Raw genomic sequence first — 56,382 nt, 5'->3', positions numbered from 1 at the left:
GATCACGTCATACACATCGCCCTTGGACGAGGCGGTGTAGGGCGTGCCCTGCACCAGTTGGAACCGTCCGGTGCGCAGGATCTCGCCCTTGATGTCGCCGGTGAATTTACGCAGTTCACCCTGTTCGATGTAGCTGCTGGTCGCTTCGATTTCGTTGTAGCTCGAAGAACCGCTGGCGCTGTAACGGTTGGCCTGGAAGTTGTTCTGTGCCGAAACGATGTGGATGTACTGCTCCACACGTTCCTGGTACGCCAGGTCCGTCACCGCGACTTTCGGCGCCGCCTGTACGCTGAACGCGCAAGCCAGGGCCATCATGCCGATCCATGCGCGCATTGATTAACGCTCCGTGGTCTTGCGAATCTCTTTTTCGTCCATCCATTCGGCCAGACCGCTTTCAACGTCGATCAATTGCAGGCTGAATTTGTAGAAGACGTCCTTGTAGTCGCTGCTGCGCTTGACGATCGAGCTGATCGAGCCTTCAAGGCGATATTTGGCAGCGATCATGTTGCCGGTCTTGGCGACGGTGTTTTTCTTGTACAGGCCGCTCTGGTTTTGCAGCTTGAGCTGGTCAACCTGGCTCTGCATCTGGGTGTTGTCGCTGGCGAAACGGGCGGTGCCGGACTTCATCAGCTGAGTCTTGATGCTGGTGGTGATCTCGCGGGTATCGATGTACTCGCTGGTCTTGTTCTTCACGTCGTAGACCTGCACCACAGGGCGGCCCTGCAGAATGCCGGACTGGGCGAGGGAGCGGGTCATGGATTCGGCGATCATCTGCAGGTCGGTCGAGCCGAACTCGTTGGTCACGGTTTCCACGGCCTTGGTGTCACCGTAGCTGATGTTCTTGCTGCCCAGGGTCGGCGAAGTGTTGGCGCAACCGCTGGCCAGGAGGGCGATGACGGCGATGAACGAAAAGCGTGCAAACATGGGAGTGCTCTCTGAAAAATGGGGTTAAGGCGTTTTGATTTCCAGGCGGAAATCCACGGCTTTGGGCGTGGGCGCGATGGCCTGAATGAAGCTGGTCTGTTCGCCGTACATCAACTGGCTTTTCCAGGTCTCTTCTTCGCCAATCGGGAAGCCTTCAGGGCCGAGCCAGGCAAAGCGGTAGTAGAAGGTCTTGTTGCTGTAGCTGGTGTTGCTCAGCTGCACATTGACCGTCATGAAGCCGTTTTCCCGGGCGACGCGCATGGCGCCCACCACGATGTTCTTCAGCTTGCCCATGGCCACGACTTTGCTGGCGGCGCTGCCGGGCTCCGGTGGCGGGGGTGTGGCGCATCCGGCCAGCAAGGCCAGGGCGACGACAGCGATGAGTTTGAAGCGCATGCAAAGACTCCGTTCTTAAGGTTGTTTGAGGGTGGCGACCGCCGTCGGGCTGGCGCTCGGCACGACGTGAGCCGCCACGCCGCTGGCGAACATCTGGTTACCCACGGCGCGCAGGCTGATGACCTGATAACGCTGATCGACGGTGATCTTGACCACCGAGCCACCGACCGCACTCGGCAGGGTGACCTGATGCTCGCCTTTCTTCAGGCGCACGCGGACCACCTGGGTGTTGTCCGGCAGGGTGCGCCAGGTACGGGTATCGGCACCTTCGAGCACGGCTGAAGTGATACCGACCGCCAGGCCCGCGAGCGGGTTGGTTTCGTTGATCTTCTTCTGCGCGATGCCACGGGTCACGGCGCGCACGGTGGTGCGTACGATGATGCCCGGCATGTCGTCACGCAGGGCGCGGCGGGACATGGCGGTGGTGCTGTTGAGCAGTGTCAGGTTGAGTTGCTGGCCGTTCACGCCGATCTGTGCGGGCGTGAGGGTGGAGGTGTCGGGCTTGATGATCGGGAACGACAGCGGGGTGATCACCACGTTGCCGCTGATCGGCAAGGGCAGGGGCACGCGGATCGAGTCCCGGGCCGGCGCCAGGCCGCTTTGCAGGACGATCAGGACGTCGCTGTCTTCATCCTTGGCACTTTTCTTGTCGAGGTCCTTCAGGGCCTGTTCCAGCAGCGGGGTGTTCGGGCGCAGTTCGGCAGCCTTGCGATAGCCCGGCGCGGCCAGGTCCCTTTCGCCCAGGGCTTCGTAGACGAACCCGGCCAGGTAGTGGCTGAACGCACTCTGGTAGCTGTTTTTCAGGCCGACCACTTCTGGCGCGTCGAGGCTGGCGACCGGGTAACCCTGCAGGTCCTTGTACTCGGTCTTGATGCCTTCTTTCTCGGCTTCTTCTTCGCTCTTGAGGTATTCCTTGTCGCGCAGGTCGGCGATCACCGCTTCGCGTTCGTGGGTTTTCTTGATCGCGGTGCGCGCGCCGTCGAAGTCGTTCACGGCCAGCAGGTTCAGGGCCATTTGCGTGGTCAGCATGACCTTTTCGTAGTCATAACCCTCGTAACGACGGACCTTGTCGTTGACCAGGAAGCTGCCGAACTGAGCGAGGTATTTGCCGGTATCGAGCTTGACCGCGTCCTCCCACTGGCCCACCACGACGTCGGCGCTGCCCCAGGCGTTCTGGCTGCCGGACAGGTCGCCCTTGGCGCGCAGCAGTTCACCTTTCTCGAAGTAGTAGAGCAGGTCCTTGTCTTCGCCGGTGTTGTTCTTTTCCAGCAGGGTCAGTGCGGCATCGACGTTGCCGGAAGCCAGTTGCTGGTTGGTTTGCGCGAGTTCGGAATCGTAATTGCGAAACACCGAACAGCCGGAGAGCAAAGTGACAGCGCCGAGCGCGATCAAGGTAAGGGCGCGGGAGGCCATGGATACTTCTTCCCTGAATGTAGCAGCCGTGGTTGCCGGTCTGGCTGTTGAGACCTATCGGCGCAGACTGGCGTCCTGCCAATTCCCCCTGAAGCGGGGAGCTTGAATGGCCTGTCGATCAATAACAGGCGCGGCATTATAGACAGGGATGATGGCTTCGTAATGGCTTTTTAATCCCTATTTTCCACAAGGTGCCATCATCTGGTGCTCCATGGGCGCCCTGTTCGTGCCTGCGCGTTTCACGACAAAGCTTGAGTGAAAGTCTTTCGAAGTGAACAATGTGTTACTTCGTATTTCCAATTGAGATTCATTCATGACTCCCCCGTCCCGTTTCCTGGCCTGGCTGGCGATGCCGCTGGTTGCCTTGTGCAGTTTCAATCTGCTGGCCGATACCGTGGAAGGTGCGCCGCAGGCCCTGCATCTGCTCGATTACATTGGCGCGGATTACCCGCAGTCGGTCGAGGCGGGTCACGTTATCAACGAATCCGAATACCGCGAACAACTGGAATTTGCCAAGGTGTTGCAGGGGCTGGTCGCGGCGATGCCGGACAAGCCGGAGAAGGCCGGGCTCGAGCAGGGCGTCAGCGCACTGCACGCCGCCATTGCCGCACGTCAGGACGGTGCCGAGATCGCGCGGCAGGCCAGGCAGCTCGGGGCGAAGCTGGCGGTCACCTATGAAGTGAGCCAGGCGCCGATCATCACGCCGGACCCGACCCGTGGCGCGCCGCTGTATGCCCAGCATTGCTCGGTCTGCCATGGCGATACCGGTGCCGGCGATGGCCCGGCCGGGGTCGGCCTGACGCCGCCGCCGGCCAATCTGCGTGATGCCGCGCGACTGGATCGGCTGAGCCTGTACGCCATCTACAACACCCTGGGGATGGGCGTCGAAGGCACCGACATGCCGGCTTTCGCCGATCAACTGGACGACCGTCAGCGCTGGGACCTGGCGACCTACATCGCCAGTTTCAACGCCGATACGGCGACCGCAGCCGGCGAAAAAACCTACGACATCGCCGAACTGGCCCGTCAGACACCGGCTGAAGTGCTGGCCGCCGAAGGCCCGCAAGCCGCAGCGAGCTTCCGTGCCCAGCGTGCGCAGCCGTCACAGGTCAAGCGTGGCCCCGGACAGTTGCTCGACTACACCGCCACCACCCTGGACAAGAGCCTCGCCGCCTACCGCGCGGGTGATCACGATCAGGCGTACGACCTGTCCGTAGCGGCGTACCTGGAAGGTTTCGAGCTGGTCGAAAGCTCACTGGACAACGTCGACGCCACCGTGCGCAAGGACACTGAAAAATCCCTGATGGCTTACCGGCAATCCTTGCAGGACGGCTTGCCGTTGACCGAGGTTCAGCAGCGCCTGGACGCGGCCAAAGACAAGCTGAAGGCGTCCGCCGGTCTGCTGGGCAGCGACGGTCTGAGCTGGTCGTTGAGCTACATCTCCGGCTTGTTGATTTTGCTGCGCGAAGGCCTGGAAGCGATCCTGGTACTGGCGGCGATCCTCGCATTCCTGCGCAATACCGGGCAGCAATCGGCAGTGCGCAGCGTCAACGTCGGCTGGGGCCTGGCGCTGCTGGCCGGTCTGGCGACCTGGGCACTGGCGGCCTACGTGATCGACGTCAGCGGCTCGCAACGGGAACTGCTGGAAGGGGCGACGGCGCTGTTTGCGGCGGTGATGGTGCTCTGGCTCGGCGTGTGGATGCACGACCGTCGCCACGCGGCCGCCTGGCAGGATTACATCAAGAGCAGCCTGGTGGGCGGTGGCGGACGTTTCGGCTTTGCGACCCTGGCGTTTTTCTCGGTGTATCGCGAGCTGTTCGAAGTGATTCTCTTCTACGAGACCCTGTGGCTGCAGGCCGGGCCGGCGGGGCACAATGCGGTGCTGGCCGGTGGTGCGACGGCGCTGGTGCTGCTGGTGGGCCTGGCGTGGGTGATCCTGCGTGGTTCGGCGAAGCTGCCGTTGTCGTTGTTCTTCAGCATCAACGCCGCGTTGCTGTGCGCGCTGTCGGTGGTGTTTGCCGGGCATGGCGTGAAGGCGTTGCAGGAGGCCGGGATCTTCGGCACACGACCCGTGCCGTTCTTCGAGTTCGACTGGCTGGGCATCCACGCCGATGCCTATTCGCTGAGTGCCCAGGCGGTGGCGATCATTGCGATCGTCCTGCTGTATGGGCGCAGCTGGCTGGCGGAGAAACGGCGGGTGCAGGTTTCCTGACCGGCATCGCTGCGCTCATCGGCGCGGGCAAATCGAAGCGTTCGACGGAGGAAAAGAATCATGCGCGTATGGATCGATGCCGATGCCTGCCCCCGGCCGGCCCGGGACCTGGTGGTGAAATTCGCCCTGAAGCGCCAGTTCGAGGTGGTGATGGTGGCGGGGCAGCCGCAGATCAAGCCTGCCCTGGCGCTGGTGAAACTGATCGTGGTGCCCAGTGGCCCGGACGCCGCAGACGACTATCTGGTGGAGCACGCTGTGCCCGGCGAGTTGGTGATCTGCAGCGATGTGCCACTGGCCGACCGGCTGGTGAAAAAAGGCGTGTCGGCGCTGGACCCGCGAGGCAAAGAGTTCGACGCACAGAACATGGGCGACCGACTGGCGGTGCGCAACCTGTTCACCGATTTGCGTGAGCAGGGGCAGATGAGCGGCGGCCCAGCGCCCTACGGAGATCGCGAGAAGCAGGCGTTTGCCAATGCGCTGGATCGGATTCTGACCCGCCTCTCTCGCGAATCCTGAACACTGCGTTTACGGTGGGAGCGAGCCTGCTCGCGATCGGGGCGTGTCAGTCGATACAAAAATCGTCTGATTCACCGTTATCGCGAGCAGGGACTGGGCGTCCCCCTCGCTCCTACAGTAATCCGTGTCAGGCGTCGTTTTCGTGGGTCAATTCGAGCACGCGGTCGATCAGTTTGTTGATGCCTGAAGCCGCCTCGCTGATCGATTGCGCCAGCATGTAGGCCGGCGTGGTCACCAGCTTTCGCGCCTTGTCCTCGATGATGTCGGTCACCGCGCAATCGGTATGCGTAGCGCCCATCTTGTTCATGGCCGCAGCGGTATCGGCATCATTGCCGATGGTGCAGGCGACGCCGGGGCCGTAGATCTTCGCCGCCAGGGCCGGCGAAATGCAGATCAGTCCAACCGGTTTGCCGGCTTCGGCGAAGGCTTCGGCCAGCGCCAGGACTTCAGGCTGAACCGTGCAGCCGGCGCCCTCGATGGCGAAGTTCGACAGATTCTTGGCCACGCCGAAGCCACCCGGCACGATCAGCGCATCAAATTCCTCGACGTCGGCCTCGCGGATGTCCTTGACGTTGCCCCGGGCGATTCGCGCCGATTCCACCAGGACGTTGCGCGATTCGGGCATCTCTTCACCGGTCAGGTGGTTGAGCACATGCAACTGCGCAATGTTCGGGGCGAAACACTGGACTTGAGCGCCGCGCTGGTCCAGGCGCAGCAGGGTGATCACGCTTTCCTGAACCTCGGCGCCGTCGTATACGCCGCAACCGGAAAGGATCACTGCAACTTTTTTGCTCATGGGCTTTTCTCCTGATTCATGGCGTTAAATGTCCACTAATTTGTCACTCGTTGCCATAGGGTTAATTCGCAGCTACACCTAGGATCTGTCCCAAAGATTCCGATCAGGGCGCGTCATGGACTTCATTCTGTATGCGGTGCCGTTCTTCTTCGTGCTGATTGCCATCGAGTTGCTGGCCGACCGCTGGCGCGGGGTGAGCAATTATCGGGTGGCCGACGCCATCAACAGCATCAGCACCGGCGTCCTGTCCACCACCACCGGGCTGTTGACCAAGGGCGTGGGGCTGTTGACCTATGCGTTCGCCCTCAAGCACCTGGCCCTGTTCGAACTGTCGGCGGAGCGCGCCTGGGTCTGGGTGTTTGCCTTTGTGCTCTACGATTTTTGCTATTACTGGCTGCATCGCCTGGGCCACGAGCGCAACATCCTCTGGGCGGCGCACTCGGTGCATCACCAAAGTGAGGACTACAACCTCTCCACGGCGCTGCGCCAGACCAGCACCGGCTTTCTGCTGAGCTGGATCTTCTACCTGCCGATGGCGGTACTCGGCGTGCCGCTGCTGGTGTTCGTCAGCGTTGCGGCGCTGAACCTGCTGTATCAGTTCTGGGTGCATACGCGGCATATTCCCAAGCTTGGCTGGTTCGAGTGGTTTTTCGTCACGCCTTCCAATCATCGTGCTCACCATGCGCAGAACGCTCTCTACATGGATCGCAACTACGGCGGTGTGTTCATTATTTGGGACCGGCTGTTTGGCTCGTTCCAGGAGGAGGACGACAACGAACCGGTGATTTTCGGCGTGACCACGCCGTTGCAGAGCTGGAATCCGCTGTGGGCCAATGCGCAGTTCTATGTGCAGCTGTGGCAGGACGCGCGCCGCGCGCAAAACCCTTGGGACAAGCTGCGGATCTGGTTCATGCGTACCGGATGGCGACCGGCCGACGTGGCGGCGAAGTACCCGATGAGCAAGCCGGACTTGAGCCAGTTTCGCAAGTTCGAGGTGCCGCTGGGCGCCCCCCAGCAGATCTACATCCTGTTGCAGTTCTGCGTGTACATCGCGCTGGGCAGCTATCTGATGAATTTCGAGCCACAGCTGTCGACGGCGGCGCTGGTGCTTGGCTGGGGCGCGGTGGCACTGGGGTTGTTCACGCTGGGCGTGGCCCTGGAGAATCGCCCTTGGGCGTTGAAGCTGGAAGGGCTGCGGCTGGCGTCGAACGTGCCGCTGGTCTGGCTCGCACCCGTCGTCGGACTGTGGCCGGGCGGTGTGGCGGCTGGCGCCGTGGGCTGGATCGGCCTGCTGAGTTACAGTCTGCTCAGCGCCATCGGGCTCTACTGCTGCAGAAACCGCTTCACTCGCCTGGCGTCTTGACCTCGGCGACCTTGGCCTGCTCGGCCTTCAGGGCCTGCTCCTCGGCGTAGACCTTCCTGGCCAGGCGCGCATTCTTGAAGCGGCGGCGCAGCCACAGGCCCAGGCCCAGCACCAGCAAGGCGCCAAGCACCCACAATTCGTACTTCTTGATGCTGCCGAGCATGCCTTCGAGTACCGCACCGAAGTGATAGGCGGCAGCGGCCAGCGCGGTCGCCCAGATCGCCGCGCCAATCCCGTTGAGCAGCAGGTAGCGACCTGGCGGATAGCCGGAAAGGCCGATCGCCACGGGCATGACCGTGCGCAGGCCGTAGACGAAGCGGAAGCTCAATACCCAGATGTCGGGGTGCTTGCGGATGTGTTCCAGCGCCCGGTCGCCCATCATCTGCCAGCGCGGCCTGCGGGCCAGGATTCGACGCCCGTGCTTGCGCCCCATGAAGTACCACAGCTGATCGCCGGCATAACTGCCGAAGAACGCCACGACCACCACAAAGTTGATGTCCATGTATCCACGGAACGCGAGGAAGCCTGCGAGCACCAGGATGGTTTCGCCTTCGAAGAATGTGCCGATAAACAGCGCAAAGTAGCCGAAGTCATGCAGAAATTGTTGGAGCATTGTCTGGGTGCTGGCGAAATGAACGCGCAGCCTACCCCTTCGGACACATTCATGAAAGTGTCCAAATGTGTCTCGACGTGAACAATTCCTACAAGGACAATGGAATGTGACTACATGTCGCAGGGATGCACATAACTGTAATGAGGCGGTCATAATGGCCGCTTATAACTGTCACGCTCGCCCGTCAGCGCGGGCTCAGGAGTCTGCCGTGAGCTTTACCCCCGCCAATCGCTTGTTTCCAGCCACCCGTCTGCGTCGTAACCGTCGTGATGATTTTTCGCGCCGCCTGGTTCGTGAAAATGTCCTGACCACCAACGACCTGATTTTGCCGGTTTTCGTGCTGGACGGTGAAAACCGTCGCGAAGCGGTGGCCTCGATGCCAGGTGTGGAGCGCCTGACCATCGACCTGTTGCTGGAAGAGGCGGCCAAGTGGGTGGAACTGGGCATTCCGGCTGTGGCGCTGTTTCCGGTCACGCCGTCCGAATTCAAATCCCTGGACGCGGCCGAGGCCTGGAACCCTGAAGGCATCGCGCAACGCGCCACCCGCGCCTTGCGTGCTCAGTTCCCCGAGCTGGGGGTGATCACCGATGTGGCGCTGGACCCGTTCACCACCCATGGCCAGGACGGCATCCTGGACGAAGAAGGCTATGTGCAGAACGACATCACGGTCGACGCACTGGTCAGGCAGGCCCTGTCCCACGCCGAAGCCGGCGCGCAGGTGGTGGCGCCCTCGGACATGATGGATGGTCGTATCCAGGCGATCCGCGAAGCCCTCGAAGTGGCCGGGCACGTCAACGTGCGGATCATGGCCTACTCGGCGAAGTACGCCAGCGCCTATTACGGGCCGTTCCGCGATGCGGTGGGGTCGGCGCTGAACCTGGGCAAGGCCAACAAGGCCTCCTATCAGATGGACCCGGCCAACGGCAATGAAGCCCTGCACGAAGTGGCGGCGGACTTGTCGGAAGGCGCGGACATGGTCATGGTCAAGCCAGGCATGCCCTACCTGGACATCCTTTGCCGGGTCAAAGAAGAATTCAAAGTGCCGACCTTCGTTTATCAGGTCAGCGGTGAATACGCGATGCACATGGCGGCGATCCAGAACGGCTGGTTGAGCGAAGGGGTGATTCTCGAATCCCTGACCGCTTTCAAACGTGCAGGAGCCGATGGCATCCTGACGTACTTTGCCGTTCGTGCTGCTCAATTGCTACGAGAGCAACCATAGCCCTCCCAGGAACATTCCATGAATACCGAAGGACTCACTGAAGTTGCCGTAAACGAGGCTCTACCTGTGGTGGAGCAAATCGACGAGACCCCTCCGGAGCTGGAGCCTGCTCCCCCGGCGGTGGTGGCCGAGCCCGTTGTGGCGGCCCCGCCGATTGCCATTCCCGGCCTGGATGACAGCAGCCTGTACATCCACCGCGAGCTCTCGCAACTGCAGTTCAACATCCGCGTGCTGGAACAGGCGCTGGATGAGTCCTACCCGTTGCTCGAGCGGCTGAAGTTCCTGTTGATCTTCTCCAGCAACCTGGACGAGTTCTTCGAAATTCGCGTGGCCGGGCTGAAGAAGCAGATCACCTTCGCCCGTGAGCAGGCGGGCGCCGACGGTCTGCAACCGCATCAGGCCCTGGCCCGGATCAGCGAGCTGGTACACGGTCACGTTGACCGCCAGTACGCGATCCTCAACGATATTCTGCTGCCGGAACTGGAAAAGCATCAGGTCCGCTTCATCCGTCGCCGTCATTGGACGACCAAGATCAAGACCTGGGTCCGGCGCTTTTTCCGCGACGAGATCGCCCCGATCATCACCCCGATCGGCCTCGACCCGACGCACCCGTTCCCGCTGCTGGTGAACAAGAGCCTGAACTTCATCGTCGAGCTGGAAGGCATCGACGCATTCGGCCGCGATTCCGGTCTGGCGATCATCCCGGCCCCGCGCTTGCTGCCGCGAATCATCAAGGTGCCGGAAGAAGTCGGCGGTGCCGGCGACAACTACGTGTTCCTGTCGTCGATGATCCATGCGCACGCCGATGACCTGTTCCAGGGCATGAAGGTCAAGGGCTGCTACCAGTTCCGCCTGACCCGTAACGCCGACCTGGCGCTGGATTCCGAAGACGTGGAAGACCTGGCTCGCGCCCTGCGCGGTGAACTGTTCTCCCGACGCTACGGTGACGCGGTGCGGCTGGAAGTGGCCGATACCTGCCCGAAACACCTGTCCGACTACCTGCTCAAGCAGTTCAACCTGAGCGAGACCGAGCTGTATCAGGTCAACGGTCCGGTGAACCTGACGCGGCTGTTCAGCATCACCGGCCTCGACAGCCAGCGCGAGCTGCAATACCTGCCGTTCACGCCGCAGATCCCGAAACTGCTGCAAAACAGCGAGAACATCTTCAGCGTGATCAGCAAGCAGGACATCCTGTTGCTGCACCCGTTCGAGTCGTTCACGCCGGTGGTCGACCTGCTGCGTCAGGCGGCGAAAGACCCCCACGTGCTCGCCGTGCGCCAGACCCTCTATCGCTCCGGCGCCAACTCCGAAATCGTCGATGCGCTGGTGGATGCCGCGCGTAACGGCAAGGAAGTCACGGCGGTGATCGAGTTGCGGGCGCGGTTCGATGAAGAGTCCAACCTGCAACTGGCCAGCCGCCTGCAAGCGGCCGGTGCGGTGGTGATCTACGGTGTGGTCGGCTTCAAGACCCACGCCAAGATGATGCTGATCCTGCGCCGCGAAGCCGGTGAGATCGTGCGTTATGCGCACTTGGGCACGGGTAACTACCACGCCGGCAACGCCCGCCTGTACACCGACTACAGCCTGTTGACCTCCGATGACGCCTTGTGCGAAGACGTCGGCAAGTTGTTCAGCCAACTGATCGGCATGGGCAAGACCCTGCGCATGAAGAAGCTGCTGCATGCGCCGTTCACCTTGAAGAAGGGCATGCTCGACATGATTGCCCGGGAGACGCAGTTCGCCCTCGACGGCAAGCCGGCGCACATCATCGCCAAGTTCAACTCGCTGACGGATCCGAAGATCATCCGCGCGCTGTACAAGGCCAGCCAGTCCGGTGTGCGCATCGACCTGGTGGTGCGTGGCATGTGCTGCCTGCGTCCGGGCATCGCCGGCGTCTCGCACAACATTCACGTGCGCTCGATCATCGGACGTTTCCTGGAGCACACGCGGATCTTCTACTTCCTCAACGGCGGTGAAGAGCAGATGTTCCTGTCCAGCGCCGACTGGATGGAACGCAACCTCGACAAGCGCGTCGAGACCTGCTTCCCGGTGGAGGGCAAGAAGCTGATCATGCGGGTCAAGAAAGAGCTGGAGTTGTACCTGACCGACAACACCCACAGCTGGAGCCTGCAGGCGGACGGTCGCTACATCCGCAACACGCCGACCGGCAACCAGAACCCGCGCAGCGCGCAGGCCACCTTGCTGGAGCGGTTGGGCAGCCCGATTCTGCCGGTCAGCAGCTGACCTGCGGCGGGAATGAAAAATGGCGACCCGTTTGGGTCGCCATTTTTTTTGCACATGCCCGGCCCCTGTAGGAGCAAGCTCGCTCCTGCAGGGGCAGTCAGCGAACGTTGAGGACGATATCCACCCGGGTCAGCCATTCCGCTTCGATCGCGAAGTCGGCCTGGGTCAGCTGGTTGTTGTCCAGCCAGTCTTGCGGGAACACCACTTCCAGGCTGTTGCCGTTGGCGTTCAATTCCACCTGAGGCATCTGCTGGGTGCCGCGGATGTGGTGGAACAGGATGGCGAAGCGCAGCAGCACGCACAGGCGAATCAGCTTGATGCCTTCGTCGCCGAACTCGGCGAACTTGTCCTTGGGAATGTTGCGGCGGTGGCCGCGTACAAGCAGGGCGAGCATCTGCTGGTCTTCGCGGGAGAACCCGGCGAGGTCCGAGTGCTCGATCAGGTAGGCGCCATGCTTGTGGTAGTGGTAGTGCGCGATGTCCAGGCCCACTTCATGGACCTTGGCCGCCCAGCCGAGCAGTTCGCGCCAGACCCCGTCTTCCAGGTCCCAGTCGCTGGCCACCTGGTCGAAGGCATGCAGGGCCTTGCGCTCGACCCGGGCGGCCTGCTCCAGGTCGACGTGGTAGCGCTCCATCAGCGAGGTCAGCGTACGCTCGCGCACGTCTTCATGGTGATGGCGACCCAGCAGGTCATACAGCACGCCTTCGCGCAGTGCACCTTCACAGTGGTCCATGCGCTGCAGTTCAAGGGCATCGAAGATGGCTTCGAGAATCGCCAGGCCGGCCGGGAAGATCGCCCGACGGTCAGGCTTGATGCCTTCGAAGTCGATCTTGTCGACGTCCCCGAGTTTGATCAGCTTGCGCTTGAGCCACGCCAGGCCTTCGGCATTCACCTCGCCGGTGCCGTGGCCGCCGGCCTTCAAGGCCAGGCCGATGGCCCGAATGGTGCCCGAGGAGCCGATCGCTTCATCCCAGGTCAGGCGGTGCAGGGCGTGCTCGATGCTCATGATCTCCAGCCGAGCCGCCGTGTACGCCTGGGCGTAGCGGGCCGGGGTGACCTTGCCGTCCTTGAAGTAGCGCTGGGTGAAGCTGACGCAGCCCATCTGCAGGCTTTCGCGCAGCAGCGGTTCGAAGCGCTGGCCGATGATGAATTCGGTACTGCCGCCGCCGATGTCGGCCACCAGACGCTTGCCCGGGGTGTCGGCGAGGGTGTGGGAGACGCCCAAGTAGATCAGGCGGGCTTCCTCACGACCGGAGATGACCTCCACCGGATGGCCGAGGATGTCTTCGGCGCGGCGGATGAACTCCGCCCGGTTGCGCGCTTCGCGCAGGGCGTTGGTGCCGACGATCCGCACGGCGCCCAGGGGCATACCGTTGATCAGTTGGGCAAAACGCTTCAGGCAATCGAGCCCGCGCTGCATGGATTCTTCGCTGAGACGGCGCTCATCGTCGATGCCGGCCGCCAGTTGAACCTTCTCACCCAGGCGTTCGAGAATGCGGATTTCGCCGTTCTGGGCCTTGGCCACGACCATGTGGAAGCTGTTGGAGCCCAGGTCGATTGCGGCGATCAGGGACAGGTTCTTGGCTTGGGATTGCGGCATGGTCAGGGGGTCTCGGTCGATAACCCTGACATCGTGCCACGATCAAAGGCTGACGCCAACGCGCAGTGTTCAAAGCCTTGATCCGGCTCACTGAATGTCGCTGAGCGCGGCGCGGTCAATCGCGAGCAAGTCGAAGACGGCCTCACAGGCGCCAGGCATCCCTCAGACTGCCGCCTCGGTCGTCCCGATGAAGTTCGCCAGCTCCGCCGTCTGCGGCTGGGCAAACAACACCTTCGGATCCCCAACCTCATGCACCTTGCCTTGATGCATGAACACCAGTTTATCCCCGACCTCCCGGGCAAAACGCATCTCGTGGGTGACCATGATCAGCGTCATCCCGTCCTTGGCCAGTTGCCGGACCACGCTCAGCACCTCGTTGACCAGTTCCGGGTCGAGCGCCGAGGTGATTTCATCACACAGCAACACCTTGGGCGACATCGCCAGGGCCCGGGCGATGGCCACGCGCTGCTGCTGGCCTCCGGACAGACGATCCGGGAAGGCGTCGAACTTCTCCCCCAGCCCGACTCGCCCCAGCATCTCCCGAGCCAGCTCCGCCGCGCGGGCCTTGGGCACTTTCTGCACCACTTGCGGCGCGAGCATGACGTTCTCGCCCACGGTCAGGTGCGGGAACAGGTTGAATTGCTGGAACACCATCCCGACTTTCTGGCGCAGGCTGCGCAGGTCGGCGCGGGCGGAGTCGAGGTATTCGCCGTCGACCTCGATCACGCCGTCGTTGATCGACTCCAGCCCGTTCAGCGTCCGCAGCAAGGTCGACTTGCCCGAGCCACTGCGGCCGATGATCGCCACGACCTGGCCTTCCTCGACACTCAGGTCGATGCCTTTGAGCACATGATGATCGCCGTAGTATTTATGCAGGGCGGAAATTCTAAGCAGAGGCATGCAGTCTCCTTTCCAGGTAGCGCGCACTGAGAGACAAGGGGTAGCAGAGCAGGAAGTAACCGAGGGCGACCAGGCCGTAGACCATGAAGGGTTCGAAGGTCGCGTTGGCGAGCATGCCGCCGGTCTTGGTCAGTTCGGTGAAGCCAATGATCGAGGTGACGGCGGTGCCTTTGACCACCTGCACCGAGAAACCCACGGTCGGCGCGATGGCGATGCGCAGGGCTTGTGGCAGGATCACGTAGCGCAACTGTTCCAGTGGGTTGAGCGCCAGGCTCGACGAGGCTTCCCATTGCCCGTGGGGGATCGATTCGACGCAGCCGCGCCAGATCTCCGCCAGGTAGGCGCTGGTGAACAGCGTCAGGGCAAGCGCCGCCGCCATCCACGGCGAAATCTCCACCCCGGCCAACGCCACGCCGAAGAACACCAGGAACAGCTGCATCAGCAGGGGTGTGCCCTGGAACAATTCGATGTAGGTACGCGCCAGGCTGCGTGGCAGAGGTTTGCTGGAAATGCGCATGACCATGATCAGCAGGCCGATCAGGCCGCCGCCCACAAAGGCCACCAGCGACAGTGCCAGCGTCCATTGCAGACCCGTGAGCAGGTTGCGCACGATGTCCCAGAAAGTGAAATCGCTCATCGGCTGTTCCTTGCAATGTATCGATGGCCGATCCAGTTCAGCAGTTGGCGTATCAGCAAGGCCATGCACAGGTACAGCAGCGTGGTCAGGGCATAGGTTTCAAAGGCGCGGAAGTTGCGCGATTGAATGAAGTTGGCGGCGAAGCTCAGCTCTTCGGTGGCGATTTGCGAACAGACTGCCGAGCCGAGCATGACGATGATGATCTGGCTGCTCAACGCCGGCCAGACCTTGGCCAGCGCCGGCAGCAGGATCACATGGCGAAAGGCTTCGAACCGGCTCATCGCCAGCGCAGCGGCGGCTTCCAGTTGCCCACGGGGGATCGCTTGAATCCCGGCGCGGATGATTTCCGTTGAATAGGCGCCAAGGTTGATCACCATCGCCAGCACCGCTGCCTGCCACTCGGAAATCTGCAGGCCCAGCGACGGCAGGCCGAAGAAGATGAAAAACAGCTGCACCAGAAACGGCGTGTTGCGGATCAGCTCGACGTAGACGCCGAAGATCGCCGAGAACGGGCGGATGTTCCACGCCCGTACCAGTGCCCCGACGATGCCCACGCCGACGCCCAGCACGGCACCGATGGCGGTCAATTCCAGGGTGAACAACGCCCCGCGCAGCAGCAGGTCGGTGTTGTGCACCACCGGCATGAAATCGAATTGATAGGCCATGTCAAATCCCCCGGGCGACGATCAGAGATCGGCCGGCAGCGGCTCTTTCAGCCAGGTCTGGGCGTTCTTCTCCAGCGCGCCGTCGGTCTTGGCGGTGGCGAGGATCTGATTGACCTTGCCCAGCAGGGCGGGCTCGTTCTTGTTGACGCCGACGTAGACCGGTGAATCCTTGAGCTTCACCTTCAGGGCAGGCACGCGTTTCGGGTTTTTCTCGCTGATGGCCACCATCACCACGTTACCGCTGGCGATCAGGTCGACCTGGCCGGCCAGGTAAGCGGCGATGGTCGAGTTGTTGTCCTCGAAGCGCTTGATGGTCACGCCTTCGGGCGCCACCTTGCTCAGCTCGATGTCTTCGATGGCGCCACGGGTGACGCTGACGGTCTTGCCCTTGAGGTCGTCCAGGCTCTTGATGTCGGCGTCCGGTGGGCCGAACACCGCCAGATAGAAGGGCGCATAGGCGCTGGAGAAATCGATGACCTTCTCGCGCTCGGGGTTCTTGCCGAGGCTGGAGATTACGAGGTCGACCTTGCCGGTGGTCAGGAACGGGATGCGGTTGGTGCTGTTGACCGGCGTGAGCTCGAGTTTGACCTTGAGCTGGTCGGCCAGCAGTTTTGCGGTGTCGATATCCAGTCCACGAGGTTTCATGTCCGGGCCGACGGAGCCGAAGGGTGGGAAGTCCTGGGGCACGGCAACCTTGAGCACGCCGCGCTTGACTACATCTTCCAGGCCGTCGGCGTGGGCGGGCGCCTGGATCAGCAGCAGGCTGGCAAACAGGGAAGCGAGGAGGGCGCTGTAACGCAGGGTCATGGCAAATCTCCGAATCGGCAAGGAAGGCATTCTGCGAATCGACAGAGCACGGGGCATGCCAACATCGTTTCATCGCCGCTCGACAGCACGTCTTTGCTGACGTTGATCGGTCTTACTGGTCTGAACAGTTGAGCGGCTTTTCGCACCCTCGTGGCGCATCGTCGCTCCTGCCCGAACCCCCATGGGGCACGACTTGCCTGGCGTTGCGAATAGCTTTACAACTAGGCGCTCATTCGTCTTTTGCGCTAGAAATCGCCATGAATTCGATCTCCAGAGCCGTGCCTGAAGTGGCGTTGCAAGCCATCCGCAAATTGATCACTGAGCAGGGCTTCGGGCCAGGTGATGCATTGCCCTCGCAACGGGACCTGGCCGAGCGCCTGGGGGTTAGTCGCGCGTCGTTGCGCGAGGCCCTGTCATCGCTGAGCGCGCTCGGCGTGATCAGCATTCAACCCGGTAAGGGCGTGTTTGTGCAGGCAGCGGTGGAGTTGTCCGGCGGCGAGGCCGCAGCGGGATGGCCGTATGCGGCACAGGCGTCTCCCCTGGATATATTCCAGTTGCGCTATGCCCTTGAAGGTTTCGCCGCCGGGCTGGCAGCCGTGACATTGAGCATCGACGAACTGGATGCGCTGCAGGACAACGTGGCCGCGATGCGTAAAGAACTGAAGGCCGGGGATTTCGACGCCGCAGCTCGACTGGACTTCGAGTTTCACCGGCGAATCCTGCTCGCCGGCGGCAATCAAGCGATGCTGAGCATTCTCAGCGCCCGTGCCGAGCTGTTCCTGGAAAGCCAGAAGCTACCGTTCATCCGGGCAGAGCGTGCCATGGAAACCTGGCAGGAGCACCGCAAAATCCTTCGCGCGCTGGCCAGGCGCTCGTCCGGCGCGGCGCAAAAGGCTATGCACGAGCATGTGCGCAACGCCGCGCTGCGCACCGGAATTGCCTTCGTCGCTCCCGCCACGGCTTGACTTGAGCTATACCCAAACTCATGCAGCACCATAGCGAGACTCAATCATCTGCGGCTTCCTGAACGAGGGAAGGGCGGCTATGATGGGCCACGTTTTTTTGCTTACAACCCTGGAGAATTCCATGAGCAGCGATCTGATCAAACACGTTAGCGACGCTAGCTTCGAAGCTGACGTACTCAAGGCCGAAGGCGCTGTACTGGTCGACTACTGGGCTGAATGGTGCGGCCCTTGCAAGATGATCGCTCCGGTTCTGGACGAGATTGCCGAGACCTACAAGGGCAAGCTGACCGTTGCCAAACTGAACATCGACGAAAACCAGGAAACCCCGGCCAAGCACGGCGTGCGTGGTATCCCGACCCTGATGCTGTTCAAGAACGGCAACGTTGAAGCGACCAAGGTGGGTGCACTGTCGAAGTCGCAACTGGCGGCTTTCCTCGACGCCAACATCTAAGCGTCGTTGTAAATTGCCCGTGAAAGGCCCCGCATATTGCGGGGCTTTTTCGTTGTAGAGGGCTAGACGCTCTGAAACTCAGGTGGTACATTCGGCCCCGCACTGGTTTCTCCAATGCCCCCTGCAAGCCGTCGCCGACGCACTCCTTTCGAACAAGTACGCGATCCTGTCGCCTTCTCCGCGGCGCGGCCTCATTAAGCCAAAAGCTTAATTTCCCCCCTCCATAAATGATTACGTCATTCCTATATGAATCTGACTGAACTCAAGCAAAAGCCGATTACCGAACTGCTCGAATTGGCCGAACAGATGGGCATAGAAAATATGGCCCGTTCGCGCAAGCAGGACGTGATTTTCTCCCTGCTCAAGAAGCACGCGAAGAGCGGCGAGGAAATCTCCGGTGATGGCGTGCTGGAGATTCTCCAGGACGGCTTCGGCTTCCTGCGCTCCGCTGACTCTTCCTACCTGGCCGGCCCGGACGATATCTACGTCTCCCCGAGCCAGATCCGCCGTTTCAACTTGCGCACCGGTGACACCATCGTTGGCAAGATCCGCCCTCCGAAGGAAGGCGAGCGGTATTTCGCGCTGCTCAAGGTCGACACGATCAACTTCGACCGTCCGGAAAACGCGAAAAACAAGATTCTCTTCGAGAACCTGACCCCGCTGTTCCCGACCGTGCGCATGAAGATGGAAGCCGGTAACGGTTCCACCGAAGACCTGACGGGTCGTGTCATCGACCTGTGCGCCCCGATCGGCAAAGGCCAGCGCGGCCTGATCGTTGCACCGCCGAAAGCGGGCAAGACGATCATGCTGCAGAACATCGCCGCCAACATCGCGCGCAACAACCCTGAAGTTCATCTGATCGTGCTGCTGATCGACGAGCGTCCGGAAGAAGTGACCGAGATGCAGCGCACCGTGCGCGGCGAAGTGGTCGCCTCGACGTTCGACGAGCCGCCAACCCGCCACGTGCAGGTTGCCGAGATGGTGATCGAGAAGGCCAAGCGCCTGGTCGAACACAAGAAGGACGTGGTGATCCTGCTCGACTCCATCACCCGTCTGGCACGTGCCTACAACACCGTGATCCCGAGCTCCGGCAAGGTGCTGACCGGTGGTGTCGATGCCCACGCCCTGGAGAAACCTAAGCGTTTCTTCGGCGCCGCGCGGAACATCGAGGAAGGCGGCTCGCTGACCATCATCGCCACCGCGCTGGTTGAAACCGGTTCGAAGATGGACGAAGTGATCTACGAGGAATTCAAGGGCACGGGCAACATGGAGCTGCCGCTGGATCGCCGCATCGCTGAAAAACGTGTGTTCCCGGCCATCAACATCAACCGCTCCGGCACCCGCCGCGAAGAGTTGCTGACCGCCGACGACGAGTTGCAGCGCATGTGGATCCTGCGCAAGCTGCTGCACCCGATGGACGAAATCGCCGCCATCGAGTTCCTGGTCGACAAGCTGAAAACGACCAAGACCAACGACGAGTTCTTCCTGTCGATGAAACGCAAATAACACGAAGTACGCTTCAACGAAAAGCGCCCCGTACGGGGCGTTTTTTTTGGCTTCTGATAATTTTGTATCTGAATTGATAACTTTCGCGATGACACGAGGTCATTTGCGAACGGGTTGGTATCGGATACGACAAGGGACGCAATGCACACTTTTGGTAATCGCCGCGATATCGACGGCCTGCGGGCACTGGCCGTCATTCCAGTCGTACTCTTTCACTTCGGCTTCAGCACCTTCAGCGGCGGCTTTGTCGGTGTCGATGTGTTCTTTGTCATTTCCGGCTTCCTGATCACCAGCATCCTGTTCCGCGAAATCAGCGCCGGGCGTTTCAGCTTTGTCGATTTCTGGGCCCGGCGTGCGCGGCGCATCATTCCCGCGCTCAGCGTGGTGTTGCTGGTCACGTTGGCGCTGGGCTGGTTGCTGCTCACGGCCAAGGACTTTTCCGAGCTGGGCCGGACGGTGCGTTATCAGTCGCTGTTCATCTCCAACATACTGTTCATGCGCGAAGACGGCTACTTCGCGCCCGCGTCCGATCTGAAACCCTTGCTGCACACCTGGTCACTGGCCGTTGAAGAGCAGTACTACATCTTCTTTCCGCTGCTGATGGTGTTGTTGATGCGCCATGTCCGGCATTGGCGCTGGATGCTGTTCGCGGTGCTGTTGATCTCTTTCGGGCTGAACATCGCTTACATCGAGCGCAAGCCTGACCTGGCGTTCTTCTCGCTGCCCACCCGGGCCTGGGAATTGTTGTGCGGTGCGATGCTTGCGGTGTTACCTGCACGTAAACACGCGGTTCAGACCTGGCTCTACCAGGCAGTGGGCGTGGCCGGGCTGGTGGCGGTCCTGGTGGCGGTGTTCACCTTCGATCGCGAGACACTGTTTCCTGGCTGGGCGGCACTGCTGCCGGTGCTGGGCGCCACCGCTCTGATCTGGTCGGGTGGGCAGGGTTCGACGTGGGCCGGTCGGCTGTTGAGCCTGCCGCTTTTTGTCTGGATCGGCTTGCTGTCCTATTCCCTGTATCTGTGGCACTGGCCGGTCTATGTCTACGCCAATGCCATTTCCGTCGACGGCATTCAGCCTTGGGAGGCGCTCGGCTGGATGCTGCTGGCGCTGGGTCTGGCCTGGCTGAGTTGGCGTTTCGTCGAACTGCCGTTCCGTGAAAAACAGCTGCTGGGCGGGCGCAAGCCGGTGCTGGTGGCGGGGTTGCTGGCGATGGTCGTTCTCGCGGTGACCGGTTCGGTTGTGCGTTCGGCGGATGGCTTTCCGCAACGCCTCACCGGCAAGGCGCTGGAGTATGCCCAGGCTCGGGAATGGCGGGCCGGGCAGATGAAATGCATGCTGGTGACCAAGGACAAGCAAGCGGACAAGGCCTGCCTGCTGGGTGAAAACCAGGCGGTGCCGGCGACCCAGCTGTTTTGGGGCGACAGCCATGCGGCTGCCTTGCTGCCGGCGATCAAGCAGGGTGCGGCAAAAGAGGGGCGCCCGGTGTGGCTGTACAGCATGAGTGCCTGCCCGCCGATCCAGGGCGACGATCCACGCCAGAAATGCAGGGACTTCAACGAACACACCATGGAGCAGGTCCGCCACCTGGGGATCAAGGATGTGGTGCTGGCGTCCAACTGGAGCCTCTACGTCTATGGCCGCGAGGACGGCGACAGGAAAGTCCTGCTTAACGAACATGACGATACCGCTCAGGCCGAGGCCCGCATGGCAGCGGCGCTCAAGGCACGGGTGGCATCGATCAGGGCGACCGGCGCAGAGGTCTGGCTGTTCAAGGAAGTGCCACTGCAACGCAAGGGCGCCGTCAGCCGCCTGACCAGCCTCGCCCGGGTCGGGCGCTCGGCCGAAGGGTTGGGGCGCCCGCTCGAGGAACATCTGGCGCGCCAGCACTTCCTCAGCCAGTTGTTCGACTCGATGAGCGCCGCCGACCCGGGTGTACATGTGATCGATCCAGCGCCGCTGATGTGTGCAGATCAGGTGTGCAGCATCGAGGTGAACGGCCATTCGCAGTACAAGGACGAAGATCACCTGTCGGACGCTGGCAGCGCGCGCTTGAGCCCGTTGTTTACGCCGCTGCTGATGGGCGCGACGGGCAATTGATGGCGGCAATGCGCTGACAGGCTGCTGTTCGGGCGTCAGAGCAGGTAGGATGTACGCCTATTTTCGGGGTGGCATCGTCAATGAAATTCAAGGATCTTCGGGATTTCGTGCAGCAACTTGAGCAGCGCGGAGAGTTGAAACGCATCCAGATTCCCATCTCTCCTGTGCTGGAGATGACGGAAGTCTGCGACCGCACGCTGCGGGCCAAAGGCCCGGCGTTGCTGTTCGAGAAGCCCGCCGGCTACGACATTCCGGTGCTCGGCAACCTGTTTGGCACCCCGGAACGGGTCGCCATGGGCATGGGCGCGGAGTCGGTCAGCGAGCTGCGCGAGATTGGCAAGCTGCTGGCATTCCTCAAGGAGCCCGAGCCACCCAAAGGCCTGAAAGACGCCTGGTCGAAGCTGCCGATTTTCCGCAAGATCATTTCCATGGCGCCCAAGGTGGTCAAGGAGGCGGTCTGCCAGGAAGTGGTCATCGAAGGCGATGACGTCGATCTCGCCATGCTGCCGGTGCAAACCTGCTGGCCTGGCGATGTTGGCCCGCTGATCACCTGGGGTCTGACCGTCACCAAGGGGCCGAACAAGGATCGCCAGAACCTCGGCATCTATCGTCAGCAGGTGATTGGCCGCAACAAGGTCATCATGCGCTGGTTGAGCCATCGCGGCGGCGCGCTGGATTACCGTGAGTGGTGCGAAAAGCACCCTGGCCAGCCGTTCCCGGTATCCGTGGCGTTGGGCGCCGACCCGGCGACCATTCTCGGCGCGGTGACGCCGGTGCCGGACAGCCTTTCCGAATATGCCTTCGCCGGTTTGCTGCGCGGCAATCGCACCGAGCTGGTGAAATGCCGTGGCAACGACCTGCAGGTGCCGGCCACCGCCGAGATCATCCTCGAAGGCGTGATCCATCCGGGCGAAATGGCCGACGAAGGGCCGTATGGCGACCACACCGGCTACTACAACGAAGTCGACAGCTTTCCGGTGTTCACCGTCGAACGCATCACCCACCGGATCAAGCCGATCTACCACAGTACCTACACCGGCCGTCCACCGGATGAGCCGGCGATTCTCGGCGTGGCCCTGAACGAAGTGTTCGTGCCGATCCTGCAGAAGCAGTTTCCGGAAATCACCGACTTCTACCTGCCGCCCGAAGGCTGCTCGTACCGCATGGCCGTCGTGACCATGAAGAAGTCCTATCCCGGTCACGCCAAGCGGGTAATGCTCGGTGTCTGGTCGTTTTTGCGACAGTTCATGTACACCAAGTTCGTTATCGTCACCGACGACGATATCAATGCGCGTGACTGGAACGACGTGATCTGGGCCATCACCACGCGCATGGACCCCAAGCGCGACACGGTGATGATCGACAACACGCCGATCGACTACCTGGACTTCGCCTCGCCGGTATCCGGCCTGGGCTCGAAAATGGGCCTGGATGCCACCCACAAGTGGCCGGGCGAAACCACCCGGGAATGGGGCCGGGTCATCGTCAAGGACGAGGCCGTCACCCAACGGATCGATGCCATCTGGAATCAGTTAGGAATAGATTGATGCGTGTAACCTTGCAGCCCTCCGGAGCAGTGCTAGAGATACTGCCCGGCGAGCGGATTCTCGACGGCGCGCGGCGTCTGGGCTATGACTGCCCGCAGAGTTGCCGCAACGGCAATTGCCACGTGTGCGCCGCCTTGCTGGTGGAAGGACGGGTCGAGCAGGCCGGCGCTGTGCGAGACCATGGCGAGTTCTACACTTGCATAGCAGAGCCGCTGGAAGACTGCATCGTGCTGTGGGATGGCGTGCTTGCGCTGGGAGAGTTGCCGGTGCGCAACTTGTCGTGTCAGGTCATCGAGTGCAGAAACGTCGGCGGCGATACCTGGCGCGTGAGCCTGCGGGCACCGGCCGGCAAGCCGCCGCGCTATCACGCCGGGCAGTACCTGATGATCGAGCGGGAAGACGGCGAGAAGTCCGCCTTCTCCCTGGCCTCGGCCCCTCATTCAGGACGCGATCTGCAAATACATGTGCTGGCGCGCGAAGGCAGTGCGCGCAGCCTGATCGAGCAGCTTCAACGCAACACGATGGTGCGCATTGAAATGCCGTTCGGCGACACGCACCTGGCGGAGTTGCCCGATGGTCCGTTGGTGCTGATTGCCGCAGGCACCGGCATGGGCCAGATCCACAGCCTGCTCGAACATTGCCGGGCCACGGGTTTCAAGCACCCGGTGCACCTGTATTGGGGCGTACGCCGTCCCGAAGAGTTTTATCAAATCGAACATTGGGATGAGTGGCTGAAACTGCCCAACCTGTTCCTGCATAAAGTCGTCAGTGACCAATGCGGCTGGCAGGGGCGTTGCGGCATGCTGCACCAGGCGGTGTGCGAGGACTTCCCGGACCTCAATGCCCTGCATGTCTACGCCAGCGGCTCGCCCGGCATGGTCTATGGCACCCTGGATGCATTGGTCGAAGCCGGCATGGACGCCCACCAGATGCGCGCCGACGTGTTTGCGTATGCGCCACGCTCTTGATCCACGATCTTGATCCTCGCTCTTGATCCACGATCTTGATCCTCAACTGTAGGAGCGAGCATGCTCGCGACGGTCGCCAACGATAACGTGGGGTGCCAGGATGCCCACGTTGTATCGACCTCCATCGCGAGCATGCTCGCTCCTACAGGTTTACAGGGTTATAACTCCCTATATAGCCGATCGATATTTATAAAATAGTGTAAATGTCGGTAGGTTATATCTCATTCAAGTCATTGATTAACATCCGTGCCAAGGCACTTAAATTGCTTGGAAAGATATGTGCCTTATTGTTACAGCGGCGCGTTCTATTTAGTAATTCATTACCCGCGGGGAGCTGAACGCTATTCGCCATGAGCGCCATTGAAACCGGTTTTCTGAACCTGGCTTACCCTCCGCGGCTTGATCTGGGGCCGCAGCACACGCACGAACAATTGCTCAGCTCGATGCAGGCGACCATGGCGCGCCACAAGGGTGGTCCGGTGTGGTTGTTTGCCTATGGCTCGCTGATCTGGCGTCCGGAATGCGCAGCGGTGGAACGGGTTCGCGGCCGGGTGCACGGCTACCATCGCGGATTGTACCTGTGGTCCCACGAGCATCGTGGCACACCGGAAGTCCCGGGGCTGGTGTTTGGCCTGGATCGCGGCGGTTCTTGCAGCGGCTTTGCGTATCGTTTGCCGGAAGAACAGCTCGAAGCGTCGCTTTACGCCTTGTGGCAGCGCGAAATGCCGTTCCCCTCCTATCGGCCACACTGGCTCAACTGCCGTCTCGAAGATGGCAGCCAGGTTCAGGCGTTGGGATTTGTATTGGAGCGACACCTGCCCAGCTATGCCGGCAACCTGCCGGATCACGTGCTGAGCCATGTGTTCGAAAACGCTTGCGGGCGCTACGGTACGACTCGCGATTATGTCGAGCAGACCGCCAGCGCCCTGCGTAGCCACGCCATGCCAGACCGTAATCTGGAGGCGCGGCTCAAGCGTTGCAGATCAAAGATTGATCAGGCGGTTGCTTCGCGGGCCTGACTGGCAACCTGCTTGTGCCACAGAGTGGGCGCCAGGAAGGCCATCGCCAGCAGGCAGGCACCGATCAGCAGGACAAAACCGCCGTCCCAGCCAAAATGGTCCACGGTGTAGCCCATCGCCGCACTGGCCGCGACCGAACCGCCCAGGTAACCGAACAGGCCGGTGAAACCTGCGGCGGTTCCGGCTGCCTTCTTCGGTGCCAATTCCAGCGCCTGCAGGCCGATCAGCATCACCGGGCCATAGATCAGGAAGCCAATCGAAACCAGGGCGATCATGTCGACGGTCGGGTTGCCGGCCGGGTTGAGCCAGTAGACCAGCGTCGCCACGGTCACCAGGGCCATGAACACCATGCCGGTCAGGCCACGGTTGCCACGGAAGATCTTGTCCGACATCCAGCCGCACAGCAGCGTGCCCGGGATACCCGCCCACTCGTAGAAGAAATACGCCCACGAGGACTTGTCCACGGTGAAACCCTTGGCTTCCTTGAGGTAGGTCGGGGCCCAGTCCAGCACGCCGTAGCGCAGCAGGTAGACAAAGACGTTGGCCAGGGCGATGTACCACAGCATTTTGTTGCGCAGCACGTATTTGACGAAGATTTCCTTCGCGCTGAATTCCTTCTCGTGGCTGGCGTCGTAGCCTTCCGGGTAATCGTTCTTGTACTTCTCGATCGGTGGCAGACCGACCGATTGCGGGGTATCGCGCATCACCACGAAAGCAAACACGGCAACCGCCAGGGCCACGGCCGCCGGCACGTAGAACGCCGCGTGCCAGTCATTGAACAGGCCCATGCCCAGCAGGAACAGCGGGCCGATCAGGCCGCCGCCGACGTTGTGCGCCACGTTCCACAGCGACACCACGCCGCCGCGTTCCTTCTGCGACCACCAGTGCACCATGGTCCGGCCACTCGGCGGCCAACCCATGCCCTGGGCCCAGCCGTTGATGAACAGCAGGACGAACATGATGGTGACACTGGACGTGGCCCAGTGGGCGAAGCCGAAGATGAACATCACGGCGGCCGATACGAGCAGGCCGAATGGCAGGAAGTAACGCGGGTTGGAGCGGTCGGAGACGATGCCCATGAGGAACTTGGACAAGCCATAGGCGATGGCAATCGCCGACAGTGCCACGCCCAGCTCGCCGCGGGTGTAACCCTCTTCGATCAGGTAGGGCATGGCCAGGGAGAAGTTTTTGCGCAGCAGGTAGTAACCCGCGTAGCCGATGAAGATACCGGCGAAGATCTGCCAGCGAAGGCGTCGGTAGGTGCTGTCTATTTTTTCTTCAGGCATCGGAGCCTGATGTGCGGCGGGGCGAAAGAAAGCAAACATTCCAGAGCTCCAGATTTCTTGTTTTGACTGCGGATGCGAATGTTACAGTTTCGTTACCGAAAATAGCACCTGTTGGCATGACCAGATAGCGGAAAATGTTCGGGATCGCACATTCCTTTACGAACATGTCGCCTTCGCACAAAAACCGTCTCTGTAGGAATTGTCACTTCGCGCTCATTGACCACGCGGTCCCCAGCGGAATAGGGCAGGGCTTTGGGAAATGTCCTGCGCTCGAACAGGAAGCTGTCACGTTATGTGAAAAAACGCCGGCCCGTACCCTTTGCAGCGTTGCCAGAGATGGCTTTTGCGTCGCAAGGGGAGGGTGTATGCGCTGGTGTGTGATGGTGCTTTTATGCGGAGTGTTCAGCGGTGTTCGGGCCGCTGAGGTGTTCCTGATTCCCGCAGAGAATCCCAGGCCTTCGTACCCCAGGTCGCTTTACCTGGCGGGCATAGTGGGTGAAGTCCGTGTCAGCATGGTGGTGCATGCCGATGGGTCGGTCAGTCAGCCCACAGCGCATAAGGAAGCTCATCCGGAGCTGGCCGAGGCCTGGCTGGCCGCGATCCGGCAATGGCGATTCCAGCCCTGGGAAGTCAGCAGCGAACGCCCGGCTCAAGCCGACGTTGTCATCCCCCTGATTTTCCGGTTGGGCGATACGCCCCTTCATGCCAACGAAACCATCAAGAGAGTGCGGTGCTCGGACCTTAGCCACGCGGCAAAAAACTACGCCGACTTCTCATGGGTCGAGTTACCCTTTTTCCACTGGACCCGCAGTTACCTGACCCACTCCCTTTCGCCCATGCAGCTGCCGAATGACAGGCGCCTGGCGTTGATCGCCAAACTCAACCGGGACGCACCCACCATCATCCGACGCTGCAATTCGCACCCCTCGAGCCGCGCCGTGCGGTTTTTTCCGAGGGATGTCAGGGAGTTGTTATAGGCTGCGGCGCAGGGCGATCAGCGAACCTGCACCACCACCTTCCCCACCGCCTTGCGCTGGCCGAGATCGTTGATCGCCTGCGCCGCCTGGGTCAGCGGGTAGACCTGCGACACCAGCGGCTTCAGCTTGCCTTCGGCGTACCAGCCAAACAGCTGCTGGAAGTTGGCGGCGTTGGCCTGGGGCTGGCGCTGGGCGAAGGAGCCCCAGAATACGCCGACCACGGCTGCGCCCTTGAGCAGGGCGAGGTTGATGGGGAGTTCGGGGATGCGGCCGCTGGCGAAACCGACCACCAGCAACCGGCCGTTCCAGGCGATGGCGCGGATGGCCTGGTCGAACAGGTCGCCGCCGACCGGGTCGTAGATGACGTCGGCGCCCTGGCCGTCGGTCAGGCGCTTGATCTCGTCCTTGAGGCTGGTTTCGCTGTAGTTGATCAGCTCATCGGCCCCGGCGGCCTTGGCGATCGCGAGTTTCTCGGCGCTGCTGGCCGCGGCGATCACCCGTGCACCCATGGCTTTGCCGATTTCCACGGCGGCCAGGCCGACGCCACCGGACGCGCCCAGCACCAGCAATGTTTCACCGGGTTGAAGGTTGCCCCGTTGCTTGAGCGCGTGCATCGAGGTGCCGTAGGTCATGCTGAAACCGGCGGCGGTGTTGAAGTCCATGGCGGGCGGGATCGGCAGTACGTTGTAGCCGGGTACCGCCACCTGCTCGGCGAAGCTGCCCCAGCCGGTCAGGGCCATGACCCGGTCACCGACTTTGAGGTGGCTGATCTTCTCGCCGACGGCGCTGACCACGCCGGCCGCTTCGCCCCCGGGGGAAAACGGGAAGGGCGGCTTGAACTGGTATTTGCCCTCGATGATCAGCGTGTCCGGGAAATTGACCGCAGCGGCATGCACGTCCAGCAGGATTTCATTCTTTTTCGCGACAGGGCTGGCGACGTCTTCCAGCACCAGCGATTCGGCAGGGCCGAAGGCTTTGCACAGCACGGCTTTCATCAGGGCTATTCCTTTGGGAGTGATGGCCGATAAGTGTAGGTGTGAGCGTCGACGGGTCAACGAGCATGCCCAGCCCTGATAGTCAGACATAAGCTTGTACTTGCGCGGCGGGTGGTTATGCTAGGCCGCAAACCGGATAAGGAGCGAATTGTGAAAGCGTGGATCATGTTGTTGCTGGCCCTGTCTCTGCCTGTGGCAGCCGTGGCGGAAGAAGCTAAAGAAGGCGCAGCGCCGAAGGTCAATTACATCACTCTGAGCCCGCCGTTCGTGGGCAACTATGGCCTGGACGGTACGCCGAAACTCAAGGTCTACAAGGCCGATGTGTCGTTGCGCGTCACCGGCGACGAGTCGACCAAGCTGGTCAAGGCCAACGAACCGTTCATTCGTAATCAACTGGTCGCGCTGTTCGCCCAGCAGACCACCGAGACGATGAACAGCCTCGAAGCCAAGGAGAAGCTGCGTCAGGAAGCGTTGAAACTGACCCAGCAGATCATGAACGACGAAACCGGCAAGCCGGTGGTCGAGGACCTGTTGTTCAACAACCTGATCATCCAGTAAGCCCAAGGCTCTCGGGTTGAGGCCTGCGGTTCAGGAGGCCAGGCTCTTGCGAAAGCGCATCAGCGCAATCGCGAAGAACAACAGGCCGATGGCCGTGAGCGCGAGCAGATCCCGCCAGACCACGTGGAGCCCGGCATCGCGAAACAGAATGGCGGCGGCCAGGCTGACGAAGTGGGTCGATGGCGAGCCCTGCATGACCCATTGCAGCCACTGCGGCATGCTGTCCAGCGGAGTGCTGCCGCCGGACAGCAGCAACATGGGGATGATCACCGGAATCGCCAGCAGGCCAAACTGGGGCGTCGATCGCGCCAGGGTGGCGAGGAAAATCCCCAGGGCGGTACTGGCGAACAGATAAACCGCCGTCACCAGCAGGAACAGCGGCAGGGAGCCGGCCAGCGGCACGCCCAGCGCGCCCTTGACGACGACTTCCAGCGACAGCCAGGTGCACAGCACCACACCAGCATGTTGCTCCAGATTTCGCCAGCATGATTTCCAGCGCCGTCAGCGGCAGGACCAGCAAGTGGTCGAGCGTGCCGTGTTCGCGTCTATCGGCAGAGAGCAGGTCGCAAGTCGAGGACAGCCGCCCATTGCTCGGGCGTCACTGGCATCACGGACAGCCGCGAACCTTTCTGCACCAGGGGCATTTCGGCCAGCGCCGCCTGCTGTTTCAGGAAATCCAGCTTCAACACCCTGGAAAACGTCTCGACATGCGCTACGTCAATGGCGCTCCAGGCATTCTTCTCTACGCTGGCCTTCGGGTCGAAGTAGTGACTCTCCGGTTCCAGGGCCGTCGGGTCGGGATACGCCGCTTTGACGATCTTGCCGATCCCGGCAATCCCCGGTTCCGGGCAGCTGGAGTGATAGAAGAAGAACGCGTCGCCCACCGCCATCGATCTCAGGAAATTTCGCGCCTGATAGTTGCGCACGCCGTCCCAGCGCGCGTTACCCAACTGCTCCAGACCTTTGATCGAGAGCTCGTCGGGCTCGGATTTCATCAGCCAATAGGCCATGGGTTTGCTCCTGGCGGGTCGGGTGGGCAAGTTGTCGGGCAATTTTATGACAAACCGACAGTCGGTTGACGTCAGTATTTGCGTGTCAGTTCACGTTGTCGCAAAATGCCGGCCTTCTAAGCTTGACGCTGCTGCACGGCCTACACCTACAACGGAAACCGCTGCTGTCATCGTGTTGATATGCCTTTGGGGGGCAATCGATGAAACGCAAACCGGATTTATTATGGATATTGGTTATTTTGTTCGGTCTCGGCGTCGTGACCACCGGTTATGCCCAAAGCCTGTGGAGCAGCAAGGCCGATGCGCCGATTGAAATCGCCCAGCAGCAACAGTCTTCACTTTTCAAGCGCTGATCCTGCCTGCCGACGCCGCTGACAGCAGTGGTGTCTAGCCTGCTTCGTACCAGGCTCTGTCCGTGACCGTTCCCTGCAGCGGCACATCCCAGCTTGCCTGGGCCAATCGTTCGACTTTCTGACACTCATGGGCCAGCCCCAACAGCGTCGGCTTGCGCCAGTTCTGGCGCCGGGCCAGGTACGCCAGGCTGCGGTCGTAAAAACCGCCGCCCATGCCCAGGCGTCCGCCGACATCGTCAAAACCCACCAATGGCAACAACACCAGATCCAGCGCCCAGACCTTGCGTTGGCGAGCGAGACTCGCCCGTGGCTCGAGGATACGAAAACGGTTGGGTTTGAGCGTTTCCCCGGGGCAAATGCGCTGGAACACCATTTTGGTGCGGGGCCAGGCGCTGAGGACCGGTAGATAGGTGACCTTTCCGCGTCGTTGGGCCTCGCGCAGCAAGAGTCGCGGGTCGATCTCGCCGTCGGTCGGCAGGTACAGGGAGATGTGTCGGGCGCGGCGAAACAGCGGCTGCTGGGCCAATTGCTTGTACAGCCCACGAGCCGCCTGGCGTTGCTGACTGGGGGTCAGGGCGCGGCGCGCCTTGCGCAGCATGCGTCGAAGTTGCGGGCGGGGCAGCAGCGCGAGTTCGGTCATGGATTAAGGCTTCGGCAGTGCGGGCTGGCGCCCATAAAAAAGCCGATGCCGGCGTGAACCGGCATCGGACTGGAATCAGGCTCCCCGGATGAACCGCTGCTGACTTAGCCCTTGAACCCGAAAGTTCAAGGTGGAAGATGCAGTAGGCTTTAAGGCTTTCCGTCTAGCGGACATGCACACCAGCCCAACGTGCAACCTCCAGGGTAGTGCGAATCGGCTCAGGGACGTGGTCAACTGGCAAGCACCCCAGGGAGTGTGGCGAGTATAACCCAAGCGGTTCGGCGAATCAGCCTTTGGTGACGTCCGGATCGGTGGCCAGCACCAGATCGACGCGATCGAGCAGGTCGCGAACCTGCTCGCGGGTGGCGCTGCTGACCGGTACATCCGGGCGTTCCGCCTTGTGCAGGAGGTCGTGGGTGATGTTCAGCGCAGCCATCACGGCGATGCGATCGGCGCCAATCACTTTGCCGCTGCTGCGGATCTCGCGCATCTTGCCGTCCAGGTAACGGGCGGCGCTCACCAGGTTGCTGCGCTCTTCCTGCGGACAGATGATCGAATACTCTTTGTCGAGGATCTGCACGGTGACGCTATTGCTTGAACTCATGAGTCTTGCTCCAGGGCCTTGAGGCGCGAAATCATCGATTCGACCTTACGCCGGGCGATTTCGTTTTTTTCAATGAGGTGAGCGCGTTCCTCGCGCCAGGTTTTTTCCTGAGCTAGTAGGAGTGCGTTTTGACTCTTAAGTTGCTCGACCCGATCAATCAGCAGTTCGAGTCTGGCCATCAGCGCTTGCAGGTCGGTGTCTTCCATTGGGTCCACTGAAAATGTCTGATGGGGGTAGGAGCTGGCTGTCGCTCGTCTATCTATCTGTAGGAGCGAGCATGCTCGCGATGGACGCCAGGGCAACGCTGGGCATCAGGTACCCAACGTAATCGTTGAGCTCCATCGCGAGCATGCTCGCTCCTGCAGATGAGTCGATGTAGGATACAAGGCCTTCATTCTAGACATTGCGCCGTCTGGCGCCTAGCTGCCCATGCCTATTCAGAATTCCCCGTACCAAGCCTTCGCCACACTGCTGTCTTCCAGCGGTCATTCCGTATCGCCTGCCGAGCTGCATGGCCTGCTCCTTGGCCGCAGTTGCGCCGGTGCCGGATTCGATGCCGAAGGCTGGCTGATCGATGCCGCCGAACTGCTCGAGAACGAGCCGCAGGACAACGTTCGCAACGCCTTGATCGGCCTGCAGGAAATGGTCAAGGGTGAACTCACCGGTGACGACGTGACCGTGGTTCTGCTGCTGCCGACTGACGATGCACCGCTGGCCGACCGTGCTGCGGCACTGGGCCAATGGTGCCAGGGCTTCCTCAGCGGCTTCGGCCTGAACTGCCGCGACAGCAGCATGCTGAGCACCGAAGCCACTGAAGTGTTGCAGGATCTGTCTGCGATCTCCCAGGTGCAGGACGCCCTGGAAGAATCCGACGACGGCGAGAACGACTATATGGAAGTGATGGAATACCTGCGTGTCGCGCCGCTGCTGCTGTTCTCCGAAACCCGCAAGCCCGACGCGCCTGCCGCTGCCAAACCGTCGTTGCATTAATCGCGAGCCAGGAAAAGCCATCTGCCCATGATTCATATCCCGAAATCGGAATACAGTCGACGCCGCAAGGCCCTGATGGCGCAGATGGAACCCAACAGCATCGCCATACTGCCCGCCGCCGCGGTGGCCATCCGCAATCGCGATGTCGAGCACGTATACCGCCAGGACAGCGATTTCCAATACCTCAGCGGTTTCCCCGAGCCGCAGGCGGTCATCGTGCTGATGCCCGGCCGCGAGCATGGCGAATACATCCTGTTCTGCCGTGAGCGCAATGCCGAGCGCGAGCTGTGGGATGGCCTGCGTGCGGGCCAGGACGGCGCGATCCGCGACTTTGGCGCCGATGACGCTTTCCCCATCACCGACATCGACGACATCCTGCCGGGCCTGATCGAGGGGCGCGACCGGGTGTATTCGGCCATGGGCAGCAACCCCGAATTCGACCGGCACTTGATGGACTGGATCAACGTGATTCGCTCCAAGGCGCACCTCGGCGCCCAGCCGCCGAACGAATTCGTTGCGCTGGATCATCTGCTGCACGACATGCGCCTGTATAAATCGGCGGCAGAAGTGAAGGTGATGCGCGAAGCCGCGCGGATTTCCGCCGAGGCGCATATCCGCGCGATGCAGGCCAGTCGACCGGGACTGCACGAGTTCAGCCTCGAAGCCGAGCTCGACTATGCGTTCCGCAAGGGCGGGGCGAAAATGCCGGCCTACGGCTCTATCGTCGCGTCCGGGCGCAACAGCTGCATCCTGCACTACCAGCAGAATGACGCCGTGCTCAAGGACGGTGACCTGGTGCTGATCGACGCCGGTTGTGAAATCGACTGCTACGCCAGTGACATCACCCGTACCTGGCCGGTCAATGGCAGGTTTTCGGTGGAACAGAAGGCGATCTACGAGTTGGTGTTGGCGTCGCAACAGGCGGCATTCGCCGAGATTGCGCCGAACAAGCACTGGAACCAGGCGCACGAAGCCACGGTCCGGGTGATTACCGCCGGGCTGGTGAAGCTGGGCCTGTTGCAGGGTGACGTCGACGAGTTGATCGCCAGCGAAGCCTACAAGGCGTTCTACATGCACCGCGCTGGCCATTGGCTGGGCATGGATGTGCATGATGTCGGCGAGTACAAGGTCGGCGGTGAGTGGCGTGTGCTGGAAGTCGGCATGGCGCTGACGGTGGAACCGGGGATCTACATCGCTGCCGACAATCAGAACGTAGCGAAGAAATGGCGCGGCATTGGCGTGCGTATCGAGGACGACGTCGTGGTCACCAAAGCCGGCTGTGAAATCCTGACCCATGGCGTACCGAAAACGGTCGCCGAAATCGAGGCCCTGATGGCCCAAGCGCGGACACAAGCGGCATGAGTCGAGTCAACCTGGCAATTATCGGTGGCGGTCTGGTGGGCGCCAGCCTGGCGTTGGCCTTGCAGGCTGGGGCCAAGGCCCGCGGCTGGAAGATCGTGCTGATCGAACCGTTCGCCCCGGGCGACAGTTATCAGCCGAGCTATGACGCCCGATCTTCGGCGCTGTCGTATGGGGCCAAGCAGATTTATCAGCGGTTGGGCCTGTGGCAGGACATTTCCCGTCGCGCCGAGCCGATCAAGCAGATTCACGTGTCCGACCGTGGCCGGTTCTCCACCGCGCGCCTCTCGGCCATGGAGGAGGGCGTGCCGGCGCTCGGTTATGTGGTGGAAAACGCCTGGCTCGGCCAATGCCTGTGGCAAGGCCTGGACAAAGAGGTGGTGACCTGGCGCTGCCCGGCGGAAGTCACGCGCCTGGAACCGTTGACCGACGGCTATCGACTGACCCTCAATGACGAAACCACCCTGGAATGCGATCTTGCCGTACTCGCCGACGGTGGCCGCTCCGGCCTGCGCGAGCAATTGGGGATTGGCGTCCGGCAACGTCCTTACAACCAGAGCGCGCTGATCGCCAACATCACCCCGAGCGAAGCGCACAACGGCATGGCGTTCGAGCGTTTCACCGATGACGGCCCGATGGCCTTGCTGCCGTTGGCAGACAACCGCTGCGCGCTGGTCTGGACCCGTCTGGGTATGGACGCGCAGCGGCTGGCGGCGCTCGATGAGCGCAGCTTCCTCAGCGAATTGCAGAACGTGTTCGGTTACCGCCTCGGCACCTTGAAACAGGTCGGTGCGCGGCATCTTTACCCGCTGACGCTGATCGAGGCCGAAGAACAGGTGCGCCCGCATCTCGCCGTACTGGGCAATGCCGCCCACAGTCTGCACCCGATTGCCGGCCAGGGGTTCAACCTGTCGCTGCGCGATGCCCAGGCCCTGGCGGAGGCGTTGCTGGCGAGCGATAAACCTCTGGGCGACTTCGCGACGTTGCAGGCTTACCGCGAACGCCAGCGTCTGGACCAGAACCTGACGGTGGGTTTTTCCGATCAGGTCACGCGTTTGTTCGGCAGCAGCTTGCCGCTGGTGTCGCTGGGCCGCAACATCGGCCTGCTGGGCCTTGACCTGCTGCCACCGGCCAAGCGCTGGTTCGCTCGCCAGGCCATGGGGCTGGGTACGCGTCCCGATGTTTAAGTGGTTGATCGGGCGGTTCGAGGCCGGCACGGCCGCAAAATGCCTGCCGCCATTGCAGGTCGATATCCACTACGGCGCCGGCACACTGGTGGCGCCGGTCCGGAAAATCCTTTACGTGCGGCTCAAGCCGCAAGCGAGACAGGCTTAAAGCATGGACATGCGCGCAGATCTGCTGATTGTCGGAGCCGGAATGGTCGGCAGTGCCCTGGCGCTGGCGTTACGTGACAGCGGGCTGAATATCCTGCTGCTGGACGGCAGCCCGATGACCGTCAAACCTTTCGACGCGCAGGCGCCGTTCGAACCGCGAGTGAGCGCCCTGTCGGCGGCCAGCCAGCGGATACTCGAACGCCTGGGCGCCTGGGAAGGCATCGCCAGGCGCCGCAGCAGCCCGTACTCCAACATGCACGTCTGGGACGGCAGCGGCACCGGGCAGATCCACTTCAGTGCGGCCAGCGTGCATGCCGAGGGGTTGGGCCATATCGTAGAGAACCGCGTGGTCCAGGACGCCTTGCTCGACTGCCTGCACGACAGCGACCTCGGCATGCTGGCCAGTGCGCGGCTGGAGCAGATGCGTCGCTCCGGCGATGACTGGTTGCTGACTCTGGCCGATGGCCGGACGTTGCGCGCGCCCCTGGTGATTGCGGCGGATGGCGCCAACTCGGCGGTACGGCGCCTGACCGGCGTGGCCACGCGCGAATGGGATTACCTGCACCACGCGATCGTCACCAGCGTGCGCAGCGCCAACCCGCATCAAATGACCGCCTGGCAACGTTTCACCGATAACGGCCCCCTGGCGTTTCTGCCGCTGGAGCGCGATGGCCAGCAGGACTGGTGCTCGATCGTCTGGTCGACCACCCCAAGCGAGGCCGAACGATTGATGGCGCTGGACGACGACAGCTTCTGTCGTGAACTGGAGCGGGCCTTCGAAGGTCGCCTGGGGCCGGTGCTCTGTGCCGATCCACGGCTGTGCGTGCCGCTGCGTCAGCGCCATGCCAAGCGTTACGTGGCCGAAGGCCTGGCGCTGATCGGCGACGCTGCCCACACCATTCACCCGTTGGCCGGGCAGGGTGTGAACCTTGGCTTTCTCGACGCAGCTGTGCTCGCCGAAGTATTGCTGCAAGCCACGGAGCGCGGCGAGCGACTGGCGGACGTGAAAGTGCTGAGCCGCTTCGAACGCCGGCGCATGCCGCACAACCTGGCCTTGATGGCGGCGATGGAGGGCTTCGAGCGCTTGTTCCAGGCCAACCCGTTGCCGGTGCGCTGGCTGCGCAATGCCGGGTTGAAGCTGGTGGATCAGATGCCGGAGGCCAAGGCGTTGTTCGTGCGCGAAGCGCTGGGGTTGACCGGGGATCTGCCGGCGTTGGCCAAGCTCTGACTTTTTCACCCACTCCCTTGTAGGAGCGAGCATGCTCGCGATGGTCGTTAACGATAACGAGGGGCATCTGGATGTCCGCGATGCCTGATAGTCCATCGCGAGCATGCTCGCTCCTACAGGGATCGGTCATTACCCATGCAACATCTGGTAACGCCTCCGCCAACTGTTCGATTGAGATGGTAAATGTGAGTCCTTATCATTTGGCCTCACTTTTCCTATCGAGAGATGGCTCCCATGTTGGCATCGAAGCGTCTACTGATGGCACTCGCCTTGACCCTGATCGGCAGTACCGCCGCCCAGGCCGCTGATGAGGTGGTGGTCTACTCCTCGCGTATCGACGAGCTGATCAAGCCGGTGTTCGATGCCTACACCGCGAAAACCGGTGTGAAGGTGAAATTCATCACCGACAAGGAAGCGCCTTTGATGCAGCGCATCAAGGCCGAAGGCGAGAACGCAACCGCCGACCTGCTGTTGACCGTCGACGCCGGCAACCTCTGGCAGGCCGAGCAAATGGGTATCCTGCAGCCCTTCACCTCGAAAACCATCGACACCAACATCCCGGCCCAGTACCGCTCTTCCAGCCACGCCTGGACCGGCCTGAGCCTGCGGGCGCGGACGATTGCCTATTCCACCGACCGGGTGAAGCCGGGCGAGTTGACCACCTATGAAGCCCTGGCCGACAAGAACTGGGAAGGCCGCTTGTGCCTGCGGACGGCAAAGAAGGTCTACAACCAGTCGCTGACCGCCACCATGATCGAAGTCCACGGCGCCGAAAAGACCGAGAAAATCCTCAAGGGCTGGGTCAACAACCTGTCCACCGATGTGTTCTCCGATGACGTCGCCGTGCTCGAAGCGATCAGTGCCGGCCAGTGCGACGTCGGCATCGTCAACACCTACTACTACGGTCGCCTGCACAAGCAGAAACCGGAACTGCCGGTGAAGCTGTTCTGGCCCAACCAGGCGGATCGTGGCGTGCACGTCAACCTGTCGGGCATTGGCCTGACCAAACACGCCCCGCACCCGGAAGCGGCCAAGGCCCTGGTGGAATGGATGACCACCGCTGAAGCGCAGAAGATCTTCGCTGACGTGAACCAGGAATTCCCGGCCAACCCGACGGTGAAACCTTCCGAGGAAGTCGCTGCCTGGGGCCAGTTCGTGGCCGATACCCTGCCCGTTGAAGTCGCCGGCAAGCGCCAGGCCGAGGCGATTCGCATGATGGATCGGGCTGGCTGGAACTGACGCCACCGTTATACTGCGCGCCCTGATCGCTCCCCTCTTTGTGGGAGCGTCGTGCCCACGCCTGACGTGGGCACGTTCATTTCAACGAGATGCTTTCCTTGGCCCACCCCGCCCAACGCCGCTGGTATCCCCTGGTCTTCGCCATCGCTGCGCTGGTCCTGCTGCCCCTGAGCGTTTTGCTGCTGTCCTGGCAAACCATCGATCAGCAGATCTGGTCCCATCTGTGGGAGACCCAGATGCCGCGCCTGCTGGGCAACACGGTGACGCTGGTCCTGGGCGTCGGTATTGGCGTCACGCTGCTGGGTGTCAGCCTCGCGTGGCTCACCAGCCTCTGCGAGTTCCCCGGGCGCAGATGGCTGGATTGGGCATTGATGCTGCCGTTCGCGATACCCGCCTACGTGCTGGCGTTCGTCTTTGTCGGGCTGCTGGATTTCGCCGGCCCGGTGCAGACGCTGATGCGTGAATGGTTCGGCACCGGCCTGCGGCTGCCGCGCGTGCGCTCGACCGGCGGCGTCATCCTCGTCCTGGTGCTGGTTTTCTATCCCTACGTTTACCTGTTGGCGCGCACGGCATTCCTGGCGCAGGGCAGGGGGCTGATGGAAGCGGCTCGGGTCCTCGGGCAATCACCCTGGCAGGCGTTCTGGCGCGTCGCGCTGCCCATGGCACGGCCGGCCATCGGCGCCGGCGTCGCGCTGGCCCTGATGGAAACCCTGGCGGATTTCGGTGCGGTGTCGGTGTTCAACTTCGACACCTTCACCACCGCGATCTACAAGACCTGGTACGGTTTCTTCAGCCTCTCCAGCGCCGCGCAGCTGGCCAGCCTGTTGCTGCTGGTGGTGATGGTCGTGCTCTACGGCGAGCGTCGGGCTCGCGGGGCCAATCGGGCGAGTAACGAGCGGCCGCGGGTCAAGGCGTTGTATCACCTGCGTGGGTTCAAGGCTTTGGCGGCGATGAGCTGGTGCGGCCTGGTGTTTGCCTGTGCCTTTGTCATCCCGATGCTGCAATTGGTGGTGTGGTTCTGGCAGCGCGGTCGTTTCGACCTGGACGAGCGCTACACCGGCCTGATCGTCCATACGCTGTACCTGGGGGCCATGGCCGCGTTCATTACCGTCAGTGTCGCGCTGGTGCTGGCGTTTGCCGGGCGGCTGGCCCCAACCCGAACCATTCGCTCGGGCATCAGCCTGGCCAACCTCGGCTACGCGCTGCCGGGTTCGGTGCTGGCGGTGTCGATCATGCTGGCATTCAGTTACCTGGATCGCGAGCTGGTCATTCCTGTTTCAGGTTGGCTGGGCGGGGCCGGCAAGCCATTGCTGCTGGGCAGCCTGTCGGCCTTGCTGCTGGCGTATCTGGTGCGTTTCGTCGCCGTGGCCTATGGTCCGCTGGAAAGCAGCCTGGCCAGAATACGGCCCTCTTTGCCCGAAGCAGCGCGCAGCCTGGGCGTCAGCGGGCCGCGACTGTTTTTCAAAGTGTATCTGCCGTTGTTGCTGCCGGGCACCCTGAGTGCCGCGTTGCTGGTGTTCGTCGACGTGCTCAAGGAAATGCCGGCGACCCTGCTGATGCGCCCGTTCGGCTGGGACACGCTGGCGGTCCGGATCTTTGAAATGACCAGTGAAGGCGAATGGGCAAGGGCGTCGCTGCCGGCCCTGACCCTGGTTTTGGTCGGGCTGTTGCCGGTCATCGGATTGATTCGGCGTTCGGCCCATCGAAACAGCTAGGTGCCAGTCCTACACCTTGAGGCTACAATGCGCCGCATTCGGTGCGGTCCGTCTGACAGACCCGGTGACTGAAATCGGCTGATAGCCCTTTATTCAAAGGTGGTTATCCCGTGCAGTGCCGGCCGTACCCTCGCCACGCCCGGAAGGAGAAACCCATGGGACAGCGTACGCCTCTGTATGACCTTCATCTCGCCCTCGGCGCGAAGATGGTCGATTTTGGCGGTTGGGACATGCCTTTGCATTACGGCTCGCAAGTCGAGGAGCACCACCAGGTGCGCCGCGATTGCGGGGTCTTCGATGTCTCCCACATGACCGTGATCGATGTCGCCGGAGGGCAGGCCAAGGCCTGGCTCCAGCATTTGCTGGCCAATGACGTCGAGCGCCTGCACAGCACCGGCCGCGCCCTGTATAGCGCCATGCTCAATGAGCGTGGCGGCATCGTCGACGACATGATCGTCTACCGCCTCGACGACGGCTATCGGCTGGTGGTCAACGCCTCCACCCGGGATCAGGACCTGGCGTGGATGCGCGCCCACCTCGACGGATTCGACGTGCACCTGGACGAGCGCCCGGAACTGGCGATGCTCGCCATTCAGGGCCCTCACGCCCGGCACAAGATCAGCGAACTCGTCACCCAGTCTCGCGCTAACCTGATCCACCTGCTCAAGCCCTTCGAAGGTCAGCCCGACGGCGACTGGTTCATCGCGCGCACCGGTTACACCGGAGAAGACGGCCTGGAGATCATCCTGCCGGCCGATCAGGCCCCCGGCTTCTTCAATGACCTGGTGGGCGCGGGGATCTCGCCGATCGGGCTCGGCGCGCGCGATACCCTGCGGGTCGAGGCTGGCATGAACCTGTACGGTCAGGACATCGAGCAGGAGGTTTCGCCGCTGGCGTCGAACATGGCCTGGAGCATCGCCTGGGAGCCGGCGTCCCGTCAGTTCATCGGTCGAGCCGCCCTGGAGGCCGAACAGGCCGCTGGCGTGCAGCACAAACTGGTCGGCCTGGTGCTTGAGGAGCGCGGGGTTTTGCGTGCGCATCAGGTGGTTCGCATCGCCAATGTTGGCGAAGGGGAGATCACCAGTGGTAGTTTCTCTCCTACGCTTAGCAAGTCGATTGCACTGGCGCGCGTGCCGATGGCCACAGCCGACCGCGCGGAAGTGGAAATCCGTGGCAAATGGTACCCGGTCCGGGTGGTCAAACCGACCTTCGTACGCCATGGCAAAACCTTGATCTAACCTATTCCGGCGGGCAACCACCGCTGACAATTTCCTTGAGGACACAGAACATGAGCGATATCCCTGCCGACCTGCGTTTTGCCGAAAGTCACGAATGGGCCCGTCTGGAAGCCGATGGCACCGTCACCGTGGGCATCAGCGATCACGCTCAGGAAGCCTTGGGCGACGTGGTGTTCGTTGAGCTGACCGAAGTCGGCACCCAGTTCGCCGCCGGTGATCAATCCGGTGTGGTCGAGTCGGTGAAGGCCGCTTCCGACATCTACTCCCCGGTTGCCGGTACGGTGACGGCGGTCAACGAAGAACTGAGCGCCAACCCGGAACTGCTCAACTCTGATCCGTACGGCGCCTGGATCTTCAAGCTCAAGCCAAGCAACGCTGGCGATCTGGACAAGCTGCTCGATGCGGCTGGCTACAAGGCCGCCATCGGCGAGTAAGCCCTGAGCGTCAACCCAAAGCCCCGACCTGTCGGGGCTTTTTCATATTTACGCCCCTGATTCCTGGGGGTGTACACGACCCCTGTGGGAGCTGGCTTGCCAGCGATGGCGGTCTTATAGGCGACCCTGTTTTTTTGGGTGTACATATCCGGTGTTGCGGTAACGGCCGCTTAAGGTTCCGCCCTTACGGCGGGTCACTTTCGAAAAGCGCGAAAGTAACCAAAGCGCTTTGATCCCCTGACGTACGGTGCCTCGCCTAGGCTCGGCATACCCTCGCTCCGGTCCTGCTCCGTGGGCCCGCCGCCATCGGCCATCCATGGCCGGCGGCGGCTAAACCGGCATCCATGCCGGTTTGCCCACTGCGCAGAACCTCCACTCGGCCTTCCGACGCGGCAGATCAAAAGCCAAAGCCAAAGCCAAAGCCAGATCAAAAGCCAACGCATTCTCCTGTAGGAGCGAGCTTGCTCGCGATGAAGGTTCAGGCAACGCGGGCAGTCAGGCAAACCGCGTCATCGTAGGCGACCATCGCCGGCCGGCCGGCCGGCTGGCGCTCGCTCCCCAGGGTTTGTATCCGACATCGACTGCTATGCTGGATTGACCGTGTTGCATCGACGCCGAGCGCCAGTCAAGAGAGAGCCCGTCATGTCCCAGTTGCCGTCCCTGAGCCAGTTACGCGACCCCAATGCCTTCCTGCGCCGTCATCTCGGGCCCGATGCCGCCGAGCAGCAGGCGATGCTCGACAGTCTCGGTCTTGGCAGTCGTATCGAGCTGATCGAGCAAACGGTGCCGCCGAGCATTCGCCTGAACCGGGCGCTCGAGCTGCCGCCTGCCCTCGATGAGCAGGCCGCGCTGGCCAGGCTGCGCGGTTATGCCGAGCAGAACCAGGTCTGGACCAGCCTGATCGGCATGGGTTATCACGGCACCATCACCCCGGCAGTGATCTTGCGCAACGTCCTGGAAAACCCCGGTTGGTACACCGCCTACACGCCCTATCAACCGGAGATCGCCCAGGGCCGGCTCGAAGCGCTGCTCAACTTTCAGCAATTGACCATCGACCTCACCGGCCTGGAGCTGGCCAACGCCTCGCTGCTCGACGAAGCCACGGCGGCGGCCGAGGCCATGGCCCTGGCCAAGCGCGTGGCCAAGTCCCGGAGCAACCTGTTTTTCGTCGACGAAAACTGCCATCCGCAGACGATTTCCGTGGTGCAGACCCGTGCCGAAGGTTTCGGTATCGAGCTGATCGTCGACACGCCGGATAACCTCAAGCAGCACCAGGTGTTCGGTGCGTTGCTGCAGTACCCTGACACCCACGGCGAGATTCGCGACCTGCGTCCGTTGATCGATCACCTGCACGCCCAGCAAGCGCTGGCCTGCGTCGCCGCCGATCTGTTGAGCCTTCTGTTGTTGACCCCGCCGGGCGAATTGGGCGCCGATATGGTGTTTGGCTCGTCCCAGCGCTTTGGCGTGCCGATGGGTTACGGCGGCCCGCATGCGGCCTTTTTCGCCAGTCGTGATGAATACAAGCGGGCGATTCCGGGGCGGATCATCGGCGTGTCCAAAGATGCACGTGGTAACACCGCGTTGCGCATGGCCCTGCAAACCCGTGAGCAGCACATCCGTCGGGAGAAGGCCAACTCGAACATTTGCACCGCCCAGGTACTGCTGGCCAACATCGCCAGTTTTTACGCGGTCTATCACGGGCCGCAAGGGCTCAAGCGCATTGCCCAGCGTGTTCACCGACTCACCTGCATGCTCGCGGCGGGGCTGGAACGCCACGGCATCAAGCGTCTCAACCAGCACTTCTTCGATACCCTGACCCTGGAAGTGGGGGGCACGCAGACTGCGATCATCGAAAGCGCCCGTGCCGCGCAAATCAACCTGCGCATTCTCGGGCGCGGGCAGTTGGGATTGAGCCTCGACGAAGCCTGCGATGAGGGCACCGTGGCCCGGTTGTTCGATGTGTTTCTTGGCGCCGACCATGGGCTCGATATCCAGGCACTGGACGCCGAAGACTTGCCGGCGGGTCTTCCGGACGGTTTGCTGCGCGCTTCGCCGTATTTGCGTCACCCGGTGTTCAGCGCGCACCACAGCGAGACCGAGATGCTGCGTTACCTCAAACAGCTGGAGAACAAGGACCTGGCGCTCAACCAGTCGATGATTCCGCTGGGCTCCTGCACCATGAAGCTCAACGCCACGAGCGAAATGATCCCCATCACCTGGCCGCAGTTCGCCAATCTGCACCCGTTCGCGCCCAGGGAGCAGGCGCTCGGTTACACCTTGATGATCGAAGAACTGGAGCGCTGGCTCTGCGCAATCACCGGTTTCGATGCGATCTGCATGCAGCCCAACTCCGGTGCCCAGGGCGAATACGCCGGGTTGCTGGCGATCCGCAAATATCACGAAAGCCGTCACCAGGGGGCGCGGGACATCTGCCTGATTCCGTCCTCGGCCCACGGCACCAACCCGGCGTCTGCGCAGATGGCCGGCATGCGCGTGGTGATCGTCGAGTGCGACGAGGCGGGCAACGTCGATCTGCCGGATCTGAAGGACAAGGCGGCGGAGGCCGGCGACAAACTCGCTTGCCTGATGGCGACGTATCCCTCGACCCATGGTGTGTACGAGGAAGGTATCCGCGAGATCTGTGAAGTGATTCACCAGCACGGCGGCCAGGTGTACATGGATGGCGCCAACCTCAATGCACAGGTCGGGTTGGCGCGGCCGGCGGACATCGGTGCCGACGTCTCGCACATGAACCTGCACAAGACCTTTTGCATTCCCCACGGTGGCGGCGGGCCCGGCATGGGGCCGATCGGCGTGCGAGCGCACCTGGCGCCGTTCGTGGCCAATCACCCGGTGGTCACCCTTGATGGCCCGTTGGAGCAGAACGGTGCGGTGAGTGCGGCACCCTGGGGCAGTGCGAGCATCCTGCCGATCAGCTGGATGTACATCGCCATGATGGGGCCGCAACTCGCGGACGCCAGCGAGGTGGCCATTCTTGCGGCGAATTACCTGGCGCAGCATTTGTCCGGCGCCTTCCCGGTGCTCTACACCGGTCGCAACGAGCGGGTGGCCCATGAGTGTATCCTCGACCTGCGACCGCTCAAGGCCCTGACCGGGATCAGCGAAGAGGACGTGGCCAAGCGCCTGATGGATTACGGCTTCCATGCACCGACCATGTCGTTCCCGGTGCCGGGCACCTTGATGGTCGAGCCGACCGAAAGCGAGTCAAAAGCGGAGCTGGACCGTTTTATCGGCGCGATGCTGAGCATTCGCGCAGAAATCACCGAAGTGCAGAACGGCACCTGGCCCGCCGAGGACAACCCGCTCAAGCGCGCGCCGCATACGTTGGCCGACATCACCGGGGTGTGGGAGCGCCCCTACAGTATCGAGCAGGCCGTGACGCCGGATGCCCACACCAAGGCGCACAAGTACTGGCCGGTGGTGAACCGGGTGGACAATGTGTATGGCGACCGCAACCTGTTTTGCGCGTGTGTGCCGGTGGATGATTACCGGTGAAGGGCGCCGCCTTTCCCCCTCCCTTCTACAGGGTAGAAGCGGAGGGAAACTGGAAAAAAAAATGCCGCTCGATCGAGCGGCATTTTTGCCAGCGTTGAAGCTTATTCCGAAGCGACGGCGTTCTTCGCCAGGATCGCATTCGCCAGTTCCATGTCCGTGGCCTGCAGGCCAGGGTTGTCGGCGCGGACTTTCTGCATGGCGGCTTCCAGGTAGGGGCCACGGATGCCGCCGTCACTGGCGACGAAACTGCCGGCATCATCCTGTGCGGCAATGATCAGCTTGTGATCCTTGAAGGTCAGGTAAGTCGAGCCGGTGGTGGCGCCGGACGAAATGACGTTACGCCAAAAGCTGTCGGCCATCGCCGAACCGACTGGCAGGGACAACACGGCAAGGGTAGCGACAGCAAGTTTGAAACGCATGATGGGTGACTCCACTGGGTTATCTACGGCGTTGGATCGTCGACCCCCCGGTGGAGTTCCATGGTGCTGCCCGCAACCTGTTTCATTTTTGTTCGCTTTGCGGGGTGACCCGCAGCACCTCTTCGATGGTCGTCAAACCCGCGGCGACCTTCTGCGCCCCCGACAAGCGCAAGCTGCGCATGCCTTCCTTGAAGGCCTGGCGCCGGACTGCCAGCAGATCGGTGTCGGGGCTGATCAGTGCCTTGAGCCCGTCGGTGAGCTGCATGATTTCGTAGACCCCGGCGCGGCCGCGATAACCGGTGTCGCGGCACTCCAGGCAGCCGATGGCGCGCTGGGCATTGCCCGGCAGCGGAGCCTGCCAGGGCCGGGTGAGGGTTTGCCAGTCATCCTCGGCCAGCGTCAGCGGTGCCTTGCAGTGCGGGCACAAGGTCCGTACCAGGCGCTGGGCCATGACCCCCAGCACCGTCGCCTTGATCAGGTAATGCGGCACGCCGAGTTCCAGCAGGCGGCTGATGGCGCTGGGCGCGTCGTTGGTGTGCAGCGTCGAGAGCACCAGGTGGCCGGTGAGCGCGGCCTGGATCGCCATTTCGGCAGTCTCCAGGTCACGGATCTCGCCGATCATGATGATGTCCGGGTCCTGACGCATCAGTGCGCGCACTCCGGCGGCGAACGTCAGGTCGATATTGTGCTGCACCTGCATCTGGTTGAACGCCGGTTCGACCATCTCGATCGGGTCTTCGATGGTGCAGAGGTTGACCTCCGACGTCGCGAGTTTCTTCAGGGTGGTGTAGAGCGTGGTGGTCTTGCCGGATCCGGTCGGGCCGGTGACCAGGATGATGCCGTTGGGCTGCCGGGTCATGTCCTGCCAGCGGCGCAGATCGTCGGCGGAGAAACCCAGTTGGTCGAAATCCTTGAGCAGCACTTCCGGGTCGAAGATCCGCATGACCATCTTCTCGCCGAACGCCGTTGGCAGCGTCGACAGCCGCAACTCGACCTCGCCGCCGTCCGGCGTCTTGGTTTTCACCCGGCCGTCCTGGGGTTTGCGTTTTTCCGCGACGTTCATCCGCCCCAGGCTCTTCAAGCGACTGACGATGGCCATGGTCACCTGCGGCGGAAATTGATAGACGTTGTGCAGCACGCCGTCGATGCGAAAACGCACCGTGCCCTGCTCGCGCCGGGGTTCGATGTGGATATCGCTGGCGCGCTGCTGGAAGGCGTACTGGAACAGCCAGTCGACGATGTTGACGATGTGCGCGTCATTGGCGTCCGGTTCCTGGTCGCTGGCGCCGAGGTTGAGCAGTTGCTCGAAGTTACCCAGGGAGTTGCTCTGCGGGTCGGCACTGTTCGCGCCGCTGACCGATTTGGCCAGCCGAAAGAACTCCACGCTGAAGCGCTGGATGTCCGCCGGGTTGGCGACCACCCGTTTGATGGGCAGCTTCAGCACATGGGTCAGGTCGGCTTCCCAGCCCTTGACGTAAGGCTCGGCGCTGGCCACGGTCACCGCATCGCGATCGATCGACACCGCGAGAATCCGGTGGCGCTGGGCGAAGGCGTAGGACATCAGCGGGGTCACCGCCGCGACGTTGATTTTCAGCGGGTCGATCCGCAGGTAAGGCTGGCCGGCCTGTTGCGACAGCCACAGGGTCAGGCTTTCCAGGTCCAGGTGCTTGCCCGGGCGACTGAGGTCGTCCAGTTGTTGGCTGGCGATGAACTCCAGTGGGTGCATCTGGCCATTGGCGGCATGTCGGCGACGGGCATTGAGCGCGTGCTCGGCCGAGTCCTGGGTGATAAAGCCCTGGGCGACCAGTTCGCGCAACAAATCGTTGAGATCCAGCCAGCGGTCCTGAAGGGCAAGTTGAACGGACATGCGGGCTCCTCGTGAACATCGGTTCGCAAAGGATAGTCGGGCTGCCGATGACCGTTGGGCCACTACCCGACGAAGCCGTATCGATCCTTTTCAGCCCGTGGCCAGCGTCGTTTCGACCCACAGCGGATCAGCGCCGTGCAGCTCGACCGAACTGACGCTGATCAGGTTGCGCATTTTTTCCGCGATCACCTGGGCGCGATGCCAGCTCAGTCCGTCCACCACGATCTCCAGCGACAGCCCTTCGTCCGCGCGCTGCACGTTGACCTGTTGCGGAATCAGGTACTGCATCGCGAACAGGTTCAGCGCCCGGCACAGCAGGTCCGGCTCGGCTTCGGCCAGCAGTTGGTAGCGGACGCGGCAATGGGCGTTGCCGGCGTTCCAGGCATCGGGGCGGGTAGGCGCGGTATTGACGGCTTCCAGGTGCGGCATGGCAGGTCTCCAAAATCTCTGAAGGAATTTTTACATTCGAGACCGGGTATTTCTTATCTATGATGGGTCCATTCCGCGATTTATCGAATCGCATGATTCACTACCAGGTTGATCAGGGGATTTTTTATGCACGGCGAGCTGGATGGCTACGACCGCAGGATTCTCGCGTTGCTGCAGGAGGACGCTTCCCTGTCCAGCGCGCAGATTGCCGAACAGGTGGGACTTTCGCAGTCACCGTGCTGGCGGCGGATCCAGCGGATGAAGGAGGAGGGGATCATTCGCGGGCAAGTGACCTTGCTGGACCGCAAGAAGATCGGGCTCAACACGCAGATCTTCGCGCAGGTCAAACTCAACGCCCATGGACGTTCGAATTTCACCGAGTTCACCGAGGCGATTCGCGAGTTTCCCGAAGTGCTGGAGTGCTACGTGCTGATGGGGGCGGTGGATTTCATGCTGCGCATCGTGGCGGCGGACATCGAGGCGTACGAGCGGTTTTTCTTCGAAAAGCTGTCGCTGGTGCCGGGCATCCAGGAAGTGAATTCGGTGGTGGCGCTGTCGGAGATCAAGTCGACCACGGCCTTGCCGGTCTAGGGCCTTGCGGGGAATCCGCGGGCCTCTTCGCGGGCAAGCCCGCTCCCACACTGGACGGTATGAATCCTGTAGGAGCAAGCATGCTCGCGATGGACATCAGCCGCGCAGCAGCATCTTCCAGGCACGGTTCTGATACACCGCAATCGCCTGCTGCTTGCGCGCATCGAGCAATTCATCGGTGATCGTCGGCTCGCTGGCCAGCAGGGCCAACTGCTTGAGTTCACCGTACAGGCGATCCATCTCGGCAATGTCCAGCACCGGGCGGGCATGGTGCAGCCAGACCTGGATGCGTTCGATGCGCGGCAACTGCTCGGCCAGGTCTTCCGGTTGTTGCTGGTAGCGCTGCAATTGCAACGACGTGGCTTCTTCTGCCAACAGGCGCGGCAGCCAGCTGGTCAGTTGCGCTGCGCCCTGGCGATTGCCGCGAACGTTGCGCTCGGCGGCCCAGGTGCGAGCCAGCAGCCAGCGTGAAGCGTTCAGCGAAAACTGGCCCCAGCGCGGGTCTTGCAGTTCCTCGAGGAACTGTTCAGGCGCAGCCTTGCGCACGTCTTCGTCGTCGATGCCGACTTGCACCAGCGGGCGCCAGTCTTCGAGCAAGGCATCCAGCGCCACGCGCAGGTCGTGGGTGGACTGACGCGGCGCGGCCTGGCCCAGGCTGCTGAGCAAGGCACGCAGCTCGGCGAGGTTTTCCACCCAGTCCTGCAACAGGCGCCAGTGGCCGTTGAATCGGTACTGTTCGGCCAGACGCTGGCTGCTGCCCAGCAGATGCCAGCTCAGCGCGGCGAACGCGTCATCCAGCGGCGTTTCGGCGCTCAACTGCGGTGCCGGCAGGCTCAGCGAGTAGCTGTCGGCGTCGTACAGGCGATAGCCACGCTCGGCCTTGCTGATGTCACACGGCATCAGCGGCAGGGTCGCTGCCAATTCGGCGGCCAGTTCCAGCAAGGCCTGGGGCTCGCCTTCGCGCAGTTCGAGTTCGAGCTCGCAGATTTCTTCCTTCTGCTTGCCAACCACCACGTGGCCCAGGTCCAGCGCGGCTTCGATGACCACCTTGGCCTTGCCGCGACCCCAGGCGATTTCCGCGCGTTCGCGAACGAAATCGGTGGTGAAGATCGGCTTCAGGGTTTTCTTGTCCAGCTCGGCCAACTGCTGCGGCCAGCATTCGCCGTCGAGTTTTTTGACGTCGAGCTTGGCTTTGGGCAGGTTCCAGTCATATTCGTTGCGCTCGGACAAACCGGCAACGCTCTGGCCACGGGTCTTGAGGGTCTGGATCACCTCGTCCCCGTCGCGACGCAGGCGCAGGGCCACCTTGGCGTGGGCCAGGTCGCGCTCGGGCGTGTCGAAATACTGGTTCATCAGTTCTCGGCGTTCCCAGCCATTCTTGTTGCGTTTTTTCAGCAACGGGTGCTCGCGCAGGGCGGCGAGGGTTTCGCGGCTGACGCGGAGTTTGATTTCGGTTTCTTTGTTCATGGCCGGACAATCCAGAATCGGGAGTGCAGCCGGGGAATAGGTGGCTGCCAAGGTCGTGCAGTGTACAGGACTCGACCCTGCTCCGCCGGACGACGGTTTATTCCTGTCGCCGGATGGTTCTATGATGGACCTCAATTCGCCCGTCGGAGTCAGCGATGCCTTTGCCGTCCATGAAAGATCAGTTCGCTGCGCTGATTGCCACGCCCTCGGTCAGTTGCACCCAGGCCAGCCTCGATCAGAGCAATCGCCCGGTGATCGACCTGCTGGCCGCGTGGCTGAGCGACCTGGGTTTTGCCTGTGACATCCAGTCGGTCAGCCCGGGCAAGTTCAACCTGCTCGCCAGTTTCGGTTCCGGCCCCGGTGGCCTGGTACTGGCGGGGCACAGCGATACGGTGCCGTTCGACGGTGCGTTGTGGCAGACCGATCCGTTGAAACTGACAGAGGTGGACGGTCGCTGGATCGGTTTGGGCAGTTGCGACATGAAGGGCTTTTTCGCGCTCGCCATCGAGGCGGTCATGCCCTTGCTCGACCAGCCCTTCAAGCAACCGCTGTTGATCCTGGCCACCTGCGATGAAGAAAGCTCGATGTCCGGTGCCCGCGCCCTGGCTGAAGCCGGGCGACCGCTGGGCCGTGCCGCCGTGATCGGCGAGCCCACCGGGCTGCGGCCGATCCGCATGCACAAGGGCATCATGATGGAACGCATCGACATCCTCGGGCAGAGCGGGCACTCCTCGGACCCTCGCCTGGGCCACAGCGCCCTGGAAGCCATGCACGATGCGATGGGCGAACTGCGGGGTTTGCGCCTGCTGTGGCAGCGCGAGTTTCGCAATCCGCAGTTCGGCGTGCCGATGCCGACCCTGAATTTCGGCTGCATCCATGGCGGTGATAACCCCAACCGCATCTGTGGCCAGTGTTCGCTGGAATTCGACTTGCGCCCCTTGCCGGGCATGGACCCCCAGGTGTTGCGCGTGGAAATTCTGCAGCGACTCAAACCGGTGGCCGAGCGGCATCAGGTCAAGATCGACTACGCGCCGTTGTTCCCCGCCGTGCCCCCCTTCGAACAACCCGAAGACGCCGAACTGGTGCGGATCGCCGAAAAGCTGACCGGCCATCGTGCCGAAGCGGTGGCATTCGGCACCGAAGCACCTTATCTTCAGCGCCTTGGTTGCGAAACGCTGGTACTGGGCCCGGGTGACATCGCCTGTGCACACCAACCGGGGGAATACCTCGAAATGTCACGTTTGCAACCTACGGTGGATCTGTTGCGTCAGTTGATTGAGCATTATTGCCTGACGCCGGCCTCTGCCGGTTGAGCCCACCCCTTGTAGGAGCGAGCATGCTCGCGATGGTGTATCGAACACCGAGGGGTGTCAGACAGCCAGGATTATCGTTCGCGATCATCGCGAGCATGCTCGCTCCTACAGGGGGGCGTATTAAATTAATGGTGTCAAACCCCGTATTCATGAGGAGAGCGCGCGTGTCGCCAAGCCTGTTCCGACGATAACCATCAGCCCGCTGCGCATTTTTCGTTTCGCCCTTTTTTTGGCTGCTCTTTGTTACAGGCCCAGGTTCATGCCCGACTACGTTAACTGGCTTCGCCACGCTTCCCCTTACATCAACGCCCACCGCGACTGCACCTTTGTCGTCATGCTGCCCGGCGACGGTGTCGAACACCCGAACTTCGGCAATATCGTCCACGACCTGGTGCTGCTGCACAGCCTGGGCGTGCGCCTGGTGCTGGTGCATGGCTCCCGCCCGCAGATCGAAACCCGTCTCGCCGCGCGCGGCCTGACCCCGCACTATCATCACGGCATGCGCATCACCGATGCGGCAACCCTTGAGTGCGTGATTGATGCCGTCGGCCAGTTGCGCATCGCCATCGAGGCGCGGCTGTCGATGGACATGGCGTCGTCGCCGATGCAGGGCTCACGCCTGCGGGTGGCCAGCGGCAACCTGGTGACCGCCCGCCCGATCGGGGTCCTCGAAGGCGTCGACTACCACCATACCGGCGAAGTGCGGCGGGTTGACCGCAAGGGCATCAACCGCCTGCTGGACGAGCGCTCCATCGTGCTGCTGTCGCCGCTGGGCTACTCGCCGACCGGTGAAACCTTCAACCTGGCCTGCGAAGACGTCGCTACCCGCGCCGCCATCGACCTGGGCGCCGACAAGTTGCTGCTGTTCGGTGCCGAGGCGGGGTTGATCGATGAAAACGGCCGCCTGGTCCGCGAGCTGCGCCCTCAGCAAGTCCCGGCGCATCTGCAACGCCTGGGCAGCAACTATCAGGCAGAGCTGCTGGATGCGGCAGCGCAGGCCTGCCGGGGTGGGGTGGCGCGCAGCCATATCGTCAGTTATGCCGAAGATGGCGCGCTGCTGACCGAGCTGTTCACCCGCGACGGTGGCGGTACGCTGGTGGCGCAGGAGCAGTTCGAAGTGGTACGCGAGGCGGCGATCGAAGACGTCGGCGGATTGCTGGATTTGATCAGTCCGCTGGAAGAGCAGGGGATCCTGGTGCGTCGCTCGCGTGAGGTGCTGGAGCGCGAGATCGAGCAGTTCAGCGTGGTCGAACGCGAAGGCATGATCATCGCCTGCGCGGCGCTGTATCAGATTGCCGATTCCGATGCCGGGGAGCTGGCCTGCCTGGCCGTGAACCCGGAATACCGCCATGGCGGCCGTGGCGACGAGTTGCTCGAACGCATCGAAACCCGCGCCCGGGCCCAGGGCTTGAAAACGCTGTTCGTCCTCACCACCCGCACCGCCCACTGGTTCCGCGAACGCGGCTTTGCACCCAGCAGCGTCGAGCGCCTGCCCTCGGCACGGGCGTCGCTGTACAACTATCAGCGCAATTCGAAGATCTTCGAAAAGGCGCTCTGATTCCAGGTTGCAGCGCCTTGTGGGAGCAGGCTTGCTCCCACAATCCTCGTCACGCTCGAAGACCTTTCGACGCGGACACGATTCTGATCAATTTTTCGCCTGCGGTTTTCTCGTAGGGTGGCCTCGAAGCGGAAATTCGCCAGAATGGAAAACAAAGTTCCAGCGATACACAAACTGTAATATTTGCCGGGGATGATGCGCGCTCCGCCCTGATGGCGTCGCCTTTTCGATAGGCATTGACGTTAACGGCACGGATAAAAAGCCAATCGATCTAAAAAAAGACCCGCAAATACTATTTAGAGATTAGCCCGGGTGCCGATATGCTGTGTCCGGTTCGGGCAAAGCGCAGCAAGCCATATTCCTGAACGATATGAAAACTGATGAAACAATTCTTTTTGGGTTTATGAAAAACTCATTACCCTGAAAGGACCAACATCACGGCGATTAGACCTTGGTCGTAGACATATGTGGTTACGATTGACTTATCGGTCACGGTACGGCGCTAATCGCGCATCTTAGGATCCCGGGCGCACGACCCAGGACCAGGAACACAAGAATTAGAAACGAGAGGAGCGAAACAATGAACAAGTCCACCTTGGCCCTGGCCGTGGCCGTAGGGGTTATGGCGCAGCAGGCAGGCGCCGCCGGTTTCATCGAAGACAGCAAGGCCACCCTGGGTCTGCGTAACTTCTACATCAATACCGATAACCGCAACGGTACCTCCGAGCCAAGCCGCAACGAAGAGTGGGGCCAAGGCTTCGACCTGCGTTTCACTTCCGGTTATACCCAAGGCACCGTCGGCTTCGGTATCGATGCCATCGGCCTGCTGGGCGTGCGTCTGGATTCGGGCGGCGGCACCAACGGCAACGTAGCCGCTAACGGCAACCCTGGCACCGGCTACGGTGGCACTGTGTTCCCGAGCGAGTCCAACGGCCAGGCCGTGGACAACTTCTCCAGCCTGGGCCTGACTGCCAAAGCCAAGATCTCCCAGACTGAACTGCGCCTGGGCACTCTGCAGCCAAAACTGCCGGTCATCGTGACCAACGACGGTCGTCTGCTGCCACAAACCTGGCAGGGTGGCCAGATCACTTCCGGCGACATCAAGGACCTGACCCTGGTGGGCGGTCAGATCGAAGCCGTTAAAGGTCGTAACTCCAGCAACAACGAAAACATGGCCATTGCCGGCGCAGCCGTGCGTACCGTGAACAGCAACAAGTTCATCTACGGTGGTGGCGACTACAAAATCACCAAAGACCTGACTGCCCAGTACTACTACGGCAACCTGGAAGACTTCTACAAGCAGCACTTCCTGGGTCTGCTGCATAACTGGGCGATCGGCCCTGGCGTATTGAAGTCCGATTTGCGTTACTTCAACAGCCGTGACGATGGTGCCAACGGCCACGATCCGCTTTACTACACGTCCGGTAACTACAGCAACAACGCGACGGGTAAAGGCAAGGTTGACAACAATCTGTACAGCGGCCTGTTCCTGTACACCGTTGCCGGTCACACCTTCGGTGGTGGTTACCAGGTCAGCAACGGCAGCAGCGACTTCCCTTGGCTGAACCAAGGCGACGGTTCGTCGGCTTACATCACTACCGATATGCAGATCGCCAAGTTTGCCCGTGCCGGCGAACGCACTTGGCAAGCTCGCTACTCGTATGACTTCGCTAAGGTAGGCGTTCCAGGCCTGACCGCCGGTGTCGTTTACCTGCGTGGCGACGATATCGATACCAACCGCGCCAGCGCCACCGTGCCTGCCGGTAACAACAACAGCGAGTGGGAACGCGACCTGACTGTTGCTTACGTGGTGCCGGAAGGTCCGCTGAAAAACGTTGGCGTGATGTGGAAAAACGCTTCGTTCCGCACCGGCGTTCCAGGCCAACGCGACCAGGACGAAAACCGCCTGATCCTCAGCTACTCGATCCCGCTGTTGTAATAGCGCTCGCGTAACCGCTGAAAAAAAGCCCCGCCCGGCATCACGCCGGGCGGGGCTTTTACACTTCAGCGCGAAGTCACCCCCGTAATCCCGCGCTGAAATCCCCTCTTTTTGCAGCAACTCAAGGCCTTCTCGAACCTCGAACGCGATAGTCCTCGCGATGGCCTGGCAGGTCCAGTGAACAGATCTTTAATATTCATTAATGATCTAATAATGTCTTTATTTATTCTTTTTATCAGATCCAGAATACGGGCTACAGTTGAGTTCTACCCTTCACTCATCAGGAGCCCACCATGAGCATCAGACTCGGCGACATCGCCCCCGATTTCGAACAGGATTCCAGCGCTGGCACTATCCGTTTCCACGAGTGGCTGGGCGATAGTTGGGGCGTGCTGTTTTCCCACCCGGCGGACTTCACCCCGGTGTGCACCACCGAGCTGGGCTTCACCGCCAAGCTCAAGGACGAGTTCACCAAGCGCGGGGTCAAGGCCATCGCGTTGTCCGTCGACCCGGTGGATTCGCACCACAAGTGGATCGGCGACATCAACGAAACCCAGAACACCGTCGTCAACTTCCCGATCCTGGCCGACGCCGACCGCAAGGTCTCGGACCTGTACGACCTGATCCACCCCAACGCCAGCGACACCCTGACCGTGCGTTCGCTGTTCGTGATCGACCCGAACAAGAAGGTGCGGCTGACCATCACCTACCCGGCGAGCACCGGGCGCAACTTCAATGAAATCCTGCGTGTGATCGATTCGCTGCAACTGACCGACAACTACAAGGTGGCGACCCCGGCCAACTGGCAGGACGGTGATGAAGTGGTCATCGTGCCGTCGCTCAAGGATGAAGATGAAATCAAGCAGCGTTTCCCTAAAGGTTATCGCGCGGTGAAACCGTACCTGCGCCTGACGCCGCAGCCGAACAAATAGTTCGCCCATATTTATTGGCGCTTCTGATATCGCTTTCGCGAGCAAGCCCGCTCCCACATTGGATCGCGTTTCATCTGTGGGAGCGGGCTTGCTCGCGAAGACGGCGTCACAGGCACAGCGGCATTCAGATTGAATGGTGCTCATAAAGCAGGGGAATTTCAGGCCGTTTCGACGGCCTTTTTTTCGTCTCGAGAAAAGTGGCGATATATCTCTTTATCGAATAACCAAATGAATAAATATGATTTAAAGATATATGAATGACCTGTTAAGGTCTCTCCATCGAAGCGAGATCGCACACTGCGAATCGCCTGCACCGTTCAAGGAATCGTCTGAAATGCTGGTCGTCTCACTCGGTGGCAGTCCCAGCCAACGCTCCCGTTCCGGGGTGCTGCTGGAGCGCTCCCAACGCTGGTTGCAAGCGCAGGGTGTGGAAGTGGTGAGTTACCAGGTACGGGACTTCCCGGCCGAAGACTTGCTGCACGCACGGTTCGACAGCCCGAAAGTGCTCGATCTGTTGCAACAGATCGAAAACGCCGACGGCCTGTTGATTGCCACCCCGGTGTACAAGGCGTCGTTCTCCGGCGCGTTGAAGACTGTGCTGGACCTGCTGCCGGAGCGCGCACTGGCGCACAAGGTGGTGTTGCCCATGGCCACGGGTGGCAGCATCGCCCACATGCTGGCGGTGGATTACGCCCTCAAGCCGGTGTTGTCGGCCCTCAAGGCCGAAGAGCTGTTGCAGGGGATTTTCGCCGTCGACAGCCAGATCGCCTATGGCGAAGGCAGTGTCGCGGCGCAATTGGCGCCGGAACTGGAACACCGCTTGAACGAGTCGCTGGAACTGTTTTTCGGCGCCATGGCCCGACGGCCCAAGCCGCTCGATCCGAATCTGTTGAATGACCGTCTGTTGAGTGCTCGCTGGAGCATTTGAGCCACACCCGAATTTGATCCACTCACCTTACTCAGCCGTCAACGGCCAAGCAGGTGCAGCCAAAACCTCACTGCAAAAAGGAGAGCGCTATGCGCACTGTCATTTTGCGTCGCGGTCTGGTCGCTCTGTTTGCAGCGGCTGTGTCCTTCGGCGCCATTACTCAAGCTCAAGCCGAGACCCTGCGAATCGGTTATCAAAAGTACGGCACCCTGGTGCTGCTCAAGGCCAAGGGCACGCTTGAAAAGCGCCTCGCCGCCCAGGGCGTGGACGTGCAATGGACTGAATTCCCCGGTGGGCCGCAATTGCTCGAGGGCCTGAACGTCGGTTCCATCGACTTCGGCGTGACCGGCGAGACACCGCCGGTGTTTGCCCAGGCTGCCGGTGCCGACCTGCTCTACGTGGCCTACGAGCCGCCCGCGCCGCACAGCGAAGCCATCCTGGTGCCCAAGGACTCGCCGATCAAATCGGTGAAGGACCTCAAGGGCAAGAAAGTTGCGCTCAACAAAGGCTCCAACGTGCACTACCTGCTGGTTCGCGCACTGGAAGACGCTGGCCTCAAGTATTCCGACATCCAGACCGTGTTCCTGCCGCCCGCCGATGCC

At 61.8% G+C, this 56,382-nt stretch carries 52 protein-coding genes, 1 other RNA gene and 2 pseudogenes (2 of these 55 cut by a window edge); 32 read left to right on the top strand and 23 right to left on the bottom strand.

All coding sequences use genetic code 11. The annotated features are described in order from the left end of the window. The 4 genes in view from QIW53_RS16680 to QIW53_RS16665 are tightly spaced (at most 24 nt apart) and all read right to left on the bottom strand, a layout consistent with a single transcriptional unit that may run on beyond the window. Positions 1-333 carry the 5' portion of a penicillin-binding protein activator LpoB gene (locus QIW53_RS16680; RefSeq protein ID WP_371050685.1) on the bottom strand. 411 nt of this gene lie to the left of the window's left edge, so 333 of the gene's 744 nt are visible here — the first part of the coding sequence; it begins with the start codon at positions 331-333; its stop codon lies off the left edge, out of view. A 3-nt stretch (positions 334-336) separates the two neighbouring features. Next, positions 337-924, bottom strand: coding sequence for a penicillin-binding protein activator LpoB (gene lpoB / locus QIW53_RS16675; protein WP_368556016.1), 588 nt, complete (start codon positions 922-924; stop codon positions 337-339). 24 nt (positions 925-948) lie between these two features. Beyond that, complete coding sequence (locus QIW53_RS16670) at positions 949-1,320, bottom strand: YcfL family protein (RefSeq protein ID WP_371050683.1); 372 nt, start codon at positions 1,318-1,320, stop codon at positions 949-951. Positions 1,321-1,335: 15 nt separating this feature from the next. Beyond that, a complete protein-coding gene (locus QIW53_RS16665) occupies positions 1,336-2,733 on the bottom strand; it encodes a COG3014 family protein (RefSeq protein ID WP_371050681.1) in 1,398 nt (465 codons plus the stop codon). Positions 2,734-3,046: 313 nt separating this feature from the next. Between QIW53_RS16665 and QIW53_RS16660 the strand changes: the two genes are divergently transcribed. Together QIW53_RS16660 and QIW53_RS16655 are read left to right on the top strand one after the other, a co-directional pair. Further along, on the top strand, positions 3,047-4,945 hold the full coding sequence (locus QIW53_RS16660) for an FTR1 family protein (protein ID WP_371050680.1): 1,899 nt from the start codon (positions 3,047-3,049) through the stop codon (positions 4,943-4,945). A 60-nt stretch (positions 4,946-5,005) separates the two neighbouring features. Further along, on the top strand, positions 5,006-5,461 hold the full coding sequence (locus QIW53_RS16655; RefSeq protein ID WP_371050679.1) for a YaiI/YqxD family protein: 456 nt from the start codon (positions 5,006-5,008) through the stop codon (positions 5,459-5,461). Positions 5,462-5,588: 127 nt separating this feature from the next. On the opposite strand, the gene elbB is transcribed toward QIW53_RS16655, so the two are convergent. Beyond that, positions 5,589-6,257, bottom strand: coding sequence for an isoprenoid biosynthesis glyoxalase ElbB (gene elbB / locus QIW53_RS16650; RefSeq protein ID WP_371050678.1), 669 nt, complete (start codon positions 6,255-6,257; stop codon positions 5,589-5,591). Positions 6,258-6,372: 115 nt separating this feature from the next. Here elbB and QIW53_RS16645 point away from each other — a divergent pair, with 115 nt between their 5' ends. Further along, the gene (locus QIW53_RS16645) at positions 6,373-7,620 is read left to right on the top strand and encodes a sterol desaturase family protein (protein ID WP_371050677.1); all 1,248 of its coding nucleotides are present in this window, start codon (positions 6,373-6,375) and stop codon (positions 7,618-7,620) included. Here the strand turns inward: QIW53_RS16645 and QIW53_RS16640 are convergent. Continuing rightward, complete coding sequence (locus tag QIW53_RS16640; protein WP_371050676.1) at positions 7,601-8,233, bottom strand: DedA family protein; 633 nt, start codon at positions 8,231-8,233, stop codon at positions 7,601-7,603. The two genes, QIW53_RS16645 and QIW53_RS16640, sit on opposite strands and share 20 nt — an antisense overlap. Positions 8,234-8,441: 208 nt before the next feature. Between QIW53_RS16640 and hemB the strand changes: the two genes are divergently transcribed. Then, positions 8,442-9,455, top strand: a complete 1,014-nt coding sequence (hemB, locus tag QIW53_RS16635) for a porphobilinogen synthase (protein ID WP_371050675.1) — start codon at positions 8,442-8,444, stop codon at positions 9,453-9,455. An 18-nt stretch (positions 9,456-9,473) separates the two neighbouring features. Beyond that, positions 9,474-11,699, top strand: coding sequence for a polyphosphate kinase 1 (gene ppk1, locus QIW53_RS16630; protein ID WP_371050674.1), 2,226 nt, complete (start codon positions 9,474-9,476; stop codon positions 11,697-11,699). Positions 11,700-11,796: 97 nt separating this feature from the next. Here ppk1 and ppx read toward each other — a convergent pair whose 3' ends face one another. The 5 genes from ppx to QIW53_RS16605 form a co-directional block, all read right to left on the bottom strand. Continuing rightward, positions 11,797-13,299, bottom strand: a complete 1,503-nt coding sequence (ppx, locus tag QIW53_RS16625; protein WP_371050673.1) for an exopolyphosphatase — start codon at positions 13,297-13,299, stop codon at positions 11,797-11,799. A gap of 162 nt (positions 13,300-13,461) precedes the next feature. Then, complete coding sequence (locus QIW53_RS16620) at positions 13,462-14,199, bottom strand: amino acid ABC transporter ATP-binding protein (RefSeq protein ID WP_371050672.1); 738 nt, start codon at positions 14,197-14,199, stop codon at positions 13,462-13,464. After that, entirely contained in the window at positions 14,186-14,836 is a 651-nt protein-coding gene (locus QIW53_RS16615; RefSeq protein ID WP_371050671.1) for an amino acid ABC transporter permease, read from the bottom strand. The genes QIW53_RS16620 and QIW53_RS16615 overlap by 14 nt, the downstream gene beginning before the upstream one ends. Continuing rightward, entirely contained in the window at positions 14,833-15,501 is a 669-nt protein-coding gene (locus QIW53_RS16610; protein ID WP_371050670.1) for an amino acid ABC transporter permease, read from the bottom strand. Before QIW53_RS16610 ends, QIW53_RS16615 begins: the two co-directional genes overlap by 4 nt. Positions 15,502-15,522: 21 nt before the next feature. Continuing rightward, positions 15,523-16,308, bottom strand: a complete 786-nt coding sequence (locus QIW53_RS16605; RefSeq protein WP_371050669.1) for a transporter substrate-binding domain-containing protein — start codon at positions 16,306-16,308, stop codon at positions 15,523-15,525. A gap of 257 nt (positions 16,309-16,565) precedes the next feature. Between QIW53_RS16605 and QIW53_RS16600 the strand changes: the two genes are divergently transcribed. From QIW53_RS16600 to QIW53_RS16570, 7 genes are all read left to right on the top strand, one after another. Next, positions 16,566-17,273, top strand: coding sequence for a FadR/GntR family transcriptional regulator (locus QIW53_RS16600; RefSeq protein WP_371050668.1), 708 nt, complete (start codon positions 16,566-16,568; stop codon positions 17,271-17,273). 121 nt (positions 17,274-17,394) lie between these two features. Continuing rightward, positions 17,395-17,724 (top strand): thioredoxin TrxA, encoded by a 330-nt coding sequence (trxA, locus tag QIW53_RS16595; protein ID WP_003206727.1) that lies wholly within the window; start codon positions 17,395-17,397, stop codon positions 17,722-17,724. Positions 17,725-17,970: 246 nt separating this feature from the next. After that, positions 17,971-19,230: a transcription termination factor Rho gene (rho, locus tag QIW53_RS16590; protein ID WP_192307049.1), complete on the top strand. Its 1,260-nt coding sequence runs from the start codon at positions 17,971-17,973 to the stop codon at positions 19,228-19,230. Between the two features lie 141 nt (positions 19,231-19,371). Then, positions 19,372-21,327 (top strand): acyltransferase family protein, encoded by a 1,956-nt coding sequence (locus QIW53_RS16585; RefSeq protein WP_371050667.1) that lies wholly within the window; start codon positions 19,372-19,374, stop codon positions 21,325-21,327. 80 nt (positions 21,328-21,407) lie between these two features. Continuing rightward, positions 21,408-22,874 (top strand): 4-hydroxy-3-polyprenylbenzoate decarboxylase, encoded by a 1,467-nt coding sequence (ubiD, locus tag QIW53_RS16580; RefSeq protein WP_371050666.1) that lies wholly within the window; start codon positions 21,408-21,410, stop codon positions 22,872-22,874. Continuing rightward, positions 22,874-23,842: a CDP-6-deoxy-delta-3,4-glucoseen reductase gene (locus tag QIW53_RS16575; RefSeq protein WP_371050665.1), complete on the top strand. Its 969-nt coding sequence runs from the start codon at positions 22,874-22,876 to the stop codon at positions 23,840-23,842. The genes ubiD and QIW53_RS16575 overlap by 1 nt, the downstream gene beginning before the upstream one ends. 350 nt (positions 23,843-24,192) lie before the next feature. Continuing rightward, positions 24,193-24,861, top strand: coding sequence for a gamma-glutamylcyclotransferase (locus tag QIW53_RS16570; protein WP_371050664.1), 669 nt, complete (start codon positions 24,193-24,195; stop codon positions 24,859-24,861). Here the strand turns inward: QIW53_RS16570 and glpT are convergent. Continuing rightward, positions 24,837-26,186 (bottom strand): glycerol-3-phosphate transporter, encoded by a 1,350-nt coding sequence (glpT, locus tag QIW53_RS16565; RefSeq protein WP_371050663.1) that lies wholly within the window; start codon positions 26,184-26,186, stop codon positions 24,837-24,839. The two genes, QIW53_RS16570 and glpT, sit on opposite strands and share 25 nt — an antisense overlap. A 95-nt stretch (positions 26,187-26,281) precedes the next feature. On the opposite strand from glpT, the gene QIW53_RS16560 reads away from it, so the two are divergent. Then, complete coding sequence (locus QIW53_RS16560) at positions 26,282-27,124, top strand: energy transducer TonB (RefSeq protein WP_371050662.1); 843 nt, start codon at positions 26,282-26,284, stop codon at positions 27,122-27,124. A gap of 17 nt (positions 27,125-27,141) precedes the next feature. Here QIW53_RS16560 and QIW53_RS16555 read toward each other — a convergent pair whose 3' ends face one another. Further along, positions 27,142-28,119, bottom strand: coding sequence for an NADPH:quinone oxidoreductase family protein (locus tag QIW53_RS16555; protein ID WP_371050661.1), 978 nt, complete (start codon positions 28,117-28,119; stop codon positions 27,142-27,144). Between the two features lie 150 nt (positions 28,120-28,269). Between QIW53_RS16555 and QIW53_RS16550 the strand changes: the two genes are divergently transcribed. Further along, entirely contained in the window at positions 28,270-28,677 is a 408-nt protein-coding gene (locus tag QIW53_RS16550) for a flagellar basal body-associated protein FliL (protein ID WP_371050660.1), read from the top strand. Between the two features lie 30 nt (positions 28,678-28,707). Here the strand turns inward: QIW53_RS16550 and QIW53_RS16545 are convergent. Together QIW53_RS16545 and QIW53_RS16540 are read right to left on the bottom strand one after the other, a co-directional pair. After that, positions 28,708-29,221 (bottom strand): annotated as a pseudogene (locus QIW53_RS16545) (ABC transporter permease); the annotation flags it as partial. 1 nt (position 29,222) lies between these two features. Next, positions 29,223-29,687 carry an EVE domain-containing protein gene (locus tag QIW53_RS16540; RefSeq protein WP_371050659.1) on the bottom strand — a complete coding sequence of 155 codons (465 nt, stop codon included), beginning with the start codon at positions 29,685-29,687 and terminating at the stop codon, positions 29,223-29,225. Between the two features lie 200 nt (positions 29,688-29,887). Between QIW53_RS16540 and QIW53_RS16535 the strand changes: the two genes are divergently transcribed. Further along, positions 29,888-30,040 (top strand): hypothetical protein, encoded by a 153-nt coding sequence (locus QIW53_RS16535; RefSeq protein ID WP_371050657.1) that lies wholly within the window; start codon positions 29,888-29,890, stop codon positions 30,038-30,040. Positions 30,041-30,074: 34 nt separating this feature from the next. On the opposite strand, the gene QIW53_RS16530 is transcribed toward QIW53_RS16535, so the two are convergent. From QIW53_RS16530 to QIW53_RS16515, 4 genes are all read right to left on the bottom strand, one after another. After that, a complete protein-coding gene (locus QIW53_RS16530) occupies positions 30,075-30,680 on the bottom strand; it encodes a 5-formyltetrahydrofolate cyclo-ligase (protein ID WP_371050656.1) in 606 nt (201 codons plus the stop codon). A 77-nt stretch (positions 30,681-30,757) separates the two neighbouring features. After that, a non-coding RNA gene (ssrS, locus tag QIW53_RS16525) (6S RNA) lies at positions 30,758-30,936 on the bottom strand. Between the two features lie 30 nt (positions 30,937-30,966). Continuing rightward, positions 30,967-31,284: a cell division protein ZapA gene (locus tag QIW53_RS16520; protein ID WP_192307030.1), complete on the bottom strand. Its 318-nt coding sequence runs from the start codon at positions 31,282-31,284 to the stop codon at positions 30,967-30,969. Next, on the bottom strand, positions 31,281-31,490 hold the full coding sequence (locus QIW53_RS16515) for a TIGR02449 family protein (protein ID WP_044466189.1): 210 nt from the start codon (positions 31,488-31,490) through the stop codon (positions 31,281-31,283). Before QIW53_RS16515 ends, QIW53_RS16520 begins: the two co-directional genes overlap by 4 nt. 223 nt (positions 31,491-31,713) lie before the next feature. Between QIW53_RS16515 and QIW53_RS16510 the strand changes: the two genes are divergently transcribed. The 10 genes and pseudogenes from QIW53_RS16510 (at position 31,714) to gcvP (ending at position 44,337) form a co-directional block, all read left to right on the top strand. Then, positions 31,714-32,274 (top strand): YecA/YgfB family protein, encoded by a 561-nt coding sequence (locus tag QIW53_RS16510; protein ID WP_371050655.1) that lies wholly within the window; start codon positions 31,714-31,716, stop codon positions 32,272-32,274. A gap of 27 nt (positions 32,275-32,301) precedes the next feature. Continuing rightward, on the top strand, positions 32,302-33,636 hold the full coding sequence (gene pepP, locus QIW53_RS16505) for a Xaa-Pro aminopeptidase (protein ID WP_371050654.1): 1,335 nt from the start codon (positions 32,302-32,304) through the stop codon (positions 33,634-33,636). Beyond that, positions 33,633-34,820: a 2-octaprenyl-6-methoxyphenyl hydroxylase gene (gene ubiH, locus QIW53_RS16500; RefSeq protein ID WP_371050653.1), complete on the top strand. Its 1,188-nt coding sequence runs from the start codon at positions 33,633-33,635 to the stop codon at positions 34,818-34,820. The genes pepP and ubiH overlap by 4 nt, the downstream gene beginning before the upstream one ends. Positions 34,821-34,857: 37 nt before the next feature. Then, positions 34,858-34,968 (top strand): annotated as a pseudogene (locus QIW53_RS16495) (tetrameric acyl-CoA thioesterase); the annotation flags it as partial. Between the two features lie 9 nt (positions 34,969-34,977). Further along, entirely contained in the window at positions 34,978-36,195 is a 1,218-nt protein-coding gene (locus tag QIW53_RS16490; protein WP_371050695.1) for a 2-octaprenyl-3-methyl-6-methoxy-1,4-benzoquinol hydroxylase, read from the top strand. A 234-nt stretch (positions 36,196-36,429) separates the two neighbouring features. Further along, positions 36,430-37,434 (top strand): extracellular solute-binding protein, encoded by a 1,005-nt coding sequence (locus tag QIW53_RS16485; protein WP_371050652.1) that lies wholly within the window; start codon positions 36,430-36,432, stop codon positions 37,432-37,434. 98 nt (positions 37,435-37,532) lie between these two features. Next, entirely contained in the window at positions 37,533-39,149 is a 1,617-nt protein-coding gene (locus tag QIW53_RS16480; protein ID WP_371050651.1) for an ABC transporter permease, read from the top strand. 155 nt (positions 39,150-39,304) lie between these two features. After that, entirely contained in the window at positions 39,305-40,387 is a 1,083-nt protein-coding gene (gene gcvT, locus QIW53_RS16475) for a glycine cleavage system aminomethyltransferase GcvT (RefSeq protein WP_371050649.1), read from the top strand. A gap of 50 nt (positions 40,388-40,437) precedes the next feature. Then, positions 40,438-40,821, top strand: a complete 384-nt coding sequence (gcvH, locus tag QIW53_RS16470) for a glycine cleavage system protein GcvH (RefSeq protein WP_192307013.1) — start codon at positions 40,438-40,440, stop codon at positions 40,819-40,821. A 642-nt stretch (positions 40,822-41,463) separates the two neighbouring features. After that, the gene (gene gcvP / locus QIW53_RS16465; protein WP_371050648.1) at positions 41,464-44,337 is read left to right on the top strand and encodes an aminomethyl-transferring glycine dehydrogenase; all 2,874 of its coding nucleotides are present in this window, start codon (positions 41,464-41,466) and stop codon (positions 44,335-44,337) included. 101 nt (positions 44,338-44,438) lie between these two features. Here the strand turns inward: gcvP and QIW53_RS16460 are convergent, their stop codons facing one another. The 3 genes from QIW53_RS16460 to QIW53_RS16450 all read right to left on the bottom strand — a co-directional run bounded on the left by QIW53_RS16460 (position 44,439) and on the right by QIW53_RS16450 (position 47,052). Further along, positions 44,439-44,759, bottom strand: coding sequence for a DUF2388 domain-containing protein (locus QIW53_RS16460; protein ID WP_371050694.1), 321 nt, complete (start codon positions 44,757-44,759; stop codon positions 44,439-44,441). A 79-nt stretch (positions 44,760-44,838) separates the two neighbouring features. After that, the gene (locus QIW53_RS16455) at positions 44,839-46,623 is read right to left on the bottom strand and encodes a GspE/PulE family protein (protein ID WP_371050647.1); all 1,785 of its coding nucleotides are present in this window, start codon (positions 46,621-46,623) and stop codon (positions 44,839-44,841) included. A gap of 90 nt (positions 46,624-46,713) precedes the next feature. Further along, complete coding sequence (locus QIW53_RS16450) at positions 46,714-47,052, bottom strand: hypothetical protein (protein WP_371050646.1); 339 nt, start codon at positions 47,050-47,052, stop codon at positions 46,714-46,716. A gap of 126 nt (positions 47,053-47,178) precedes the next feature. Here QIW53_RS16450 and QIW53_RS16445 point away from each other — a divergent pair, with 126 nt between their 5' ends. Further along, positions 47,179-47,643, top strand: coding sequence for an Lrp/AsnC family transcriptional regulator (locus QIW53_RS16445; RefSeq protein ID WP_371050645.1), 465 nt, complete (start codon positions 47,179-47,181; stop codon positions 47,641-47,643). A 96-nt stretch (positions 47,644-47,739) separates the two neighbouring features. Here QIW53_RS16445 and QIW53_RS16440 read toward each other — a convergent pair whose 3' ends face one another. Next, a complete protein-coding gene (locus QIW53_RS16440) occupies positions 47,740-49,110 on the bottom strand; it encodes a CYTH domain-containing protein (protein ID WP_371050644.1) in 1,371 nt (456 codons plus the stop codon). 155 nt (positions 49,111-49,265) lie between these two features. Here QIW53_RS16440 and argE point away from each other — a divergent pair, with 155 nt between their 5' ends. The 6 genes from argE to QIW53_RS16410 all read left to right on the top strand — a co-directional run. Continuing rightward, positions 49,266-50,423 (top strand): acetylornithine deacetylase, encoded by a 1,158-nt coding sequence (gene argE, locus QIW53_RS16435; RefSeq protein WP_371050642.1) that lies wholly within the window; start codon positions 49,266-49,268, stop codon positions 50,421-50,423. Positions 50,424-50,682: 259 nt separating this feature from the next. Continuing rightward, positions 50,683-51,981 (top strand): amino-acid N-acetyltransferase, encoded by a 1,299-nt coding sequence (argA, locus tag QIW53_RS16430; protein WP_371050641.1) that lies wholly within the window; start codon positions 50,683-50,685, stop codon positions 51,979-51,981. 580 nt (positions 51,982-52,561) lie between these two features. Continuing rightward, positions 52,562-53,920, top strand: a complete 1,359-nt coding sequence (locus QIW53_RS16425) for an OprD family porin (RefSeq protein ID WP_371050640.1) — start codon at positions 52,562-52,564, stop codon at positions 53,918-53,920. 293 nt (positions 53,921-54,213) lie between these two features. Next, entirely contained in the window at positions 54,214-54,852 is a 639-nt protein-coding gene (locus tag QIW53_RS16420; protein ID WP_371050639.1) for a peroxiredoxin, read from the top strand. 334 nt (positions 54,853-55,186) lie between these two features. Continuing rightward, a complete protein-coding gene (gene ssuE, locus QIW53_RS16415) occupies positions 55,187-55,780 on the top strand; it encodes an NADPH-dependent FMN reductase (RefSeq protein ID WP_371050638.1) in 594 nt (197 codons plus the stop codon). 89 nt (positions 55,781-55,869) lie between these two features. After that, positions 55,870-56,382, top strand: the 5' portion of a protein-coding gene (locus QIW53_RS16410) for a sulfonate ABC transporter substrate-binding protein (protein WP_371050637.1). The gene runs 453 nt beyond the window's last position; the window shows 513 of its 966 coding nt (coding positions 1-513); its start codon is at positions 55,870-55,872; its stop codon lies off the right edge, out of view.

It is taken from the genome of Pseudomonas fluorescens (assembly GCF_041354075.1).
GTDB classification, from domain to species: Bacteria; Pseudomonadota; Gammaproteobacteria; order Pseudomonadales; family Pseudomonadaceae; genus Aquipseudomonas; species Aquipseudomonas fluorescens_CE.
This window is presented reverse-complemented; position numbering and strand designations above follow the sequence as displayed.

Coding starts and splice junctions, on each gene's coding strand:
- QIW53_RS16600 (WP_371050668.1), top strand. CDS start 16,566: ATGAATTCGATCTCCAGAGCCGTGCCTGAAGTGGCGTTGCAAGCCATC.
- trxA (WP_003206727.1), top strand. CDS start 17,395: ATGAGCAGCGATCTGATCAAACACGTTAGCGACGCTAGCTTCGAAGCT.
- QIW53_RS16615 (WP_371050671.1), bottom strand. CDS start 14,836: ATGAGCGATTTCACTTTCTGGGACATCGTGCGCAACCTGCTCACGGGT.
- QIW53_RS16520 (WP_192307030.1), bottom strand. CDS start 31,284: ATGAGTTCAAGCAATAGCGTCACCGTGCAGATCCTCGACAAAGAGTAT.
- QIW53_RS16575 (WP_371050665.1), top strand. CDS start 22,874: ATGCGTGTAACCTTGCAGCCCTCCGGAGCAGTGCTAGAGATACTGCCC.
- QIW53_RS16655 (WP_371050679.1), top strand. CDS start 5,006: ATGCGCGTATGGATCGATGCCGATGCCTGCCCCCGGCCGGCCCGGGAC.
- QIW53_RS16555 (WP_371050661.1), bottom strand. CDS start 28,119: ATGAAAGCCGTGCTGTGCAAAGCCTTCGGCCCTGCCGAATCGCTGGTG.
- QIW53_RS16610 (WP_371050670.1), bottom strand. CDS start 15,501: ATGGCCTATCAATTCGATTTCATGCCGGTGGTGCACAACACCGACCTG.
- glpT (WP_371050663.1), bottom strand. CDS start 26,186: ATGTTTGCTTTCTTTCGCCCCGCCGCACATCAGGCTCCGATGCCTGAA.
- QIW53_RS16645 (WP_371050677.1), top strand. CDS start 6,373: ATGGACTTCATTCTGTATGCGGTGCCGTTCTTCTTCGTGCTGATTGCC.
- rho (WP_192307049.1), top strand. CDS start 17,971: ATGAATCTGACTGAACTCAAGCAAAAGCCGATTACCGAACTGCTCGAA.
- QIW53_RS16670 (WP_371050683.1), bottom strand. CDS start 1,320: ATGCGCTTCAAACTCATCGCTGTCGTCGCCCTGGCCTTGCTGGCCGGA.
- QIW53_RS16665 (WP_371050681.1), bottom strand. CDS start 2,733: ATGGCCTCCCGCGCCCTTACCTTGATCGCGCTCGGCGCTGTCACTTTG.
- QIW53_RS16605 (WP_371050669.1), bottom strand. CDS start 16,308: ATGACCCTGCGTTACAGCGCCCTCCTCGCTTCCCTGTTTGCCAGCCTG.
- lpoB (WP_368556016.1), bottom strand. CDS start 924: ATGTTTGCACGCTTTTCGTTCATCGCCGTCATCGCCCTCCTGGCCAGC.
- gcvH (WP_192307013.1), top strand. CDS start 40,438: ATGAGCGATATCCCTGCCGACCTGCGTTTTGCCGAAAGTCACGAATGG.
- QIW53_RS16455 (WP_371050647.1), bottom strand. CDS start 46,623: ATGTCCGTTCAACTTGCCCTTCAGGACCGCTGGCTGGATCTCAACGAT.
- QIW53_RS16445 (WP_371050645.1), top strand. CDS start 47,179: ATGCACGGCGAGCTGGATGGCTACGACCGCAGGATTCTCGCGTTGCTG.
- argA (WP_371050641.1), top strand. CDS start 50,683: ATGCCCGACTACGTTAACTGGCTTCGCCACGCTTCCCCTTACATCAAC.
- QIW53_RS16585 (WP_371050667.1), top strand. CDS start 19,372: ATGCACACTTTTGGTAATCGCCGCGATATCGACGGCCTGCGGGCACTG.
- QIW53_RS16660 (WP_371050680.1), top strand. CDS start 3,047: ATGACTCCCCCGTCCCGTTTCCTGGCCTGGCTGGCGATGCCGCTGGTT.
- QIW53_RS16560 (WP_371050662.1), top strand. CDS start 26,282: ATGTTCGGGATCGCACATTCCTTTACGAACATGTCGCCTTCGCACAAA.
- QIW53_RS16540 (WP_371050659.1), bottom strand. CDS start 29,687: ATGGCCTATTGGCTGATGAAATCCGAGCCCGACGAGCTCTCGATCAAA.
- argE (WP_371050642.1), top strand. CDS start 49,266: ATGCCTTTGCCGTCCATGAAAGATCAGTTCGCTGCGCTGATTGCCACG.
- QIW53_RS16515 (WP_044466189.1), bottom strand. CDS start 31,490: ATGGAAGACACCGACCTGCAAGCGCTGATGGCCAGACTCGAACTGCTG.
- ubiH (WP_371050653.1), top strand. CDS start 33,633: ATGAGTCGAGTCAACCTGGCAATTATCGGTGGCGGTCTGGTGGGCGCC.
- QIW53_RS16440 (WP_371050644.1), bottom strand. CDS start 49,110: ATGAACAAAGAAACCGAAATCAAACTCCGCGTCAGCCGCGAAACCCTC.
- ubiD (WP_371050666.1), top strand. CDS start 21,408: ATGAAATTCAAGGATCTTCGGGATTTCGTGCAGCAACTTGAGCAGCGC.
- ssuE (WP_371050638.1), top strand. CDS start 55,187: ATGCTGGTCGTCTCACTCGGTGGCAGTCCCAGCCAACGCTCCCGTTCC.
- pepP (WP_371050654.1), top strand. CDS start 32,302: ATGATTCATATCCCGAAATCGGAATACAGTCGACGCCGCAAGGCCCTG.
- gcvT (WP_371050649.1), top strand. CDS start 39,305: ATGGGACAGCGTACGCCTCTGTATGACCTTCATCTCGCCCTCGGCGCG.
- QIW53_RS16530 (WP_371050656.1), bottom strand. CDS start 30,680: ATGACCGAACTCGCGCTGCTGCCCCGCCCGCAACTTCGACGCATGCTG.
- QIW53_RS16535 (WP_371050657.1), top strand. CDS start 29,888: ATGAAACGCAAACCGGATTTATTATGGATATTGGTTATTTTGTTCGGT.
- QIW53_RS16490 (WP_371050695.1), top strand. CDS start 34,978: ATGCGCGCAGATCTGCTGATTGTCGGAGCCGGAATGGTCGGCAGTGCC.
- gcvP (WP_371050648.1), top strand. CDS start 41,464: ATGTCCCAGTTGCCGTCCCTGAGCCAGTTACGCGACCCCAATGCCTTC.
- QIW53_RS16640 (WP_371050676.1), bottom strand. CDS start 8,233: ATGCTCCAACAATTTCTGCATGACTTCGGCTACTTTGCGCTGTTTATC.
- QIW53_RS16425 (WP_371050640.1), top strand. CDS start 52,562: ATGAACAAGTCCACCTTGGCCCTGGCCGTGGCCGTAGGGGTTATGGCG.
- QIW53_RS16510 (WP_371050655.1), top strand. CDS start 31,714: ATGCCTATTCAGAATTCCCCGTACCAAGCCTTCGCCACACTGCTGTCT.
- QIW53_RS16570 (WP_371050664.1), top strand. CDS start 24,193: ATGAGCGCCATTGAAACCGGTTTTCTGAACCTGGCTTACCCTCCGCGG.
- elbB (WP_371050678.1), bottom strand. CDS start 6,257: ATGAGCAAAAAAGTTGCAGTGATCCTTTCCGGTTGCGGCGTATACGAC.
- QIW53_RS16620 (WP_371050672.1), bottom strand. CDS start 14,199: ATGCCTCTGCTTAGAATTTCCGCCCTGCATAAATACTACGGCGATCAT.
- QIW53_RS16420 (WP_371050639.1), top strand. CDS start 54,214: ATGAGCATCAGACTCGGCGACATCGCCCCCGATTTCGAACAGGATTCC.
- ppx (WP_371050673.1), bottom strand. CDS start 13,299: ATGCCGCAATCCCAAGCCAAGAACCTGTCCCTGATCGCCGCAATCGAC.
- QIW53_RS16485 (WP_371050652.1), top strand. CDS start 36,430: ATGTTGGCATCGAAGCGTCTACTGATGGCACTCGCCTTGACCCTGATC.
- QIW53_RS16450 (WP_371050646.1), bottom strand. CDS start 47,052: ATGCCGCACCTGGAAGCCGTCAATACCGCGCCTACCCGCCCCGATGCC.
- ppk1 (WP_371050674.1), top strand. CDS start 9,474: ATGAATACCGAAGGACTCACTGAAGTTGCCGTAAACGAGGCTCTACCT.